Origin of the sequence: Pseudoalteromonas rubra (assembly GCF_005887095.1) — a bacterium.
Taxonomy (GTDB): domain Bacteria; phylum Pseudomonadota; class Gammaproteobacteria; order Enterobacterales; family Alteromonadaceae; genus Pseudoalteromonas; species Pseudoalteromonas rubra_E.
In genome coordinates, this window is the sequence record NZ_PNCI01000047.1 from 1 (window position 1) to 45,405 (window position 45,405).

At 46.1% G+C, this 45,405-nt stretch carries 36 protein-coding genes; 17 read left to right on the top strand and 19 right to left on the bottom strand.

The features are described 5' to 3' along the window. Positions 1 to 1,045 precede the first annotated feature (1,045 nt). From CWB99_RS18945 to CWB99_RS18960, 4 genes are all read right to left on the bottom strand, one after another. Positions 1,046 to 1,459: a hypothetical protein gene (locus CWB99_RS18945; RefSeq protein ID WP_125717202.1), complete on the bottom strand. Its 414-nt coding sequence runs from the start codon at positions 1,457 to 1,459 to the stop codon at positions 1,046 to 1,048. A 53-nt stretch (positions 1,460 to 1,512) separates the two neighbouring features. Continuing rightward, a complete protein-coding gene (locus CWB99_RS18950; protein WP_138552722.1) occupies positions 1,513 to 12,459 on the bottom strand; it encodes a SpvB/TcaC N-terminal domain-containing protein in 10,947 nt (3,648 codons plus the stop codon). Then, entirely contained in the window at positions 12,456 to 13,805 is a 1,350-nt protein-coding gene (locus CWB99_RS18955; RefSeq protein ID WP_138552723.1) for a hypothetical protein, read from the bottom strand. Before CWB99_RS18955 ends, CWB99_RS18950 begins: the two co-directional genes overlap by 4 nt. Before the next feature lie 493 nt (positions 13,806 to 14,298). Beyond that, positions 14,299 to 16,308, bottom strand: a complete 2,010-nt coding sequence (locus CWB99_RS18960; protein ID WP_138552724.1) for an alpha-amylase — start codon at positions 16,306 to 16,308, stop codon at positions 14,299 to 14,301. A 358-nt stretch (positions 16,309 to 16,666) separates the two neighbouring features. Here CWB99_RS18960 and CWB99_RS18965 point away from each other — a divergent pair, with 358 nt between their 5' ends. The 10 genes from CWB99_RS18965 to CWB99_RS19010 all read left to right on the top strand — a co-directional run bounded on the left by CWB99_RS18965 (position 16,667) and on the right by CWB99_RS19010 (position 23,770). Further along, on the top strand, positions 16,667 to 17,113 hold the full coding sequence (locus CWB99_RS18965) for a helix-turn-helix domain-containing protein (RefSeq protein ID WP_138552725.1): 447 nt from the start codon (positions 16,667 to 16,669) through the stop codon (positions 17,111 to 17,113). Between the two features lie 141 nt (positions 17,114 to 17,254). Then, complete coding sequence (locus CWB99_RS18970; protein WP_138552726.1) at positions 17,255 to 18,370, top strand: DUF418 domain-containing protein; 1,116 nt, start codon at positions 17,255 to 17,257, stop codon at positions 18,368 to 18,370. Between the two features lie 134 nt (positions 18,371 to 18,504). Then, entirely contained in the window at positions 18,505 to 18,813 is a 309-nt protein-coding gene (locus CWB99_RS18975; RefSeq protein WP_138552727.1) for a DUF883 C-terminal domain-containing protein, read from the top strand. A 1-nt stretch (position 18,814) separates the two neighbouring features. Beyond that, positions 18,815 to 19,207 (top strand): hypothetical protein, encoded by a 393-nt coding sequence (locus CWB99_RS18980; protein WP_138552728.1) that lies wholly within the window; start codon positions 18,815 to 18,817, stop codon positions 19,205 to 19,207. Positions 19,208 to 19,229: 22 nt separating this feature from the next. Beyond that, positions 19,230 to 19,487: a hypothetical protein gene (locus CWB99_RS18985; protein WP_138552729.1), complete on the top strand. Its 258-nt coding sequence runs from the start codon at positions 19,230 to 19,232 to the stop codon at positions 19,485 to 19,487. A 241-nt stretch (positions 19,488 to 19,728) separates the two neighbouring features. Beyond that, entirely contained in the window at positions 19,729 to 20,847 is a 1,119-nt protein-coding gene (locus CWB99_RS18990) for a DUF3466 family protein (RefSeq protein ID WP_138552730.1), read from the top strand. A 299-nt stretch (positions 20,848 to 21,146) separates the two neighbouring features. Further along, entirely contained in the window at positions 21,147 to 21,605 is a 459-nt protein-coding gene (gene bufA2 / locus CWB99_RS18995) for a BufA2 family periplasmic bufferin-type metallophore (protein WP_138552731.1), read from the top strand. Between the two features lie 94 nt (positions 21,606 to 21,699). Next, the gene (gene bufB / locus CWB99_RS19000) at positions 21,700 to 22,536 is read left to right on the top strand and encodes an MNIO family bufferin maturase (RefSeq protein WP_249331999.1); all 837 of its coding nucleotides are present in this window, start codon (positions 21,700 to 21,702) and stop codon (positions 22,534 to 22,536) included. Next, entirely contained in the window at positions 22,529 to 23,314 is a 786-nt protein-coding gene (locus CWB99_RS19005; RefSeq protein ID WP_138552733.1) for an HvfC/BufC N-terminal domain-containing protein, read from the top strand. The genes bufB and CWB99_RS19005 overlap by 8 nt, the downstream gene beginning before the upstream one ends. Before the next feature lie 30 nt (positions 23,315 to 23,344). Beyond that, complete coding sequence (locus CWB99_RS19010) at positions 23,345 to 23,770, top strand: hypothetical protein (RefSeq protein ID WP_138552734.1); 426 nt, start codon at positions 23,345 to 23,347, stop codon at positions 23,768 to 23,770. Here CWB99_RS19010 and CWB99_RS19015 read toward each other — a convergent pair. From CWB99_RS19015 to CWB99_RS19035, 5 genes are all read right to left on the bottom strand, one after another. Continuing rightward, positions 23,754 to 25,073 (bottom strand): sensor histidine kinase, encoded by a 1,320-nt coding sequence (locus tag CWB99_RS19015; RefSeq protein WP_138552735.1) that lies wholly within the window; start codon positions 25,071 to 25,073, stop codon positions 23,754 to 23,756. The two genes, CWB99_RS19010 and CWB99_RS19015, sit on opposite strands and share 17 nt — an antisense overlap. After that, positions 25,063 to 25,761 (bottom strand): response regulator, encoded by a 699-nt coding sequence (locus CWB99_RS19020; protein ID WP_138552736.1) that lies wholly within the window; start codon positions 25,759 to 25,761, stop codon positions 25,063 to 25,065. Before CWB99_RS19020 ends, CWB99_RS19015 begins: the two co-directional genes overlap by 11 nt. Next, the gene (locus tag CWB99_RS19025) at positions 25,762 to 26,115 is read right to left on the bottom strand and encodes a hypothetical protein (RefSeq protein WP_138552737.1); all 354 of its coding nucleotides are present in this window, start codon (positions 26,113 to 26,115) and stop codon (positions 25,762 to 25,764) included. It lies immediately after the preceding gene. Then, positions 26,105 to 28,729, bottom strand: coding sequence for a reprolysin-like metallopeptidase (locus tag CWB99_RS19030; protein WP_171045397.1), 2,625 nt, complete (start codon positions 28,727 to 28,729; stop codon positions 26,105 to 26,107). Before CWB99_RS19030 ends, CWB99_RS19025 begins: the two co-directional genes overlap by 11 nt. Positions 28,730 to 29,040: 311 nt before the next feature. After that, on the bottom strand, positions 29,041 to 29,760 hold the full coding sequence (locus CWB99_RS19035) for a hypothetical protein (RefSeq protein ID WP_138552739.1): 720 nt from the start codon (positions 29,758 to 29,760) through the stop codon (positions 29,041 to 29,043). A gap of 158 nt (positions 29,761 to 29,918) precedes the next feature. Between CWB99_RS19035 and CWB99_RS19040 the strand changes: the two genes are divergently transcribed. From CWB99_RS19040 to CWB99_RS19050, 3 genes are all read left to right on the top strand, one after another. Further along, positions 29,919 to 31,043: a sensor histidine kinase gene (locus CWB99_RS19040; RefSeq protein WP_138552740.1), complete on the top strand. Its 1,125-nt coding sequence runs from the start codon at positions 29,919 to 29,921 to the stop codon at positions 31,041 to 31,043. Then, complete coding sequence (locus tag CWB99_RS19045) at positions 31,036 to 31,671, top strand: response regulator (protein WP_138552741.1); 636 nt, start codon at positions 31,036 to 31,038, stop codon at positions 31,669 to 31,671. Before CWB99_RS19040 ends, CWB99_RS19045 begins: the two co-directional genes overlap by 8 nt. 317 nt (positions 31,672 to 31,988) lie before the next feature. Continuing rightward, positions 31,989 to 32,285: a hypothetical protein gene (locus CWB99_RS19050; RefSeq protein ID WP_138552742.1), complete on the top strand. Its 297-nt coding sequence runs from the start codon at positions 31,989 to 31,991 to the stop codon at positions 32,283 to 32,285. 97 nt (positions 32,286 to 32,382) lie between these two features. On the opposite strand, the gene CWB99_RS19055 is transcribed toward CWB99_RS19050, so the two are convergent. Next, positions 32,383 to 33,174 (bottom strand): substrate-binding periplasmic protein, encoded by a 792-nt coding sequence (locus tag CWB99_RS19055; protein ID WP_138552743.1) that lies wholly within the window; start codon positions 33,172 to 33,174, stop codon positions 32,383 to 32,385. A gap of 157 nt (positions 33,175 to 33,331) precedes the next feature. On the opposite strand from CWB99_RS19055, the gene CWB99_RS19060 reads away from it, so the two are divergent. After that, on the top strand, positions 33,332 to 34,180 hold the full coding sequence (locus tag CWB99_RS19060; RefSeq protein ID WP_171045399.1) for a tetratricopeptide repeat protein: 849 nt from the start codon (positions 33,332 to 33,334) through the stop codon (positions 34,178 to 34,180). An 82-nt stretch (positions 34,181 to 34,262) separates the two neighbouring features. Here CWB99_RS19060 and CWB99_RS19065 read toward each other — a convergent pair whose 3' ends face one another. From CWB99_RS19065 to CWB99_RS19085, 5 genes are all read right to left on the bottom strand, one after another. Further along, on the bottom strand, positions 34,263 to 34,721 hold the full coding sequence (locus tag CWB99_RS19065) for a nuclear transport factor 2 family protein (RefSeq protein WP_138552744.1): 459 nt from the start codon (positions 34,719 to 34,721) through the stop codon (positions 34,263 to 34,265). 129 nt (positions 34,722 to 34,850) lie between these two features. After that, on the bottom strand, positions 34,851 to 35,591 hold the full coding sequence (locus CWB99_RS19070) for a ferredoxin--NADP reductase (RefSeq protein ID WP_138552745.1): 741 nt from the start codon (positions 35,589 to 35,591) through the stop codon (positions 34,851 to 34,853). A 98-nt stretch (positions 35,592 to 35,689) separates the two neighbouring features. After that, the gene (locus tag CWB99_RS19075) at positions 35,690 to 36,643 is read right to left on the bottom strand and encodes a hypothetical protein (RefSeq protein WP_138552746.1); all 954 of its coding nucleotides are present in this window, start codon (positions 36,641 to 36,643) and stop codon (positions 35,690 to 35,692) included. Positions 36,644 to 36,869: 226 nt separating this feature from the next. Further along, a complete protein-coding gene (gene deoD / locus CWB99_RS19080) occupies positions 36,870 to 37,571 on the bottom strand; it encodes a purine-nucleoside phosphorylase (protein ID WP_054013530.1) in 702 nt (233 codons plus the stop codon). A gap of 17 nt (positions 37,572 to 37,588) precedes the next feature. Further along, positions 37,589 to 38,803: a phosphopentomutase gene (locus CWB99_RS19085; RefSeq protein WP_138552747.1), complete on the bottom strand. Its 1,215-nt coding sequence runs from the start codon at positions 38,801 to 38,803 to the stop codon at positions 37,589 to 37,591. 316 nt (positions 38,804 to 39,119) lie between these two features. Between CWB99_RS19085 and udk the strand changes: the two genes are divergently transcribed. Together udk and CWB99_RS19095 are read left to right on the top strand one after the other, a co-directional pair. Beyond that, positions 39,120 to 39,749 (top strand): uridine kinase, encoded by a 630-nt coding sequence (gene udk / locus CWB99_RS19090; RefSeq protein WP_046004604.1) that lies wholly within the window; start codon positions 39,120 to 39,122, stop codon positions 39,747 to 39,749. A 17-nt stretch (positions 39,750 to 39,766) separates the two neighbouring features. Next, the gene (locus CWB99_RS19095; protein ID WP_138552748.1) at positions 39,767 to 40,990 is read left to right on the top strand and encodes a NupC/NupG family nucleoside CNT transporter; all 1,224 of its coding nucleotides are present in this window, start codon (positions 39,767 to 39,769) and stop codon (positions 40,988 to 40,990) included. A 100-nt stretch (positions 40,991 to 41,090) separates the two neighbouring features. Here CWB99_RS19095 and CWB99_RS19100 read toward each other — a convergent pair whose 3' ends face one another. The 4 genes from CWB99_RS19100 to CWB99_RS19115 form a co-directional block, all read right to left on the bottom strand. After that, entirely contained in the window at positions 41,091 to 42,002 is a 912-nt protein-coding gene (locus tag CWB99_RS19100) for a hypothetical protein (RefSeq protein WP_138552749.1), read from the bottom strand. Then, on the bottom strand, positions 41,999 to 42,796 hold the full coding sequence (locus tag CWB99_RS19105; RefSeq protein ID WP_138552750.1) for a glycoside hydrolase family 25 protein: 798 nt from the start codon (positions 42,794 to 42,796) through the stop codon (positions 41,999 to 42,001). The genes CWB99_RS19100 and CWB99_RS19105 overlap by 4 nt, the downstream gene beginning before the upstream one ends. Positions 42,797 to 42,945: 149 nt before the next feature. Next, complete coding sequence (locus CWB99_RS19110) at positions 42,946 to 43,197, bottom strand: DUF2999 family protein (RefSeq protein WP_046004601.1); 252 nt, start codon at positions 43,195 to 43,197, stop codon at positions 42,946 to 42,948. Between the two features lie 15 nt (positions 43,198 to 43,212). Then, positions 43,213 to 44,418, bottom strand: a complete 1,206-nt coding sequence (locus CWB99_RS19115) for an RsmB/NOP family class I SAM-dependent RNA methyltransferase (RefSeq protein WP_138552751.1) — start codon at positions 44,416 to 44,418, stop codon at positions 43,213 to 43,215. Positions 44,419 to 44,667: 249 nt separating this feature from the next. Here CWB99_RS19115 and CWB99_RS24185 point away from each other — a divergent pair, with 249 nt between their 5' ends. Beyond that, positions 44,668 to 44,844, top strand: a complete 177-nt coding sequence (locus CWB99_RS24185; protein ID WP_171045398.1) for a hypothetical protein — start codon at positions 44,668 to 44,670, stop codon at positions 44,842 to 44,844. The last annotated feature ends 561 nt before the right edge of the window (positions 44,845 to 45,405 follow it).

The window sequence follows — 45,405 nt, forward strand, 5'->3', positions numbered from 1 at the left end:
TGGATTTGATCAACAAGGCCCTATTGCTTTGTAACTATCGACACCTGCTTGCCCGTAGCTCTGAAGCACAAGAACAACCGTAAACTGTCCAACCAATGCATAAATAAACGTCCCCCAGAAAAACGGTGACCAGTACTTTCTAACATCCATAATAATTTGAAAATTCATTGAAAGCTGACATTTAAAATTTCAGCTAACTTTTTATATTTTGCGATTCAATAAAACCGGACACTATTCCATTCGGCATTAGTATCCACTAAATAATAAGCATCTATGACCAGAAAGCCTCGTTATCTCATAAGAATACTCATATTAACTCCACAGGAGCATCCATATAAAGCTCTCAACTTTCTCTGCCTATAACCTATTTTCTGTTCACTCAATATAGTCACGCACAGATTTATGAATAGACAGAGCAACCTTTGCAATTTCAGCGTAACCATTTCCATCATCTTCAGCAGCAACTCTGTTCAAGTACTCTAGATCCCTGATATCACTTTATTATTTGTGTCGTAAACTCCACACGCAAACGAATTGATACTAAAAAAAGCAAAAAACAAGAAAATGCATTCATAGTTACTCTTGCCTCATTCCGTTCAAGTAGGTAAGACGTTTTTCCTCGACCCAGTCTCGTCGATGCTCATACGACTTACCCGTGAAACTGTAACTCCCCCATAAACTGCAACAGTTCTTTAGTAGAATTTCCATTAACAGGAGAAGGAAGTTTTACGATGAAAAAAGGTCCAACCCTGCCTGCGCAGAACCCGACAAAGGCACGGTCGTTACAGACCGAGTGGGTGTATTAATTTTAGGGTGTGCAGGCTCGGAACCCATTTGGGGCGCTGAACAATCAGTTAAGCCCGGATATATGTCAGAGCAACACATTTTATAGCGGACTGGACCAAACATCAGGCATGGCAACACGGGTAACATAACAAACGAGATAACGATAATTCGCTATCTCGCAGGCCTACTCGGCTTGACATCGCTGGATCGTCCATATATGTCCTTGATAATTAACTAGGGTTGCTGTCTTTACAGCCCTTTACTTTGGTTGGTTTATTAAAAAGCGGTACTTTAAGAAAGTACCTACTCCAATCACAATCAAAATTAAAGACATCAAGTTCATTGTTTCCATACGCCTACCTAGCTCATTTGATTCAAATTTAACATCACCAACTTCGAATACGTAGGCTATTGGATTTGAGTTTCTCATATCAAGCCACATAGTGATGTTTCCGTTACTCTCGGCTATTTTTCCCGCAAAAAAGTCACAGTCGATCTTCACTCCATTGACCATAACAATGTCGTCAATACCGTTTACTTTAAAGCTTAATTTATCGCCATATCTTGTTTTATTGCAATTGTATTCAGAAACCTTACTAGACACCTGTGTCAAATCAGACATAGTTGGAATAACAATTTCCTTTTCAAGATCGAGTAAACCTAGTATGACCATACACACACTTGATATGAGCATTAGCCTCATTGTGAAGTACTTACGCCTATCTATCATTTTTCTGCCAAGTCCTTAACCATCATAGTTGTTCCGATTGCATCTCCTAAATCACCAGCTCCATTAACTAATTTGGTAGCCCCTTGAACGCCTCCTGAAGCAGCGCCCAAAATCATTAGTGTATTGCCAGTAGCTGCCTTTACATCTTGTATTCCTAGCGTGTTTTCCACTAATGGCATGCCATATATCTCGTTTAGGTTTTTTTCTATGACAGATTCAGTATATCCATTGATAATTTTGTGCAATTGATCAGTCCCCAAAACAAATGCTGTTGGCCCCGCATAGCAACCCAACCCTGTAACCGGGCAAGAAGCAGCAGCAGCTCCACCTGAAATCACTGTAACGCTCGCCGCAATTGCTTTCAATGGTTCTTTCGCAATATTTTTTTGGACTTGCTTAGCTCTACTAGAAGCAGCTGCGACTCCCTCTGAAGCGGCAATCACTCCATCTTTAGCCAGTTCCTCAGTGTCACCAAGTACCTGTTTCAAGCTATTACGAGCCCTTTTCCACATCCCACCCCACTCTTCAAACGCTTTGCTAGGGTGATTCATAAATCCATTAACCACAAGTTGGATAGCTGCAGTCGTAGCACCATTAGCAAACTTACCGCCAGTAATCTTAGATACAGTACCACCTGCAATTGCCTGCAATACTACACGCTCCGGAGAGTGTGCTTGTGCTAGTTTACCAACACCTTTCATGATACCCGCAGAGACAAACCCGTGCCCAAAGTTTCCTCCCTGAATATCACTGAGCACACCACCTGCAACGGCATGTATTCCCATTTGAGCCGCAGTGTTTGTAATTCCTCCAGCGGACATGGCCTTCCCGATACCACCAAATACAGCGCCGGATAAAGCCCCCTTCAACGCGCCCTTACCTGAGCCTGTAGCAATATATCCACCTACAGCCCCGGCTATAGCTCCTGAGATTGCCCCAGCAACTATACTACCAGTAGTAGATACAGCAGTTGCCGTAATTGTTGAGCCCATGACTGATATGGTCGCAGTTTGTGACATCCCCATACTAATCGCCCAACTGTTAGCCCAACCTGCTGCGGCCCCTGCTGTAAAGTAGGTCGCAACCGCTGCAGCTATTACGCGCCAATTCTTCTTAATAAACTTCCCAAGCTTCTTAAACAAATACCCACTCGGATCCGTATATGACAACGGATTATTCAACACATAGCTATAAGCGTTGTAATTCTGAAGGTTGGTCGGTGCCTGAACAAACGGGTCCGCCTGCATAAATCGACCAGTCTCTGAGTCATAGATACGCCCATTCATATGAATGATACGCTTGTCGCCACCCAGTGAAACCGGTTCATGGCCCGTGTACGCTCTCAGGTTGTCGTTAATGTTGCTAAACACATCACCCATCAGCCCGGGGTTAGACTCTACCTCGCGCTGTTTGCCAAAGATATCGTACGCATAACGCGTCAGGACTTTATGATCGCTATTGGTTACCGCGATCGTTGAGCCCTGATGGTCGGTAAACAACCACTTGGTTTTACTCAGGCCTGTGTCGTAATACGTTTGCTGTGCGTCATTGCCGATATAACGGTTAATTACAGACTGACCGTCTTTCGCCTTAGGGATAGTCAGTTCCAGCGCACCTACGTAGTACACGGTATTCGTGTTGTCGACTCGCTTGTAGCGACGGTTGTTTGCATCATAACTAAAGGTAACTGTTTCTCCGTTCCCAGAGATTTCAATCGCTTTGTTTCGGGCGCTGTAAGCGATTGATGTCGTACCGTCACTGCCAACTCGTTCAACCTGATTACCATTGGCATCATATCTGAACGACTCAGTCTTGCCTGGCAGGTTACCAAAACAGCCAGAATTGCTTGCGCGGCTTCTTGATGAAATGCCATGCAACGGCGCGTTGCCTTCACCATACTTTTGAGTCCAGCGACCCAATACCATGACCGAAGTATCTCCATACCCAGAACATTCGATGTCAGTACCAACCAGATAGTCGGCTTTTTCAATGAGGTTACCTGAGGCTGAGTACTTAAACAGGTCGACCTGATTTACGCCCAACACACGGTTCAGAGCATCGTAATGATAAGTACGTACAGCCATCCCAATTTGAGAGCGGGTTTTCAGGTTACCCAGGCTATCAAAACTATAAATATCGTTTTGAATATTACGGCTACTATCTGAAATCGTCTCGACCATGCCTTGTTGGTCATACGATATATTCATGGTAACGCCACCTTTTTCGTATTGGGTGACCTGACCTCGTCCATTGAGCGCAGTAACTTTGTAGTAAACCTGTCCTGTGTTGCTGTTACGCGCTTCCGTTTTCGCCAGCAGCTGACCATTCTGATAAGTCATTGCTACACCACGGGCTTCAATAAACTTACCCTGCTCCGTGCGTCGGTAGTCGTCAAACTGAACGGCCAGTCGGCTATAACTGTCGTAAAAGCTCTGCTGGATCACACAACGGTTTGCAATCGGGTCTAGCTTGGTATCATCAGAAATACGTAAGTCGTTGCTGCGGCTATCAAAAGAAACATTACTTGCGCAACGCGCGGTGCCATCCAATGACGTCAGCGTTGCCGCTGCTCGTCCAAAGGTGTCGTAATAGTAAGTTTGTTTCCAGCTGCTTCCCTGAGTGCTGGATATTAATTGATGCACAGTATCATTGGTTTTACCATATACCCACTCGCTGTTGCCTTCATTAACAACACCGCTTGGCGTTGTTTGTGTCTGCGTGACTTTACGGCCCAGGAAGTCGTATTTCATCGTCAATACAACACCTCTCGCGTCAGTCTGACTGACTAGCTCACCAAAGGCATTATATTGATAAGACCAGTTTCCTCTGTCTGCATCCTGCTGAAGCCATTTACGGCCCATTTTATCGTAGTGAATTGTGCTCAGCAGTTGCTGACTGTAGGACTCTGCCGACGAGCTAACGGTTACCTGATCGCCCAACGCGTTATACACATAATCCAGAGTCTGGTTCTGAGCATCAATCACCTGAATCGTCTGACCAATCGCATTGCTTAGCGATGTTTTGACCTGCGCAGCAATATCAGTCCCGGTGATGGTCACTTTGGTTTCACGACCGGCAATGGCCGTCACCGACGTAGTGCCATTGTTGCTGTCAACCACACTGGTCACTCTGTCCAGCGCGTCAAAGTGCTTAGTGACGGCATGCGAACCCGCTTCTTTGATTACGTCATTGCGGCCGTGCTGATCAAACTGATACCAGGATGTCAGCCACTGGTTGTTCAGTACCGTCAGTTTGCGCACTGAGTAAGCACGTCCCAGTTTGTCCAGCAAATGCTGCTCGCGAAGTACGCCGTTAACTTCTTTGTTCAACCGCACTGCACAGTTTTCATTTGCACCACATGCTGTGTAGTAACTATATGCCTGGGCACCTGTATTGCTGAATGAGCCTATTTCTCCACCAAAGTGATCGTATAGTAGCTCTGTCACTACGCCATTATTATCTATGACCGAGAAGGGCTGACCAAAGGCATTTCGATCAGCAACCCCTTGACCATTTTCGACTACTTTCCCGGAAATCAACGACAGCGCACTATTACTGCCACTTTGCTTGGTATAAAGCACATAACGGCCTTCTGCATCAAAGATAGTCTCAGAAGTACGTGTCTCACGCTCAGCTCCGTTGCATCCTGTATTGGTGCTCGCCACTTTCACTTTATTGCCGAAAGCATCATACGAGTGCTCTGTTGTCAGCTCATACTCACAACCTAACCCTTGCCCAACAACTTCTTTATACAGCATGTTTTCATGGGCGTGGCCAAGCGGGTAATACTCAAAGTGACTCTTCTTAGTAATTGAGTCCTGGCCCGGACCTGCATAAGTTACCGTTGTGTCCGATAACCGGCCTAAGCGCTTATGCAAGTCAGTAGTACCGTATTCGTTTACCGTGGTTACAGTGCGCTGCAGATCGCCACCAGCACTAACAGCTGTAAAGTATTCAGCGCCTGAGGCACCTACATCATAGGTGTTCACAGTCAGGTTTTTCACATTACCGTGATTGTCTTGCACTGTTGTGGTCTCGGTACAAGTATATGCACCTACACTCATGTTCGTATTAACTACCGCGCTACATTCACGACTGTCTGAGTTGTAAACTCGATAGGCTGTCACATCACCTAATTGTTGTGTTTTACTGACAGAGTATTCATTGACCGCTTTGCTAAGCAGCACACCACTACCCGCTGATAGCATTGTCTTCTGCGTCGAATATGGCATGCCGGTTAAAGGAAACGCCTGATGATAACGCGTGGTTGTCTCAAAAGTACTGCCGTCTTTTTGTGTGGTCGTCTTCAGCGTTTTAAACCCTAAAGGACCGCGACCACCAAACTGAACGCGTGCGCCCTGATAGTGATACTCCACCTTTGCTTTATCAGCAGACAAAGCGCCATCGCGATTGCTCGGGCTGTCTGTTTCAACGCTTTGCACCAATACACCCGCGCCTATCATTTTACTGACTAACAGTTGCTGAGCATTAAAACGCCCTGAATCTGAAGTCAGCTCATCTTCAAGGTCTGTGTACACCGCAGTGTCAGACATGAAACCATAGTTAATCACAGTTGTATTGGTTTGGCCCGCATACCCCTGATTCACCTCACGCAGCATACCTGCTGTTGCAAGCTGACTCAGGTTATACCTCACGCTCACGCCGTAATTGTGTTTGATGAGAATGTCAGCAACACCATCGTTGTTATAGTCACTGAAAAAGGCAAAATCACCACCACGCGTATCTACCGCAAGTTCAAAGGCATTGTCAGTGATCTTTTCAAACGTCTCCTGTGCTGGCGACCACTCATAACGACGCCATCGCTTGTTCGTCTTCTCTTTGAAGAACAAGTCTGCCTTGCCGTCTTTATCCACATCCATAGACATTGGAGGGATCAGCTCACTGACCGACCAGTTATCATTACCGGATGACTTAGCAACGACGTTAAAGACATCTTTAAATGAAACACGTTCACTGGATTGATTGAGTAAAACATGCCAGCGCTTAACATTATGGTTGTATTGTGCTGTGGCCAGATAAATCAGATCGACCAGGCCATCGCCATTTACATCACTTGGCGTTAACAGTTCTATTTTCTCATCAGATGCAACGTCTTGCGCCAGGAATCGTTCAAACCCGCCAATCGCAGTTTGTCCCTGGTTGTAGTGCACTGAAACACGCTTAGCATCGTCATTGTTACAATGGCTCGACTCACATTTTAGCGACACAATGTCAGCCAGACCGTCGAAGTTCATGTCAATTACATGCCAGTCGCTGCCTTTGCTGGTAAAGTCTCCGTATGCACCAAACCCATAGCTATTCTCTTTAGTGTGCAGCGTAAACTGTGCACCAAACGCCTTAGTTTGCGGGTTTGTTAGTCTGACATATAAATTAGGATCATCCTTTTTCTGCTTGTATACCAGATCAGCATAACCATCACCGTTCATATCGGCGGGCTTGATCTCTCGCATATATTGATTGTTCGACCACCCTCCAGGCAGAGCCTGATACTGCAGAACATTGTTGTCACTCAGTGCATAATGGGCCCAGTAACCAGGATTTGCATCCGAAGTATGCTCAGAGCGCATATTGACCATCAGTGTCTGTTTGCCATCCAAATCATGATCAATGGCAAACAGGCTGACGCTTTCATGAGCATCTTTTCGGTAGATGTTCTGACAAGCGAGCTCTTCCGCTTCGCGATATGTATGCCCCTGATAAACACAGAGTTTATAACGCCTTGCGCCTTTATCGGTCTGCTCTAACGTGACTAGTTGTGTTTGTCCACTGCCCTTAAGATCCGCTAAGGTTATAGACGCCAGAGCATTATCCATCCGCTCTTTGGAATACACTTGGCTGAATGCTTCAAAGTTTAGGCTGGTTGCAAATTTATCGTATTTAAAGGTCACTGGCGCACGACAAACTGTGCCGCGACAATGTGCAATACTTTCAAGGAGTCGGACACCATTGGCCGCATCTACAAAACCAAGCTGATAGTTAGCCAGCTCAGTCCCCTGATGATTGAACACCTGAATATTGTTCAGGCGAGCAAATTGAGTGGTTCTTGCCTCGTCGATATAGCCAACCTGTCGAAGCTCACCTGATGTATGCGTAAACACAACACGGTTGCCACTGTAGTTTATTTCTGCCAGCACCTTTTCTGTGTTTGCAGCGTTATTCTTATCTACCAGCTCTTCGTATACGTAGTGAACAGTCGTACTTACCTGACCCAGATTGTCCTGTATTTCTGACAACATCCAGCTCATAGTATGCTTAGTACCATCTGCATCAGTGAGATTGTGGCGGCTATTGTCTGAAGCACCATAACGCTTAACAGAGCCGTCTTTTGCAAGTACAACAAACTGAGCCTGACTGCCGTAGCCTAGCTTGTAAATAGTTGTATGCGAGTCTATTTCAGTCATAAACTCATCCACAATTTGCTCACCATCAAAGCTGCCACTGTGGGTATGAACAGCTTTGCTGATCAGGCGTTGGCCATCCAGACAGTAGCGGTCTTCGTCACTTAACGTGAGCCCTCTAAACTGGCCGTCCTGCGCTTTGGTTTGTCGACATCGCGCAACACCTGATGCTGCGCTCAAGCTCCAGCCCATAGCGACTAAACCGTCGCCTCCCTGCGAGCTGTAATTAAGACTCACCTCTGGCTGCACACCTGAGATACCAGCTGGTAACGCAATTGGCACAGAATAAGAAGCAGCACCACTTTCGGTGACCCGGAAGCTACCCACCGTTGGTTGCAGTCGAGCGTGTGCAAGCAGCACAGAGCTACCTGGGGCATGTTTCTTGACATCAATGCTCGGCAACGCAACTGAAGGGTTACCTTCTGCCGCAGAGCTGGTAATGGAAATATGCGCTCCTTCTGAGTAGTTATTACTGCATCTGGATGTTTGTTTATTCATCAGTGATGCAATGGATTTAACGCACGTCAGCGCTTTGAACTGATAGTTACCATTATGAATAAACGCCTTGCTGTATGTAGCCTGGTTTCCACTGGCGGTTTTGTTTGCGTCTATTGTTGCAATCAATTCGTACTGATTATTACCCGGTAACAGTCCATACAATTGATACTCTTCAACTTTACCTGTTGCAGTCAGGGTGAAATTAACTACACCATTTTTTTCTGATGCGGTCAGGGTCGGGCTTGGCAATCCATCTCGACCATCTGCCGGATTGGTGCCAATGGCATCTTCAACTCTGTCACTCAGACCGTCTCCATCGCTGTCATAGTCAAAATCACAGCCGTCACTTATCAAGCAGCGATTATAGAAGAACTTGAGTAAATTAAAGGTGGCATTTTCATAATGAGAAGCACCAGCCCCCAGCAAATCAATAACGACATCTGCGCGAGTCACCCCTGTTGCAAGAAGACCCACCCAGTATGCCTGATCACCTGCTCCGTAGGTCGCACCACTGAGGATTTGATCCGTGTCAGCGCCTACTAACAGGTATTCAAATAAAGTACTGATAAATTTTGCATCAGACGGATCAGACAGAGCCGGATTAATGTTGATCAGTGCATTGATCATTTCATTAAACGGATGTCCATTGGCCACCAAGTAAGCCATAAAGCTTACTTCCGCCCTGCTAGGAGTTCTTTGCAGCAAAATAAGCATAGCCTTGGTGAGTTTAACAACACCATCAGTATTTTGGTCGGGGTGCCATTGCTGCGTTTCCCATTGCTTGATTTCTTCTGAAAACTGACTCGCAAGACTGCTGATATCGTTCCAGTTCACAGAGTTCGCGCCAATCATTCGGTTGTCGATGACATGCAGCTCACCATCCTGTGTCGTGACATAGATATGCCCAGATGCAGATACGGTAGGCGGTAATATAATGCCGTCGCTTCGAGGGAATGTGTAGTGCCAGTTCACCAGTCCATTTTTCGGGTTAAGAGAGTAGAGAGCTTCATCCATTGAGCCCACCAAAAGTACACCATTTTGGTCAAACTGTGCCCCAGCACGGATCTCACCTTGTGTTTTGAATTGCCACTTTTTAGTCACTTCCAGATTGGCTAAAGGATCATATGCCAGGCGGTAGAAATGATGATTCAATGACCCAAAGTAGATGTTATCGACTTTTCTGCCAGTTGCCGAATCCGAAATAGACTCAGATCTTACCAGCGGCTTGGCAATAACTTTAACATTCTGCTTGTTTGCTTCAGGGTATGTCCAAAGATCCTGTAAGCCACTACTGGGATCGAATTTAAAAGCAGACAGTCCGCCTTCTACTCCCCCCATATACAGAACATTACTATCACTTATTGTGTATTCACGTCCCCTTAAGTCAGGGCGCTGTGCAGAGCCCGTTTCATCAATGATGATTTGGTTCTCAAGATTGGCGCCATTTGCCCGGACACCGTTACTTACCGTCAACTCCAAGCCTCCATCAAGCAAACTCAAATAAGCTCGCTCAGGCAAAGTACCAGTCAGGGTGTGGTCGGTCAGAGTAACCTGATGTGATGAAATGGAATATGTTTCGCCCGTTGTACGTATACGTGCATAGATACTAGATTGGGTAGCATGAAAACCGACACCGGTTGCGCTCACCTTAGCCAAGCCAGCTGCGCACTCACTTTTACATAACGTCACACTCGCTGAGTCAATATAAGGCGATATATGATCAATAGAATGTTGCTGGCCTGCGGTACATGCCCCTTGGCTGTTACAAGCACTAAGTTCATAAGTAAACTGACCGGCAGTCACATCAGTGATCACATGCTGTGTGCCAGAGGTTGTTACCAGCACTTTATGCAATGCACTAGATTTGTCGCTAGGTAGCCCTCGCCATACGGTTAATTTGTAGTTTTTAGTCACACCGTCGTTATTTGCAAGCCATTTCAACGTGTAATAGCCACTGGCTTGAGTAATATCAGTATTAAAAACAGGTGAATGAGGCTTTGCTTCGTGATTGATCACTGTCACCAGCTCAGAATCGCCTTCCTTCCCTTTTACATTCTTATGGGTACTAAGCGCGATACCATAAGCACTAACACGAAGCTGTTTTCCATGGTCTGCTATTTTGGTCTGGATTGTTGTTGTGTAAGACGTTGTATTATATACGTTTACATTATTGTCTTTCATCGGATACGGCTGACCATCTAATGTGGCACGCATCACCAGTGTGTCTGTGTTGTTTAGCTGAGTAAACTTGACCTCGTATAGACCAGAACCCTTATTATGCAATGTAATCTCTGGCACAGAGGGCTCAGCAGGAATTGGATCGAAAAGCCTGATATCCGGTAATTTAGCGGTAACCTGGTTGCCATCATTGTCTTTTGCAACCAGAGTAAGTTCAATATTTTCACCCGCATCCGATCTGCCAGGTTGCCATTTGAAATCGATAGATTTTGAGCCCGCTTTATTGCTAGACAGTGGTAGTTCAAGATTGTTTACAGCGGGAGAAATAGAAACACCACCAGAAACCGGTGTGCCGTTTCTATATAGAGTGAGAGAGGCTAACCTTGGTACTCCACCATTAGCTGTGCGTCGAGAAAATGCCGATGCGTACACAGTGAACGATACATGTTCGCGACCGATTACATAAAGTGATTTTGTGGGTTTGGTTACACTTATTCCGTAGTGACCCACATAGTTGACCAATGCCTTGTCGGCATTAACAGGCCCCTTATTGGGCACAGCATAGGCATAATAAGTGACCTGACCAGGTTTATCGGTTCCATTCACCTGAACAGTACAATTGGCAATACTGGTACTACATGCTTTAACAACGGTTGAACAACCGTTTTTGATACCTGTGTGGTTACCCGATGCACTGCAAATCTTGTACTCCTTTAAGCCTGAAGTATGATTTGCCGTGGCCGCTAATGTAATTGGCTCATCAATGAAAGGGCTCGTTTTACTGGCGGTCAAGGTAACAACCGGAGGCTGTGCAAGCTTAATATGTATTGAAGCTGTTTTACTTGCACTAGCCCGGTCCACCACTCTCAGGCGCAATGGGGAAATGCTCTGAGTAATAGGGATAACGATACCCGAGCATGCTAATGAGCCAGATGAACTAGCACAGGTCTTTGCTGTATAAGCAGAAATATTCGTAAAGCCCTTACCAATATCCAGCTCGATTTTGTCTAACTGATTAGAGTATGCGTCGTCATTATCATGTGCAGTCACATCAAGCGTCAGATTTTTATTCGGCTCAACTTCAAATACACTCCCGTCGGCAGCTTCTGTGCCGTCCACTTTTAGTGTGAGTGATGGCGCTGTGTTTGTTTCTTTTACATATACCGAAAAAGCGTGTGAAGCTGTATTGCTTTTTCTATCTTTTACCTCAGCTTTGAACTTATAAGTTGCATTGGCAATTAAGCTGCTTTTTGGCACAGACTGGCTACATTGGTACACACCATTGTTATTTGGCGTAGCACTACACTGTTTTACACTACCACCATTTGCTTGTTTGACACCATTGATGAACACGTCATACGACAGTTTAAAGGAGGTAACGTCTTTATTGATGTCCTTGAACGAGACAGAAGCAAACAAACGCTGGTTACCATACTTAACTGTATTATTATTTCCAGAATAAGAAGCATATGAAAGCGTGGGCTTACTATTGGTTGTTACATTAATGGTTTTGTAGCAACCGTAGCTTGGCTCATCTTCTTCACCTGAGAAGTTATTAATTACCAGTGAAGCTTGGTACTGTCCGGCACTGGGAAAAGTGTAATGCGTCGAGGTCGCAGTGTCGCTTTCCTTTAACGTAGTTGTGCCTCGCTTAATAGCGAGCCTATGATAAGGCTTGCTTGAAAAACTCAGTGTTTTGTACGATGAGCCAAAGGTAACATGGGTACTGTCACCCGCAATTACATTGAGCGCAGCCGAGTTACAAACAGGCACACGTGCATTATAGGCATGAACAGAGCCGCTCAGGAGTGCGACAAAGCCAAGTGTAATTGATTTAGATAAACTCACAGCTTTTTCCTCCACACGACTGGCAGTGTTTGTGTTTGTGCGTTTGTTTCACCTGTCTGAGTTTGTGATGGCTTTGATCCAAAGACCTGATCGACAGTGTTGCTTATAGTGGAGGGGACAATCTGTGTAGGTACGTCGACTCCAAATACCTCATTTTGGCTTTGCATAATAAATTGATGTTGATCACCAGTCACAAGAGACGGAGTGCTGACAAATCCAGTCTCTACACCGCCAATGCGATATTCACGTAAAACAGTAGTCAGATCGATAGGATCCAAAACCTGGATGAGCCCATCACGATGGAAAATATAGATACCACCCTGAACCTGAGTAGAAGATGTAAAGAAATCGGATACTGCACGTAAACCAATAGATTGCTGAGAATTAACAATCACAGGACTGGCAATAAGACTGCTATTTTTAACTCCACTGCACATTAATATTCTTCCGTCTGACAAACGCGAACGACACATAAGTCCCGTATTGTTCCGACGGCTAATGGTGTAAAGCAACGTGCCTCCGTCAATCACAGGTGCACTATTGACTACTCCACCTAGCGTTGAGTGAGCCCACTCAGGCTTCCAGTCAATTATTTTGCCGTTTTGCTTTTTAACTGAGAACCGACGTAAAACACCATCATGAGTAGAGAAATAAATATTGTCTCCATGTTCAACAATGGAACGCTCTACCACATCCAGACCAGACAAAAATAGTGGCTGGTGGTATTCGCCCTTGACACCGTTAAGCTGGATTGGGTTGTCGGGAAGTGTCGCTATTGATAACTTGCGCACAACCTTTCTACCATCAAAGCCATGTGCAGTTAGAGTGAAGTGTGCCAGACCATCAACGCGACTGACTAATGCGCCTTGATTTGGGTTTACCACGGGCCACGTCTGAACAGTTCGACCATTTTCAACACGGCTAACAGACACAGTTGCTGCGCCTGAAATTTGCCAACTGACTTTAGCCTGGCCAAACATGTCAACCTGACTACGATCACTATAGAAGGCCTTTACCGCAAACGGCTCTGAAACAACCCTATTTTGTTGCTTAGCTGCTGCACACCCGTATTCATCACAGGCAGTGACTCGATAAACACCTGATGCCGATTTAGGCAATGTATATTGAGTGCCTTGATAATTGGCATTTACCATTTCCCACTTGCCATTAATATACTGTTCGATAAAGTAAAATTTTGCAGAGTCTACTGCAGACCACACTAGTTTATCGCCACTGTCACTAGGCTGAACTGAGACATAAATAGGTGCATCCGGTGCACGTTCAATTGGGATAAAGGTAGTTATTTTCCCCACGATAATTGGGGCATATGCCTGCTTAAATTCCATTGCGGTTACACTCGTTATCGCAGTGAAATTTAATGTAAAAAGCAACATTAAAAGTCTATTAATCATGCAAATATTGGCCTAAATTTGGTCGGTGTGTTCAAAATAGCCGCAGATTCTATTTTATAATTGCATAATTCACAATCAGAATTAGTGAAGGTTCGTAAACAAACTCACTATAAAAAACTTATCTATCTACTACTAAAGGAGTTTATTTAACCTTAATGTAGAGCAAAAATTGTATCATATTAGAAACAGCCACTTTCTCGCATCAATCCAGCCAAAACAGTGGCCTGCTAAGTTGTGAATTTGCACATAAAAGGGAGACCGATTAGGAAGGTATTCATAGTATCAAGGAGACTGTTTTTTACCGGTGCCGCTTTGAAAGTCGATAAACGGATGCAGACAACTTAGCAAGCAGAGTTTGTAAGAGGCAGCGGCCACCAGGGAGAGTGACCGCCACCGAATACTGACGCCGGAGGTCCGGCGTTATTGGTTAGAAATTACTGTAACTCGCGGTTGATTGATTAAATTCAAATACTGAGATTTGTCCGCAACGAGCGAAGTGATTATTGCTGCTGTATGGGGTGTTGGTCTGGTTGATATCACCTTCCCAGCCCTGACCGTTTTTAACAAAGGCTTTGATCTCAAACCAGCCATTGTGTGTCTGGGCGCAGTCCATGTCAACGTCCAGCATCCAGTAATGGGCACCCCACTGGTTTAATGGCGTTTCGCCATATCCATTGCTTTCAACCGTGGCTTTGGCTCCCCACTCTGCGGGCCACAAGTTGGTGGTCCAGTCCAGTGCGCTACCCTGCGCATCAGTGCTTTGTGTGGCCTCAGCACCGTGCCAGTCGAGGTAACTATCGCCCTGTTTCCAGCCTTGTGTTGTTGGGTTCTTCAGGTTGTTATGACGGATAGGCATCGCACACTGCATCGGGTCTTGTGCACAGTCTCGGCCCAATGTCGCGGCAATAGCATGGTCAAGTCCGCCGCGGACAAACATATCCTGGCCTGCCGCCGTTTCGGCTTTAATGAAGACCACAGTTCGTTGCCAGTCACCCGCAGGAACATCCGGGGTATCACCAATTTTACTGTTGTGGTGTATTGCAACTGCACTCATGGGGCTGACATTGATACTGGCAACGCCACTTTGTGATACGGTAATTTGACTACCTAAGCAGCCATTACCTGCAGTATTTTTTCCACCGCTCAGTACATCGCAGTACACACCTTCAGCAAGACCGGTTTGTAACGTTTGATTGAGCGACCCGCCTTCACGGTTAATCGCGACAAAGCCTTCACTGCCACGCGAAAATGCAATCTGATTATTACCATTGTCCCACCAGTTGTTTACGGTCCAGTGGCCCGTGGTGTTATTTCTGAAATCCATGGCTCCTGCGATCATGCCGCGACGGTGCTCACACTGCCACTCCTTAGCAAAGCAGTTAAGGGTGTTGCCTTGGTGCACAGAGCTTCCCGGAGGACCTGCATCACCGTCGTGGTTAAAGTCATAGCTCGACATCACTTTGGGATAGCCATATGGGAAGGCAAGCATAAATACGTTAGCCAGATCATAAAGTGCGCCGTCCTCATAAGTCACCACATTTCCGGCACCGCCGTGACCTCGTTGGTTATCATGATTGTCTACAAAGACCACAGCAAGATGACTTGGCATCATACCCCAGGCTTCACCAAAGCTGTTTAACCAAGCCAGTTTACCCGACTTAAAGGTATCCCCCAACTTGGTGCTGTACTTGAATTCTGTCACCAAGCCATTGCCAAAGTACTCATCTGCACGCACGGCCTGACCACCCTGGTCGATCACTTCCTGGAAGACCAGAGGCTCACCATTGACCTTGTTCATGATTGTCGCAATGTCCGATGCAGCCATGTGCTTGCTGGCATCCAGTCTGAACCCGGCTACGCCAATTCCGACGAGATCGTTAAGGTAAGCTGCCAATGTATTCTGAACATAAGTTGCGGAGGTGTTTAAATCGGCCAGGCCAACCAGTTCACAATTCTGCACTCGCCAGGCATTGTTGCCATAGTCAGCGTCGTTAATGGCGCACGTTTCGTGGAAGTCTTGTGGGCTGTAAATAGGGTAATGTTTGTCACCAAAAGTGCTGCCAGCCACGCCTGTGCCACTGCCGTGTGCCATGTGATTGATCACTGCATCAACATAGATGTTTACTCCAACGGCTTTACAACGCTCCACCATATCGGTGAACTGGGCACGATTGCCACTACGGCTTTCAAGTTGATAGCTGACTGGCTGGTAACGTGTCCACCATGGTGCTCCGGTAATGTGTTCACTTGGTGGCGAGACCTGAACCGCAGCATAGCCCTTTGGACCAAGGAAAGTTTCACATTCGGTGGCGATGTCCGGCCAGGACCATTCAAACAAATGAACAAAAGTTGTAGGGGTTGCCAGTGCCTGAGCGGACATGCCCAGTCCAGCAGTGATCAGCGCAGTGTTCAACGCTTTGAGTGACTGTTTAATCATTGTGTGCTCTCTGTTGTTGTCATAACGATAATATTTACATCACGGTAACAATATAGAGAGATCCGATTAAACGTCTATTGAATACGTATGCATAAAAACACGCTAGTCTATTCACCACACAATTCGTTCAAAAAGCACACGGGACTGTGTTGTTTCAGCCAACCCTGATATTTTGATCAGCCAAACGATATGACTCTGGAACGATAAAAAAGCCAGGCCTGTTTGCCTAACTCAGTACTGAGGAAAAACCTTAACCTGCTGATATTTATACTTTGTCATAAAAAAGCCGACTGTAATATCTTGCCTGTTGCAGAACTTCTGGTAACACTTTCCAACATCACCGTGTAGCGAGTTACTTATGATCCTAAAACAACTCAGATTAAGCAAGCACCTGACTCAGGCTCAACTGGCCATGATGTCAGGACTAAATATCAGAACCATTCAACGCATCGAGCAGGGGCATAAGCCAAGTATGGAGTCATTGAAATGTCTTGCTGCTGCACTTGAGACCGATATTGATACATTACAAAAGGAGTCATTTATGCCAAATCAAGACACATCCACCCGCCCACTGCCTTTATGGCTCAGAGTGTGGTTTTTTCTGGGGACGTTTCAATGCCAACCCGACCGGCAACTTCTGACACGTCTGGAGTTTATACTACATGGCTTTGGTTTAAGCTTTTGCCTTATGGGTCTGTTCAGCGAAGCGGCGCTTGTTGGTGGGTTACTATTGCTCGTTAATGCCTATTTCATTCGCTACAGCAAATATCTGGGAGATAAATTCGCAATCTGGCAAGGAAGCTAAGTTAACAGGCAGTATGTTTTTAGTACTTATTTTGCTTCCCACCTGTACCTGTAGAGATTACAAATTTATACACTTATTAACGGAATATTCGGTCCACACCGATTAACTTAAGACACACTGAATGTACAAGTGGGAACACTAATGAGTAAGCGGATCCATGGTATTGACCTTGCCAGAGCATTGGCAATTTTTGGTATGGTGGTCGTAAACTTTAAACTCGTTATGGGTGCGACCACAGGCAGCACTTTGTTGATATCAGCAAGTGCATTATTCGAGGGTCGCGCTGCCGCTTTGTTTGTGATTCTTGCCGGAATTGGTCTGGCACTGAGCTGTCGAAAAGCCCAGCATCACACCCTGCTGCAAAAGAAACAACTGCAAAATAAAGTGGCCATGCGTGGCATTTTACTACTCTGTCTGGGACTGCTTTACCTGCCTGTCTGGCCTGCTGATATTCTGCATTTTTATGGCTGCTATTTTATTCTGGCGTCCTGGTTACTATTTGCGTCTCATCGTACCTTACTTGTGCTGTGTGCAGTGATTGTCTCAACGTTTCCTGCCCTCTTACTGATCATTGATTACTCTCAAGGCTGGCACTGGGAGACCCTGACTTACCTTGAACTTTGGACACCCGAAGGGGTACTTAGACGTATTTTTTATAATGGCTTTCATCCTGTTTTCCCCTGGTTTGCGCTGCTACTGTTTGGCATGTGGCTTGGTCGCCAGCCTTTGCATCAGAGAACAACCCAGAAACGCTTGTTTAAAGTTGCATTACTGGTACTGATACTCATCGAAAGTACATTTTTCCTCTTTCGTTTGATGGCGCAAAACGCGGGTATGCAGGGTGAAGAAATCACCTTTTTACTGAGCACAGGGCCTATTCCCCCATTACCCCAGTACCTGATCTCTGCTGCTGCCAGCTCAGTGATCGTCCTAATCGTATGCATCAGGCTGGCACAAAGCTATCACCACACAGCGGTATTTCGCTCTCTGGAGGCGACAGGTAAGTTATCACTCACATTCTATATTGCGCATATTCTCATCGGCATGGGTACATTAGAAGCATTGGATATGCTTGGAGGCCAATCCATAGAGCATGCCCTGGTGAGCAGTCTGCTTTTTTGCTTGTCATCGTGGCTATTTGCCACACTATGGCACCGACGATTTACTCAGGGGCCCGTCGAGTGGCTATTCAGGCACCTCATTACACGCGTAGAAACCTGTTCAACTCGGATCATGCGCGTAAATAATACCGAGTAAAATATTCTCATACTGAGTAAACGCTCCCTGAACCAATCCGTACAAACACCTAAACCCTTGATTAATAGATATATTTTATTTGGCAAGCCACTTGCAGCCTTAGGTATGTTAATTCTCGCAATCAAGGAGTTATTATGAGTACTAATAAATCGGCTGCTAACCGTCAGACAAGCAACGACCCCACACACCCTGTTTCAGATCAATTGGCTGAGTCACTACATTCCACCGTCGATGCCTTGCACAACACGGCAGCCAAAACGGAAGAGCAGTTAAGAAGTAAAAGCGATGCATCAGGTCAGGCCATACAAGCACAAAAACGCCTTCTCGAAAAAAAATGGAATGCCTCGGGGGTCAAACAATACGCAACAGAAAACCCCGTGAAAACCGCGGGTATTGCATTTGGTGCCGGTGTTCTTCTTACCATGCTGTTACGGAGTAAGTAACATGAGTGCGTCATCAGACAATAGCGCAAAACAACACCATTCGGTAAGTGTGGGTGCACAGTTGAAAGGGCTATTACGAGAGGGTAAGTCTGTTACCACCAGTTATGTTGATGTCACCCGCGCTTGTACAGCATTGCTGAAGGCCAAACTTCGTGCCCATTTTAAAACCATTCTGGCCTGTATCATCCTGATGATGATATCTGCATTACTTATCACTGCAACCTGGTTGTCTCTTCAGGGCTTGATTGCCTATGCGATGATACAGGCCGGCCTGAGCTGGTTTGTATCTGCCGGGCTACTGATGGCGCTTAACCTGACACTGATTTACTACCTGATCGCAACTGCAATACAGCTGTTCGATAAAACCACCAGCGATCTGCTTGATGTGTATTGATTCATGAATTTCAAAGGACGCTATGATGAACAGGCTGGCACGTTTCATTTACCAAAATGCACACAAAGAGGCACAGCAACAACAACTGCGCCTGATGAAGCAGTTGTATCATGCGCAGTTTAATAAAAGGCGCTTTTGCCACAAAGCCAAAGCTATGGCGAGCACACCTGAAGGTATTGCACTGTTGGCACTTGGCGGTGTGCTGTTGTTCAAAAGCAAACACAAAATTTCAGTATTACGAAAGCTGGTCATGCTCAGGCGCTTGATCCGGCAAACATAGGCGGCCATGCGATCCTACGTCTGCAGCCTAACCCTTAACAGAACCTGGCCTGAACATTTTATAAGCTATCTACATGATATAAAAACTAATAAAGTGTACCTTTATTGCTCCAGATCAATAGGTGCTGTTATTTTACCTTAACGATTAATACTTTTTTCTGTCATTATTAATGGGTAATTTTAGTCTCAATTGATTACAAAACCCGTTCTTTATTATTAATGTAACTAAAAGGAGTATTAAGATGTATTACATTAAGTCTCTCACAACCACGCTGATCGCCAGCACCGTTTTTTGCACTTTTTCTGCCGCGACTTTGGCTTCTGAGTCACCCTCATACCGATTTATCGATCTGGGTACTCTGGGAGGAAGTGAATCGGCAGCGCTGGATATCAACGACCAGGGCGTCATAGTTGGTTGGTCTACCCGTGATAACAATATGGGCTGCACTTCCCCAGTCAGTAAACCAATGAACTGTGAATATGCGTTCATATATCAAAACGGCGCCATGATTGATCTCGGCCACAGCCAGGACGCTGTACAATCTTCACATGCCGTTGCCATAAACAATCACTCAGTCGCCGTCGGATATGAGATTTTACGCGGCGTTAACGATGACACAAATATGGGGGATAGTTATCATCGACCAGTCAGATTTGAACAAGGCGCTCCCCAAACTCTGCCGGTACTCAGTAACAAGCCACTGGACAGTGCAATGGCTGTTGATATTAATGACCAGGGCAAAATCATTGGCTGGGCTGACAACCAGAGCGGCCAGGACACTTTGGTATCCTGGCAAAGTGATGCCATTTCGGCAGAAGCACCGCACAACACCTATTATCGTCGTGCTACTGGCCTGAATAATTTGGGTGATGTTGTCGGCTTTGAGTATGAAGCCTGGTCGTACAAGCCCAACAGAGCCTTTATTTATAAACACGGACAGGTATCTGTGATAGATGAACGTGAAGGCGTAATGAGCGAAATGAATGCAATTAATGACTATGGCATGATTGCCGGCTCTAAGATGGTCCGCGCCATGACTCCGCTGAAGGCAACCATCTGGTATCCCTCTATGCTTGGGGGTGTTGCAGAACATGTTGTAGGGGGACTACAGCAAACATCACGCGAAGAATCAGCCTTCAATGACATTAACCGCTCAGGTACTGCCGTTGGCTTCTCATCGTCGTCTGACACCATACAGGCCACTGTTTATTATCGAGGCAAACTCTATGATTTAAACCGTCTGGTTTCAGCGCCGGGCTGGCTGCAAACAGCTGAAGCAGTGAATGAACGTGGAGACATTGTGGGCATTTACGTTAACAAGGACAATCAGCGTCGCGCCTTTTTGTTGGAAGCACAGTAATCACGCGCCTCTGAGACGTTAATTAGCAACTGGATCCCTGGCCGTGAGGTTTGGTCAGGGATCCCCGCCATATTCCCTAATTCCTTCCTCCCTCAAATAAAAAATTTTCGACTAAACTGAAATGAAACTTGGTCAGGGCAGGTCTTGTCGTTACAGCAGCATGTTCAGGTGGCGATTGGCTACCAATAAGTACGGGCATTGAACATGCTGCTGAACTACCTTTCCACTCTATGACAACAGCAATTATGGATCGGTAACCGCCATACTCTGTTTGGCACACACTCAATGAGGAAGATAAAATGAAAGCACTAACGGGGGCCGCTATGGCGGTCATGGTTGCAGGCCTGGTAGGTTGTAATGCAACAGACAATTCATCATCCAATGCAGCAAACACAGGTACGAGCGGTGCAAGCACCGATCTGGTACATTGTTATGATGTGAACGTTTGTGGTGGTCACAATGACTGCAAAACTGCCAACAATGCCTGCTCAGGACAAGCCAGTTGTAAAGGCACTGGGTTCGTAGCTATGCCAGGTAAAGCGTGCGCAGATGTGGGCGGTAAAGTAAAAGACAAGTGGGTCGGTTCTGTTGCCAAGTCAGATCTGGTGAAGTGCCATGATGTCAATATCTGCGGTGGCCATAACGACTGTAAAACAGCCAACAACGCGTGTGGTGGTCATGCTTCATGTAAAGGCACGGGATTTGTAAAAATGCCTGTCAAAGCTTGCCAGGATATCGGCGGCAAAGTCGAAAGCTAATCGTTCCGCAATACAATTTACGGCCCAGTTTTAGCTTGTGATACTAATCCGCATCGCAAGCTAAACAAAGCCACTAGCCCAAATGGACCTTACTTTGAACACATCACCTCCCTATCTGGGTTTTGGCCTGGGACTACGCACCTGCTATTTTGAAGACATCATAGACTCGCAGCCTGAAGTCGACTGGTTTGAAATTATTTCAGAAAACTACTTTGTTGAGGGTGGCAAGCCCTGGCACTATCTTGATCAGATAAAAGAGCGCTACCCAATAGCCATGCACGGTGTATCGATGTCAATTGGCAGCACCACAGAGGTCAATTTCGACTATCTGAGAGATTTGAAGCGCACCATAGCGCGCATCCGCCCTGTCTGGGTATCTGACCATCTGTGTTTTTCGTCTATTGGCGATTTTAATAGTCATGACTTGTTGCCACTCCCTTACACCGAAGAGGCACTCACACACTTATGCGATCGCTTGCGAATTATTCAGGACTACCTGGAGCACCCACTGATTCTGGAGAATGTCTCCAGCTACCTGACGTATCATCAATCTCAGATGACTGAGTGGGATTTTCTCGCATCGCTACATCAACAGTCGGGCTGTCAATTTTTGCTTGATATCAATAACGTCTATGTCAGCGCCAGAAATCATGGCTTTGACGCCATGGATTACCTCAATGCCATTCCACAGCAAGCCGTTGCACAGATCCACCTGGCAGGTCACAGTGATTTTGGCAGCCATATTGTGGATACACATGATCAGCCAGTCTGTGACGCAGTATGGCAATTATTTCAGCGTTACGCGCAGTCTCGCTTACCTATAAATACGATGATCGAAAGAGACGATAACTTTCCGCCTTTTGATTCTCTGATGGCCGAGTTAAATCAAGCAAGAAAGCTTGCCCCTTTGAACTGGAGCTCTAATGACTGACCTGGCCAGAATTCAACAAGCGTTTATGGCCCTGCTTAACGGCACTGATCAGGATTTGATTAATCATATTGCGCCACAACCCGGTTTGGATGCCGAGCACCGAGCCCTGATTTACCAAAATGCTTATCGTATCCGCCTCACCAAAGTATTGGAGCAAGATCATGAGATGCTGGGGCGCTATCTGGGTGACGATTTGTTTGATGACATGGTGACAGGATATTTGGCTCAGTATCCCTCAAATGACCCTTCTTTGCGGCATTTTGGCGACAAACTTCCCCACTTTCTTGCCACTCAGCTGCCCTTTTCTGAACATGGGATCCTGAGTGAAATCGCATTGTTTGAGCGCCTGCTGTTACAGGCGTTCGACGCCCCTGACACAAAGCGCCTGGCGCTGTCTGATATTCAACAGATCCCTGCTGATTTATGGCCGAATGTTGTTTTTTCTTTGCACCCAAGCGCACGACTGCTGCGTTGTCAGTTTGCTGCGATTGAAAGCTGGCAGGCACTTAAACACGGGAATCCGCCCCCTTCGCCAGAGCTTGAGTCTGAACACTTTTGGCTGGTTATTCGCGAGGCCGATCTGCGCACGGCCTTTCACCCCTTATCACAACATGAATATCAATGCCTGCAATCGATGGAGCGGGGCTTGCCCTTTAGCTTCGTATGCGAGGCCGCAGCTAATATTCATCAAGATGCTGAGTCCGGTGCACTCGCAGTCATGCAGTTATTACAAAAAGCCCTCACAGCAAACTGGCTCGGTGACTATCAGCTGCCATAAAACGCCACCACTAAATGGACCAGGAACTCTATGAAAATTAGTGAAAAAATCCGCCTTTATCAGATCAGCCTTATCGCCAGTATGTTATTTGCTTTTATTGGTTTTGCCTATAATGCCTGGCGACTGGAAGTCTCGGAGCAAAACAACAATATACGTACCGCTTGTTTTGAGATGCTGAAGGAGCTCGCGCAATTAGAGCAACTGATTTATGTCGCCCATTACGATCAAAATAAAACGGAGGGGAGCCCGCGAAAAGGGTGGATCAGTGTCGGGTTAATCAATGACTTCAGCTACCTTACCAATGGCAATCTGCAACAAAGTGCCAGAACACTAAAGACGACCTGGAATGACAACTGGCAAAATATTTATGCCAGTACTCAGGCTGTTGACCTGGTCGTCAAGGACATAGATAGCGTCCGCAGTGAAATCAAACTACTGCTTAATGACCTGGAGTGATTTGACCAAGTGATTCACTCATCACGGGCAACCTGACTTCAAAACATGCACCGCCCAGTTCAGCATTGTCGTCACTAACCCGAACCGTGCCATGATGCTTGATAACAATTGACTGAACGATTGCTAAGCCAAGCCCACATCCACCGGAATCTCTTGAGCGGCTTGGGTCTAGCCGAGTAAATGGCTCAAAAATACGCGCGTGTTTTCCAGGTGGAATGCCAATGCCATCGTCAGCTACGCGAACAACCACTTCGTCCCCTTGAATACCAGCCTCAATACGCACCCGAGATCGGGCAAAACGGCCCGCATTACGCATCAAATTGGTGAATAAACGCTTCACCTGTGCCTCATCCCCATGCCAGTGTATATCGGCGCTATCCAGTTCAAAACCGATATGAGGGTAAAAAGGCACGACTTTGTCCAGCGTTTCCTGTAATACAATATCCATATTCAGCGCGCTCAGATTTGGTTTGACTGAGTTGTCTTTGACTCTGGCATAATACAGCAACTCACTGACCAGACTTTCCAAATCGTTCAGTGACTGACTCAGGCTGGTATGAAGCTCACCTCGTTCATCTTCACCGGCTTCCTCCAGCATATCCAGTGCAAACTGCATCCGCGCCATTGGACTACGGAACTCATGTGCAACGCCATGAAGCAAATCTCGCTGTAAAGTGATCCTGGCTTCTCCTTCACTGAGTTGAGCATCAACAAGCTGCGAAAGCTGTTGCAAACTGGTATTCAAATCCTGTGGCTGGCTCAAAGGTACGGGCATCGTGTTCAGTCGCGCCACTAATGCCTGACGCTCTTTATTGATCACATACCAAAATATCAGGAGCAGTAACAAGTTAAGGCAAGCTGATACCAACCAGTCAAACCAGTCGACCAGAAAATAATATATATTCTGCTCAACCAGAGGCCCAACCTCGAGCACATCCTTGTCGTTTAACACAAAGTAGACGGTTGCGTTTAAGTAATCCACCAGCCCATGCTGATTTTGAGGTAAGGCTAACTCGGCTAACAACTCCTGTGAGAAATACTCAGCGTCACGCCCAACCAGTAACGCCTGTGTATCATATTGCGCTTCCAGCTGCATTTGAATACCCGATAAAGGCAAACGCTCAGGGTCTGTAAGCGCGATAGAAATCTGAGCTTTCACATCATCCAGAAATTGATTTTGTGTTTCGATAAACCGGGTTTCTATGTCGATCAGTAAGGTGTTACGTACCGTAAAAGCCACCACACTATTAAGCACAATTGCCACAGCAATAAAGGCGAACACCCGTAAAGTGTTAACTTGCAATCAAATATCCCTTGTTTCTTATAGTTTTAATTATTTTAGGTTCCTTAGGATCGTCGCCAAGCTTTTTACGCAACCTGGAAATGCGTAAATCAATCGAGCGATCCATGCCGTCAAATTCCAATTTAAAGAGCGTTCGATAAAGTTCATCCCGCGATAGAATTCGCCCGGGTGAGCTGGCAAGTAACCACAGAAGCTCAAATTCAGCACTGGACAGAAGGATTTCTTTGTCACCACAGGTTGCCTTACGTTTGGTCAGGTCCACGCAAATCTCACCTTCATGGATAGTTCTGACATGCTGACTACTTTGCGCCACGAGCATATCATGACGCCTTAGCTGGGCCCGAATATGGGCAAGCAGCACCCGGGGTTTAACTGGCTTACACAAGTAGTCATCTGCACCAACTTCCAGGCCGGTGACTTCATCTATGTCGTCTACCAGCGCAGTCAGCATGATAATTGGCCCACTAAAACTCCCTCTGATCTGACGACAGATACTTAAGCCGTCTTGGCCTGGTAACATCAGGTCAAGCACCAATAAGTCCGGAGCAAATTCTTTTACACGCTCCACTGCACCACTCCCCTGGGCAAAACAGGAAACACAGTAGCCATTTTTTTCAAGAAACAGAGACATCAACTGGGTCAGTTCTGTGTCATCATCTATCAGTAGTATTTTTTGTTCTGTTGTCATTTATCGCCTGTTCAAACACGCTTCGTACATTTTGATATTAAACTCCCTGGCGTATTGATAAGCCTCTGAGCGCGCTTTTTTATCAGCTTCGCTACGTAGGGTATCTCCTGTTCCGGGCATAGCCTTAACACCACACTGGGCCTCCAGCTCTTTGAATGCCAACTGCTCAAACCCGGGCACTACGGGCCTTCTTCCCGTCGTATAGTACAAGCGGAAGTCTTTTTCGGCCAGAGCCTGAGACACAGCCAAATCCAGTTTGCTGTCTGCATTTGTGGCTTGTTCACTCATTCCCTGACACCCCGTGGTTATGCCGACGGCGAACAAGGCCATCGCCGTAGCAAGTTTAACTGCCATACTTTTTTACTCCTAATCTGATCCCACAGCATATTATCAAAATCCACAGTACACCAAACAATGTGCCCCCGGAGCCTCCATTATCGAGCGACTGCGCTGGTGGCTCGGGTAGCGGGTTGGGCTCAGGGTCTGGCTCTACTGGGGCTGTAGCCACTGTCACTTCAACCTCGCCAGTAGCACTACCGCCATTACCGTCACTCACCGTATAGCTAAAGGTCTCTACGCCTGAAAATGTGCTGCCTGCGGTATAAACTAAACTGGCTGATGCAATCGTTACTGTTCCCTCTCCCTGATAATCCACACTCGATATACTCAGCGTATCTCCATCAATATCACTGTCATTACTGAGCACAGACAACACAACCTGACTGGCCTGAAACGCAACTTCGGCTCTGTCGTTTATTACGGTCGGTTCATCATTCACCGCAACCACTGTGATTTCGATGCTGAACTGCTCACTGCTTTGATTGTCTTTGGTCGCGGTGGCAGGCACCAGCAATTGTCCATTGAAGTTCTCATCCGGGATCACTGTCGTCCCTTCAAGGGTATAATTGTCACCTGCTACCAATGTGATAGAGTCAATAGCTAAGTCAAGGGCAAAGGTTAAGTCCTCTTTCTTGACTGCGAGCCGCTCATCCTCATTGACCGAAAGTGGATCCTGAGACTGATATACCGGAATGATGGGCTCCGCCGGGCCATCGAAGTTAACGGTAAAGTTTCCTGAATTAATCGCAAAAAAGATATTGTCTGAGCAATTCACCCTCACTCTGGCTTGATTCGTGCTGATAGCTGAGGTGATTAACACATCCTGTTGCCCATCATTATCTACTCCGTTTGCCAGTGAAATCGGAAAGCTCGCTCCACCATCTGTAGAGAGACTAATGCTGACTCTGTTACAAGACACAGGGGCATTTTGGGTATTTGCTGTATCCCAGGTAACTGAATGAGTTGCGGAGTCCCACTGGCTGCTGCTATCAGGCTGCGTCACTCTGAATCCGTTGGTCGAGTTCACAACGGTCACCTGCATCGCATCGCTCGCAACGTGGCCCTGACCATCTCTTACAGCAAGACGAAAATTAAGCGTTCTGTTTGTCGTCGCGTAAGTCTCACCAAGTACAGTGCTGTTGGTCAAAATATCGATTAACCTGGGGAAAGTTCTTACCGGTTCAGAGGTTGGGTCAAACACCCTGAATAAAGGGCCCGTCCCTCTATCAATGGCGTCCTGGTCAGGACTGCTGGTTGCCGTTCCCAAATCGAATTGTTGCCAACTGAAACTGAGCGTGTCTGAATCAGGATCTGTTGCGCTGCCAGTCAGGGTAAATGGTGTACGTGCCGGAATGATATAGTCACTACCAGCGTTAACCACAGGGCTTTGGTTTGTCAGGCCAGTTCGGCTACCACAGGTATTTCCGACCCCCTGACGGGTGACTTCAACCATCTGTTCGACAGAATGTAAATGAAAAAAGGGATCTGAGTTTTTTTGTAAGTCTTGGGAACCACATATACCTGTGTATCCCATAATGGTGGAGCCGCTGGCCGGCTCAAACGCAGATAATCCGGAGCGATTTCCCTGGCAGGCTCCTACTAAGCCGTTGAAGGTATGCTCAGCGCCAAGTTGATGACCAATTTCGTGGGCTACATAATCGATATAAAATGCGTCTGATTCAGGTACAGGACTACCAGTCAGGCCCGCTGCTTTTTGAGAGGTGCACACCACCCCTAAACCGGCGACCCCTCCGCCTTCAGTTACCACTAAATGCCCGATATCATAATCAGAAGCACTAATCACTGCCTCTATGGCATCAGTGATGGTGTCACCATCAATATCCTGATCAGAATTAGTAAAGGGATCAGTCGCTGCATCAAGAAATATCAGTTGATCATTATTTGCCACTAGTTGGAATGTAATTCCCAAGTCTCGCGCATATACCTGATTGACCCGATTCACCATAGTGACGAGCGCAGCCAGTGCAAGTGCGCGCGTGCCGCCATGATAGGCGGTATATTCCCCCGTCGCTGTCACAGCCAGGCGATAGACAATCCGTTCACTGATTTGGCTGGTTTGCATCAAGTCGCCCGGTCTTTTTTCTAAAGCTTCTGATAGCTCAGGAAAACGAATTGGTGGATGGCGCTTAATTTTAACCGGGTTGGCCTGCTTCATGGCATGTGTGAAATAATAACTGCGGTACTGTTCAGTCCCTTTTACTGGGTCAATGTATACCGTTTTTCCACCATGCTCAAACATCCCAAAGAACCCTTTTGGTGATATGTCAAAGGATCCCAGGTTATCCGGTTGACCAACTTCCGCCCCATGAAATGTCATTATCTGGGGGTATTTGCGAGCAAGTGCCGGGGCCATAACCTGGCTGGGCTTAAGTCGGTATGTGACAAACTGGCCTGAGGGCAAAGGGAGCGCCATATCAACAAAGTCGGAGGTTGTAAGCAATGCCTGGACGCTGGCCTTATCCAACATCAGAGTTTGCTCTGTGCTCTTTAGGTTAATTTGTGGGTTTTGCTCAAGCAAGGCCCAGTGAGCCTGTCCGATAGAATGGACCGCGATTGCACTTTGGCAGGTGAAAATCAAAAACAGGCACATCAGTGAGAGTTTATTCATGGTAAGCCCCGTCGGATTGTTGTCATTGCGGTCATAATTCAACCATACAACTACAAGCATAGACTGTAAGTAACCATTTGTAGGCGCTTTGTATCAGGATTGATAAATGTACCTAAAGCAATAACTAACTTGAAAATAATAAACAAATCGGCTACTAAGCATCCCCCTATGCTTTGACAGTCCCCTCACATACAATTGCATTTTACTGAACAAACATCATTTACTTCTGAGCCATCTTTAACAATCTAGCCAGAAGTCTCTCACCCAGACAGACTTCTGTGCCCTCACCCGCTCTGCCTATGGCAAACGACCTACCGATATCGGCGTTTTGTTATTACTAATCCAATAGTTCCGATAACAGTGGGAGCGAGCCAGGCCATCAGTACTGCTTGTTCACCTAGTAGCTCAACGAACAGATAACGTCCCCCAACGGCACTAAATGCGGTGTATGCTGCAATGCCAGATCCAATCATCGCACTGAGATGCTCAATCACCCACTGCTTTGGTTTGACTGTCTGAGCGAATGAATAACGCATCATTCTGATAACAATAACAAGACTGATAACACTAAATACCGTATACAAAACATGGCCACCGCGACTTCCCAGATATCCAACGTAAAGTGCACTGCAGCATAGCGCAATATAGTTGGCTATCATATCCAGTCGCGTCAGCGATTGACGAGATACCTTATCCTGGAGCACGCGGACACCGTGCATAACCGAAGTTAATACAAGGAAAGACAGCATAAGCAAGAAACTGGCTCGCTCACGGGCTGTCTCGATAAAAAGTGCCTTATTCTGAGCCTGTGAATAGCCCGCCTGATATATCGTAATCGGGTCGACTAACACCAAAAAACAACACAAGATGCCTGATATTGCGACCAGCTGCATACTGTAAGTGTATGCTCTGCCTGCCTGGTTATGGATCTTTGACCCCTTTTTTGCCAGTACAGGGACCCAGAATAAAATTAACGCACAACTGCCCACGATAATGTGAATAACGAGAGAAAACTGATGAAGATATTGCATGATTTATAGTCCTCAAATTGATGTGCATTCAGACTATGGAAAAACGCAGTTTTGTTCATGTCACTAATGTCATGAAAAATCAGTGACATTCGTCATGCTTTTTTTCATGACAGGATCTGATATAAGTACAGAGTGTTAATTAACAATATGAAGTTATCGTGCAGTCTTACTTTAAATATCAACCGTCTATGCTATTGGCGGCACTCGTCACCTGGTGCGCTGTGGCCATACCAAGCCTGCTCGCCTTAGCCGCTACGTCAGCCTGGGCATGGCTGCCGCATATTTTGCTTTTGCCTTTAATTCTGTTGGTCACCAATGAATCACAGCACAGTTATGGTTACACAGTCAGATATTGGCTACTCGCGGTGATGGCTATTTTAATTCATAGTGCCGGTTTCTTATTGCTCAGCTCCGTGTACCTGATATACAGCGTGATGCTCATTGCAATCCTGGCCTTTTACCTCACACCTATGCTGTCTTACTGCTACATCCTGCTTGCAAGCCTTGCTTATTTGTTCACTCAAACCCTATTTTGGGAGCGACCCTGGCCCTGGACAGAAGCAGGAATGTTTGCGTCATTTCACCTCTTTTCCTTCGTAGTTAGCCACAGAATGGGGCAAGAACGCGTTGCCAAAGAGCAAGCTCAACTTGCCAACAGCCAGCTATTAGCCACACAGTCGTTACTCAGTCAGTCTGTTTCGCGACAAGAGCGACTCCATTTAGCCAGAGAACTGCACGATGATGTTGGTCACCAGTTAACCAGCTTAATCGTCAACCTAGACGTTGCCAGGCGAACAGCTGAAGAACCTCAGAAATCTCAGCTAAAGCAAAGCTATACTCTGGCACGAGAAACATTAGAAAAAATCCGGACTTTGGTCAGCGATAAACGCACTGAACAACCGCTTGATCTGGAGGCAGTACTAACAGAGTTGATTAGCCATATACCCAGAATCAACGTCTCTTTGCAATTTCATGCTCACCCACTTTTACAGAGCTTAAGCCATGCACACTGCATCTTGCGAGTTTGTCAGGAGAGCATCACTAATACACTCAAACACAGCAATGCGACACAAATGCGCATTGAATTTAGTGACTCTGACCACACGCAATGGACTATGACAATTGCCGACAATGGCAATACAATGCAAGTCTGTCGACCTGGTAATGGCTTGCAGGGTCTGCAGGAGCGTGTAACTGAGCTGGGTGGTCAGTTTGATTGGCAAAACACTCGTGAAGGTTTTGAAGTACAAGTTCATTTTAAGGAAGTCCAGCACCATGAATAAAGTAAAAGTCCATATCGTCGATGATCAGGCATTAGTAAGGCAGGGTATGCAGGCGCTGCTGGGGCTGTGTGAAGATATCCAGTGCAGTGGTAGCTCCGCAAATGGCCTGGCGTTTGTCAACGACTATCAAGCCGGTCGAATTGAAGCTGATGTTGTGCTGCTGGACATGCGTATGCCTGAACTGGATGGCCTGGGCGTACTTGAGCAACTGAAGCAAACTCCAAACGCCCCCAAGGTACTTATTCTGACCACCTTTGATGACACGACCAAACTCCAGCAGGCCCTTGCGCTTGGTGCAAACGGCTGTATGTTAAAGGATGTCGAGCTGGAGGAGCTGCACTCTGCCATCCAGTCGGTAAACTCAGGTAAACTGGTGATCCAAAGCGCTCTGAGCACAGTGTTCTCTCGCGCAGCAACCATTCTTGACGACCTGACAGAGCGAGAAAAACAAATACTGGTACTCATTGCACAGGGTCACTCTAACAAAGAGATAGCCACCCGACTCTTCAAAGCAGAAGGCACGATCCGCAATCATGTGTCCAATTTACTCAGCAAGCTGCAGGTCAGAGATAGAACACAAGCAACGCTCAAAGCAGTGGAACTGGGGCTGGTGCAACAAAGTGGATAACACCACTTTCACCAAATACCTGTTCAATTTGAAGGGGCAAAGATGGCGCCAACTTTGCTAAAAACTTCTCATTTAGATTAGCTAAATAGCAAAATTTTTGTCTGGTTATCAACCCTATTTTTCTTGCCTCAAAATAGAACGCTGAATTAAGCCAATTGGTATAACGTCAACGTAACAAATTGTGAGACATAACCTACGCAGTTAGTGAGAAAAATAGGTTAAACCTGTAATTTTTTCATTTTGGGGACAATCGACTTGCAAGATTAGACTCCAAGCTCTAGAGTACAGCCTGACTCTACTATTGCATTGGACGCATTATGACGTATTTATTAAGATGGATCGCGAGTATCGCATTGCTCACTCTGGCCGTGCTCACACTCACAAAAGGACAATGGGTAAATTTCGGCCTGCTCGCCACTTTAGGTGTGCTGATATTTCCACGACGCAGTCAAACACATACTGATATCAACGCAGGTTATGGGCGTAAGCTATATCATAAACATCTGGTCGCAGAATCTAATGAACGCTCTACGCCAACGCTTTACTTAATCGTTGGTGTGTCACTTGTTCTGATAGTTGTCTTGTATCGGCTACTGGCAAATTCACCAGTATGAGTTGCTGAGGGCATCATTGCTAAAATGTAGGGAGCCGAATCACTCTTTGATTTGAATGTCATATTAGGCTCACCAGGGAAAAAGGGAAAGCGGTACTTTAAGGGCCAATATAGCGACGGTTGTGCTCAGCCAGTGCACGGCGTACTTTGTTGATAATGTCACTGTCGGTGTGTGGATGAAAAGCCATACAGGCTCTTTCTCCAGATCTATCGCGTACTTCCAGCGCAGAGGTGACCACCTCATATGGCTGGTCAATCAGTCGTAAAGCTTCATAGATAGTGAACTCAGTGGTCATCAGAAAATCGACTCGCCCCGCTAGTAGTTTTTTGGCTAGTGAGCTGGGGTCAGCAGATAAATCCAAATTAACTCCCCCCTTAAACCCCCTTGCAAGCAGATATTCATGTGTCACACTGCCTCTGACCATTGCAGTAATATAGCGCTTGGCATCATCTAAAGAGCTGAGCTGTATGTCATTGCGAGAAGTTAATCTAAACAGGTGCTCTTTGACAGGTCTTAACAAGGGACATGCCCACTCAAACCTTGCCTCGCGCTCAGGAGTGCGAAAAATAGAATAGATCATGGTGTTAGGCTGAGTTTGTGCTATTTTCATCGCTCTGGTCCAGGGAAATAGCAATATCTCATAACTGACCCCGGCAGCATCAAGCACTTCGCGCACTTTCTGTGTGGCCCGTCCGTCCACTTCTCCCTGCTGATTGATAAAGTTATATGGTACCCATTGCTCTGTAACAACATGAAGTTGGATATCAGGCTCGGAGTCAGGCACAAGAACAGGCCTAGGTTCGAGACTTGCAATGGCCAGGTGACTGAAGCACACTATGGATGCCAGTAAGATGAAAAACACTCCCCGAAATACTGTGCAATTCGTCATGCAATCTACTTAACCTCAATACCCGCTGTCTCGATCAGATTTTGCGCAAACATGCCTGCCATCTTTGCAATTTCTAAGCCTCTCATGCACCATGCTAGACCAAACTCTCAAACAGATCACTGCTATGATAAAAAATATCCTTCTTTTCGTCTCTTTGATGTATTGCTGGACACTTTCAGCAAACACCTCATCCCCGACAACCACTCTGACTGAACAACAGCAAGAACAAGCATTACAACAGCTAAAAGAGCCCATGTACCGGCCATTAATGGAACGCTATGTTCTGGATGAATTAAAATCCTTACGGCAGGATCAGCAAAAATTACGAGAAGATGTCACCTTACAGCTTACTCACAAACAGCTGGATGCAGCCGACCGGGCACTGACCTATACCACCGACACTATCAACAACGTACTATTTATTATTACCGCTACCGCGTCACTGCTAGTCCTGGCCGGTTGGAATTCTCTGCGTGATATCAAAAATAAAGTAGAAGAAACGGTTAATGACAGAGTGGGAGATATCACGGCGGAGTATGAACAAAGGCTCGGCACTTTGGAGGAAAAGCTCAAAGAGCGCTCTGAGGAAATATTAAATAACCAGCGGAAAATCACTATTACTAATGAGATCCACTCGCTATGGATGCGAGCCAATCTAGAAAGTGATATGCAGGGTAAAATTGAAATGTACGACGAAATACTCAAACGCCACCCGGATGACGTTGAGGCGCTGGTTTACAAAGCCGATGCACTGCTGGAGCTGGAACAAACAGGCCCAGCGATCAACTTGTGTAATCAGGCACTTGAAATAGACAGTGACTATGGCTACGCCTACTGGCAACGCGCCTGTGCTTATGCCATGCTGGAACAACAAGCAGATGCCATAGCCGATATTAAAATGGCCCTTGCTTACTCACCAAACCTGAAAAATGAACTGACACACGAGCCATCATTTAAAGTGCTGGAAAGTAACCCAAGTTTTAAGGAGCTGGTAGAACACTGGTAAGAAAGCAAATCAACTCGCCAGCACCTGTTCAGCGCATCAAGACTGACTACCCACAGGTAGTCAGCGGGTGCGTACCCTGAGACTAACGGAAGAACACTACTTTTTTGATTTTACCGTCCTCGACCTGATAGCTGGTCACAAACTCAGAGCGTTTATCCACAACGCCAGCTTCTGTACTACAGATTTCAGATGTTTCATGGTCGATAACGATCGAGCCATGGGTGATCCGTTTTATGGATGTTGCTTTAAGGCAGTGCATTTTCTTAAACATCAGTCCGTAGCGCTCAATCAGCTTTTCTTTCCCCGTAAACATCAGCGTTTGCGGATACATATAAAACTCAACATCTTCTGCATAAAGTTCAAGGAACAATCGTATATTCTGTGCATTATATGCCTGTATGAGTTTATCGACGACCGCCTCGGCTGCAAGTTCCTGCTCTGTCTTTGCTAACTGGTAATCACTAGCCTGGTCATCCAGCGCGGGGTTGGCATTTCCCATAACTGAGTAAGCAAACAAGATCAGGGCGCATAGGTATTTCATACATTACCTTTTGATGGGACAAGTTGCCCAGCAAGATAGCAAATTCAGCTTGCAGAATACAGGCCCAGAGCCTGGAGGGCGCAATATTGGCTGAGGGTGGTGTCAATATCCCGATACATTGCTATCAGCTCACCAATATTGCTCTACCGTAATGTGTCCCGGCTGTGCGCGGCGATTACGTGTAAAACCCAAGCCCTGTAACAATGCTGCGGTGTCTTTCACCATATCTGGGTTACCGCACAGCATAAACTGACTGTCCTCGGGTATCTGGTCAAACCCGCAATGGCGACACAAGTCTCCACTTTCCAGTAAATTTGTAACCCGCCCGGTCAACATATTCTCGACTGGCTCACGGCTAACCAATGGCACATATTTAAACTGCTTAAATATTTTTTCGGTATCCAGCAACATATCTTGATAACACAAGTCCTGCGCATGACGTACGCCATTAACCAGCACGACTTTATCAAACCGCTTCCAGAGCTTGCCATCCCCAATCATAGACAAAAACGGACCAATCGCAGTGCCGGTACTTAGCATCCACAACACACTAGCATCGGGCACCTCATCCAGTGTGAAAAACCCGCTTGGCTTTCCTGCTACCAAAATATCATCACCAATGTCCAAAGCGGCCAACGGAGAGGATAACTGACCACCCGGAACTTCAATCAAAAAGAACTCCAGCAATGGGTCCTGAGGTGCATTGACAAAAGAATATGCCCGAGATACTTTTTTGTCCTCAACGGGTAAAGCCAGCTTGGTAAACTGACCTGCACAGAAAGGGTCTATGTCAGCCGCTACCTTGATACTAAACAGGCTGGGTGTCCACCACAGCTTTTCGACCACTTTACCATTTACCCAGTTCGCCATACTTGCTCCCATTCATTTTGTTATGTCAGCCTCTTAAATCTGGCATAAAGTGGGGTAAAAACAAATTTTTAAGTTAAAACAGTAGAAAAGCTACGTCATTACATGGACCCACACCAGTACTTAGCAAGCGCTCCTGATAAAGGTAAATTGTGGCTTTTCCTGTGAGTCTGTCGTGTCACATCCTGATTCAGACCAAAACGCGACGACAGCAATGCAACAAACTCGAGGTAATCAGCAGCAATTGTCTCTGTTGCTTGTAGCTTTTGCTGTTGTTTCTGACTAAGACTTTTAGCAGAACTATATGACCGGAAGGTGTCCAGCCATTGAATAAAGCGCTGCCCGTGGTCTGAGAGTAAATCGGGTGACAAGGTACTTATCGGGCGTAATTGATCATAAGTATTTAGATCATTGGTGGCCAACGCCACAACCAACATATTGGCAACCACTGCCTGAGCATTGCGATTGTCTTTCATTGCAATATAGTGATTATGAGCTTGCTGATAGGCATACTTTGCCTCGTCATACCGTTTTATCTGCAACGCCGTATTGCCTCTGGCAACATGCAATCCGGCCAGAATTACACTTGGTAAAAACCCTTCTTCTATGCCTTCTAGCAAACGAAACCCAACCGCAGGCTGTCCCGCATTGCGATGAACTATCGCAATGTTAATTTTAATCAGCGCTCTGGTATCATGGGTTTTGGCATAGGTTAAGGCACAACGATAATGCGCCAGCGCATCATCAGTTTGGCCAGCCTTACGATAAGCAACGCCAATATTATTGATGATATTGAGCTCCTTCCCTTCCACATCTAAAGCCAGGCTCACAGACTGTAGTGCCTGAGCCACCTCCTCTACTATGGGCCAGTTTTGCACTCGAGTAGCGGCCATCAGAATATAGCGATATATCAGTGCTGTATCAGGACATGTTTTTTGCTGCAAACTTTCTTTGTGGTCTAAGTAGGTTTGTATTGCTTGCTGCGGATGGTTATAGGCCTGTAATTTAAGTGGTTCAATGGGCACAGTACATGTAGCAGATACGGAAGTTGCCATCCCCCAAGCCAATAACATCGTCGGAAACACCATTTTATCTGGACCTGATATTAGATAACTTACCCTGAGTTTATAATAGAGACATTAGAGCAACAAATTTCAGGCAAAAAAAAGCCGCACCAAGTGCGGCTTTTTGGGTGTGATTCGCGTTGTTTTAGGCGTGTCTCCAAAACTCTGCGATTACGTTACCAAGGAACAGGGAGGCCCTGTTAAAGGACCAAATTCTTTAAATTGATTCTAGTGCAATTTTAACCATTTCATTGAACGTGCTTTGACGCTCTTCTGGCGGCGTTGCTTCACCAGTGATCACGTGATCACTGACTGTGAATAATGCCATTGCCTTTGCACCGTACTCAGCTGCAACGCCATACAAACCCGCCGTTTCCATATCAACAGCCAGTACGCCTAGCTTATCAAGCTCAGGGTAAAAGCTGCTGTCAGCCTGATAGAAAGTGTCTGTGGTGTATACATTACCCACTTTCGCTTCAATACCCAGGCGACGTGCTGCGTTGACACCGTTCTCAAGCAGGCCAAAGTCAGCCAGCGCTGCAAAATCATAACCACGCACTCGAGCGCGGTTTACGTTTGAATCTGTACTGGCACCTTGTGCGAAGATCACATCGCGGATTTTGGTATCCTGGTTGATACCGCCACATGTACCGATACGAATTAGGTTTTTAACACCAAAGCTGACAATCAGCTCGCGAGCGTAAATAGACATAGATGGAATGCCCATGCCTGAGCCCATAATACTAACTGGCTTACCATTATATGTACCGGTAAAACCAAACATGTTGCGTACGTCCGTTACCTGACGTGCGTCTTGCAAAAAGTTTTCAGCAATGTACTTGGCACGCAGTGGGTCCCCTGGCATTAGCACCGTTTCTGCAAAATCACCTGGGTTAGCATTAATATGCGGAGTACTCATAACATGTTTCCTTTAAATCAAGCCTTAGCGAGTTTGGCTGCAAAGCCGTCACCATAATCACAAGCAGATAAGTTAAACCATTGAGCCAGTGTCTGGCCCATATCTGCGAAGCTGTTTCTTTCACCTAACGGAGTATTGTTCATTCCGTTGCGATACGCCAATACTGGCACATATTCGCGGGTGTGGTCTGTGCCCGGTGCGGTCGGATCACAACCGTGATCCGCCGTAATAAGCAGCAGATCATCGTCTTTTAACTGGTCCAGTATAGTCGGTAAATAGGCATCAAATTGCGCCAGTGCTTCTGCATATCCAACCGCATTGCGTCGATGACCAAATTTTTCGTCAAAATCCACCAAATTGGTGAAAATCAAACTATGATCAGGTGCGCTGTCGATTACTTCGCTGGTTTTTTCCAGCAGGTTCATCAATCCAGGTGCTTTATGCTTTTGCGTAATGCCCTGATGTGCGTAGATATCAGCGATTTTACCTATACTAATTACTTCACCACCATCATTCGCCAGTTTATCTAATACTGTTGGTGACGGCGGCAACACTGAGTAATCACGACGATTACCAGTACGAATAAAGTCGGCACTAGAAGTGCCTATAAATGGCCGCGCAATCACTCGTCCTATATTCATTTCATCAAGCAGTGCCCGTGCGATTTCACATACCTGATAAAGTTTGTCAAGGCCGAATGACTGCTCATGTGCGGCTATTTGAAACACACTGTCAACTGAGGTGTAGCAAATTGGCATGCCAGTTTTGACGTGCTCTTCACCCAGCTGCTCTAATATGGTTGTACCCGATGCATAACAGTTCCCCAAAATACCCGGGATCTCTGCTCGCTTACACAACTCATCAATAAACTCTTGTGGGAAACAAGGCTGTGTATTTGGGAAGTAACCCCATTCAAATAACACAGGTACACCCGCCATTTCCCAGTGTCCAGACGGGGTATCTTTACCGCTGGATAATTCTTTCGCATAACCCCATGCGGCTTGCGGTTCTATATTCTGGGCGACTTCACAGGTTTCTTTACCTGCGGCTTCGCATGCAGCGATAAGACCTAACTTACTCAAATTAGGTAAAGACAAGGCCTCGCCTTTCTCTTCTTTATAAGCTGCTAACAGATGAGCTAAGGTATTGGCACCAGCATCTCCAAATTTATCGGCATCAGGTGCAGCCCCTATTCCTAAGCTGTCTGCCATTAATATGATTGCTCTTGCCATAATTTACCTCTTATCTGTTTATTCTGACGCACAGCGATTTTGTTTTTTTGTCATCGTTACTCGTCAGAGGGTGTTACTTTATTTGTAGCCAAAATTAACGTACAGGACATAAGTCCGCTGTCATAAAAGCATAACAAAAAACCATTTGTACCTATATTAATTAAATCTCATCACTAATTGGACCAGCGGACATAAGTCCTGTTTTGTTATAACCAAAACAATTAAATTTGATCCTTAAGCGAGGCAAAAGAGATTAATCGTGTCTTTTTTGCTATTGTGATCTTCCAACATTAACAACTGCTGGGTGTGAACTTTAGTGACACGAACAATTATAGCCATCGCCGGCGCATCTGCGTCCGGTAAGTCTCTTTTTAGTCAAACTATTTATAACGAATTAGTAAACGAACTTGAATCGGGTGCCATCGCCGTTATAGAAGAAGACGCCTATTATAAAGATCAATCGCATTTGCCGTTTGAACACAGAACTCAAACGAATTATGACCATCCGGATGCGTTTGAACATGCGTTAATGAAAGAGCACCTGGCGCAACTGCGTCAAGGTAAGTCTGTACAAGTACCGACTTACGACTATGCTCAACATACACGCAGTAGTGAGACACGCACGGTAAACCCGGCAAAGATTTTAGTCGTTGAAGGGATCTTACTGTTAAGCGATCCAGCATTAATCGAAGAATTTGATATCAAAGTATTTATCGATACACCACTTGATATCTGTCTGCTGCGACGAATGCAACGAGACATAGAAACTCGCGGTAGAAGTATCTCTTCGGTGGTTGAGCAATATCAGGCAACGGTAAGACCCATGTTTTACCAGTTTATTGAGCCTTCAAAGCACAATGCCGACTTGGTCGTTACCCGTGGCGGTATGAATCGCGTTGCGATTGATATTATTAAAAGTAAAATAAAATATTTACTGCAAGAATAATACGGGAACAATCTGGCATGACAACAATAATGAGCTTAGTCGGCATGTTAATGCTACTAGCCATCGCCTACGCAGCTTCCACCAAGCGTAGTGCCATTAATTATCGAACCGTGGGTATCGCATTTATCATGCAAATACTCATTGGTGGCTTTGTACTCTTTGTAGAAGCCGGTAAAAACGCGCTTGCGGCCATGTCGAAAGCGGTTTCATCTGTCATTGGATATGCCAATGACGGGATCAGTTTTCTGTTTGGCCCATTGGCGGGTGCAGATAATATTGGGTTTATATTTGCGATCCAGGTTCTACCGGTGATCGTATTTTTCTCTGCATTAGTGGGTGTGTTATATCACATCGGCATTATGGAGTGGATCATCAAAATCTTAGGGGGTGGTCTACAAAAGCTGCTGAAAACGTCCAGACCAGAGTCTTTGTCGGCGACGGCAAATATTTTTGTGGGGCAAACTGAAGCGCCTTTAATTGTAAAACCTTTTATCCCTAAGATGACCCAGTCAGAACTTTTTGCCGTCATGGTGGGTGGTCTGGCAACGGTAGCAGGGTCAGTGATGGCTGGCTATGTTGCTATTGGGGTCGAACTTAAATATCTGATCGCGGCCAGCTTTATGGCGGCGCCAGGTGGTTTCCTTATGGCCAAGATGATTGTGCCGGAAACCGAAAAGCCAAAAGAAAACCTCGCAGAGGTTGATAGCGGCGACGACAAACCGGTTAATGTAATCGATGCTGCAGCCGCTGGCGCGTCAAGCGGTATGCATTTGGCTCTGAATGTCGGTGCAATGCTGTTGGCTTTTGTAGCTCTGATTGCACTGTTGAACGGTTTGTTAGGCGGTATTGGTGGTTTCTTTGACTATCCAACACTGACATTACAAGAGATTTTAGGCTATGTATTTGCTCCGGTTGCCTGGATGTTAGGTGTACCTTGGGCAGAAGCCACTCAGGCGGGCAGCTTTATCGGCCAGAAACTGGTTGTAAACGAGTTTGTTGCTTACCTGGACTTTATGAATTATCGCGACACGTTAAGTGAGCACACACAAGCGATTGTCACATTCGCGTTATGTGGATTTGCTAACTTGTCATCGATAGCCATCTTACTAGGCGGACTGGGCGGTATGGCGCCAAGTCGACGAAAGGATATCGCACGCTTAGGGCTCAGGGCGGTTTTAGCAGGGTCTATGGCTAACCTAATGAGCGCAGCAATTGCAGGGTTTTTCCTCTCGCTAGCTTAGAAACTTAATGAGATAAGCCTCAGTTGCAAAACAATTGGTTAGTTGCTTTAAGGGGTTAGAGTAACCAAACTAACTTGAACGATACTTCACCAAAGGGCCTTTATGGCCCTTTTATCGTTTCTGAAGCACTATTTTTTACCATCCGATAGGTTTCCTGTGCATGCAGGTACAGCCCTTTCACAATACGATAAAACCCCCAGATAAGCAGTAATGGCATTAAGATCAGGTCAAACAGATTTACCGCCAGCGTACTTACCAAATAGTGTGACAAAGCATTTTGCTGATATCTGACATGCTTGGGTGATACTTTCTCCAGCTCATGGATACTCGACTCTGCTTTATCTTTTAATGACGCTTTGTTTTGCCCGTGCGTGACATCCTGATGATATTGCAGTAATGCTGTGCGACCCGTGGTTTTGTAACTAGCACTGACGGAGTGACTGATGGCTCCACTAATATGAATAGCATAAGGCAGCATCAGATGTAGTAGCACAAAAATAAGTAGTAAGCCTTCACATACCCGCTTAAGCACCGCACACATAACGACAGGCAAACCAAATAGCTCAGCACACAGCCATATTGTCGCACCGCTCAAAGTGACCACCAATAACGGCATAACGATGACGTGAGCAGCTTCACTGAGCAAGGACAGGATCTCCACGGCAACCAGTGATGCAAGGTTCAGGTTGATGCCTTGTTGCAAATAGTGTGTGACCGTCGCAATCATATTGCCAACATCTACTTTAAATTCAGCAATAAACGACACTCCAACCTGGCTGCTTTCCACAACTTTTAGCAGACCATTGATCTCCGCCAGGTAGAACAAGTCGTCTAACGCCTGCTCTTCTACTTGATGCAGATACGCCTGATTGCTGAGATATAAAGCATCCGGCCGGTGCTGCCATTCGTGGTAGTGGAGCACGACCAAAGTTAAAAAGCTCACCACAACCAGCAGTAAAAGCGCTCGCATTACTGTGTGCTCATGTTGCCAAAGTTGTTTTGCAAAGTTCATGATTTTGCCCCTTTACTTGTGCACTTCATTGCCTCCAACCCTGACTCGCCTGCTATCACCACATCCATATCTACTTGGGTCTTTACCCCTGGCACTCGCGCAGAATCTGAATATTGCCACAGCCACCAGGCCTGTGCCTGTTCAGGCACACTGGGGCTGGCGGCGTAATCAGCTAACCAAAAAGGCTGGCCGGCAAATTGAGCCGATAGATTCTGTTGCCAATAATCTCCATAACTATAGAGGATCGTCTGACACCCTGTACGCTGCTCAACGGCCGCTATGAATTTGGCAACACCGCTGCTGATCTGCTGCGAAGATCGGTTACTGGTGATCTCCACATCCAGCATAGGCATGAGTGTCAACTCAAGCCCTTGCACGGTCGTCATAAAGTTGTCTGCCTGCTTAATGGGATCATCGTCTGGTTCAAAGAAATGATACGCTCCAGTCTGCAGACCTGCGGCCTGCGCGCCTTTGAGGTGTGAATAGAACTCAGGATCTCGATAAGTGATGCCATCAGTCGCCTTGATATAAACAAACTGCACCCCGGTTTGTGCAACCTGCTGCCAATCGACGACCCCCTGATAATGTGATACATCGATCCCCAATACAGCCTTAGCACTGGGGTTACTGAGATAGTGCTGCAAGCTCTTTGGAAACAGAGCCGAAGTGGGCTTATCAGCCTGCGGCTCTGGCGGCATAAAGCCAGGCCGAAAAAAATAAAATAAACAGGCAACTGCCGTAAATAACACAAACACCATAGGTGAGTCGTGTTCAAGGGTTTTGCTGGAGAGCATTGTGTATCCTTATTCTTAAAATAGTGCTACCACGCGATTAGCATCTAGTTTAGTCAAAGGAAATGGGTTTGTCTGATGTGAGCTCTGAAAAAGTCTGGCGACGAACAGGCTGGGTTGGATGTCCAGCCTGTTTGTATTGATGTGATTACTTATTGTTTAAGCTGTGCTTTTGCTTGCTCAACTTTATCGTAATCAAGACCAAGCTCCTGCACTGCTTCTTTGATCAGTGCCGGGTTCTGCATCACAAGTGCCATCAGCTGTTGTAGTTTATCCGCAGGAATGTTCAACTGCTGAACAACGGCCATTGCCATTAGTGGGTTTTCGGTCAATGCCTGAAATACTTCATTGATTTTTTCGTCACTGATGTTGTGCTCTTTGAGCAAAGCAATAATGGGATTCATGTGTTTTATCCTATTTTAATCTTGTGGTAGTTCGTTACGGCACAATACAGCGCCATAAAATCCGTCAAACTCTGAGTTTATTCCCGGCAGCAAACTCAGTTCCTGTTGTAGGGTCCAGTCAGGATTTGCATCCAAAAACTGAGCGACTTGCTGTTGATTTTCAACTGGCAGTACTGAACAGGTTGCATACACCAGCTTGCCACCTGGGCGGCACATCTGACTGTATTTTTGCAGCAGATCAGCTTGAAGCGCAATAAGCTCATCGACACTTTGCTCTGTCAGGTGCCATTTACTGTCTGGGTTGCGCCGTAACACACCCGTTCCCGAACAGGGCACATCAAGTAAAACCCGGTCAAATTTATCTTTAAGGCGTTTAATGGTCTTATTATTTTTAATAAGTCGCGTCTCAATCATATGACAGCCGGCACGCTTGGCGCGTTTTTTCAGGTTATCAAGCTTGTGCTGATGAATGTCCATAGACAGTAAGCGACCTTTGTTTTTCATCAAGGCTGCCAGATGCAGACTCTTTCCCCCTGCACCGGCGCAGGCATCAACAACCTTCATACCTGGCGCAACATCCAATAGAGGGGCAACTTGTTGAGACCCCGCATCCTGCATTTCGCATTCACCCGACTGAAACGCGCTGGATTTAAACAGCTTATCAACTGCCTGAATAGTCAGTGCATGCGGCAATTCCGGGGAAACTCGCTCACTGGAGATCTGCTGCTGAGCCAAGTTTTCGGCTAATGATTCAGTTGAGGTTTTTAAGGTGTTAGCTCTTAGGTAGTAACCCGGAGGGCGGTTTAAAGCTTCAGCCACAACAGGCCACTGTTGGCCAAGTTGAGACTCTCCCAGTGTATTCAGCCAGTCAGGATAACTAAGCTGGATTGCCTGCGGTGCACGCTCAAGGCGCTCTTGCAGATCAGACTTTGACAAGTCGCGCATTTCTGGCCAGTCAGGGATGTGCGCGTCATTGAGCAACTGATACGTCTGCCAGACAGGCCAGAACTCCTGTTCACTAACCTCGCTGAGATATGCCAGCTTACGTACAAAACGCACTAAATCATACAGGGTCGTTACAAAATAGCCTTTATCTTCACGACGCCAATGTGGATTATCATGTATGTGGTGCTGAATGACTTTATCAGCATATAAAGATTGCTGGAAAATACTGTTAAATGCGGTATGTAAAGTACTGATAAGTTGACGATCAACGGTCACGCGGTGTTCTCTGCCTGCAAATACTGAAGATGAATTGTAGCGCTTTTAGCGAGTTCAGACCATATGTGGTTTACTACCAGGCAGTGCCATAGTTGGAGGACCTATGTTTTTAAAAAATCCCCCCATCAAAAAAACATACCCGCTCTCATTGAAACAGTTTGACAACGTAGTCAATGATGCGACAAATTAAAAGGGCACCTTTGACGTTTGCAGTAAAGGAAGAATAACGAACATGACAAAGGATAAAAAATGAAACTGACAATGAAAAAATCGCGTCTGAAATCCCTTTCAGAAGCAGAAAAGCTGACTCCGGCCCAAACACCTCAGGTTGCAGGAGGAGAGTTTTCCTGGTGGAACCGGGATTGTATTCCTCTCACTGCAGAGTGTGCATCTGGCAGCCCTTGTGTGATCACTGGGGTTTGTTAAACTTTCAGCACACAGTAAAGCCCGTTTAACGAGCTTTATCGTTAAGCCTGAAGAGAAAAACAAACACAATAGATACCTTTGCGACAAGCCCAGGTCCTGGTCAGTACTGTGTAATCACAGGTCCGTGTACCGACTTCAACTAATCACCAAACAATGCAACTTCTGCCAATGAGGTTGCGTTGTCAGAGTCTTTCTGGCCCCCCCTCTGCTGAGCGAACACCTACTACCTTTACTAATCTACTCAATAGACTGTGTAACGACACCTGAGCAAGGTTTGGCTTGCGTGACCTCGTGTCCCTGCGACGAGTTTTAATACCAATTTGCTTAATTAAGAGTTCTATTTTGAGGCGAGAAAATATCGTCGATAACCAGGCAAAAATTTGCGAACTCATACCTTAGGTAAAAGGTTCTATATAAGCAATCTTTAATGCCGTTAGCGGCATATTTGTACCTTCAAATTGAACAGGTATTGAGTGAAATTGGTATAAGTCCTAAATGGCTCAAACTGTACGAGTTCCGGCGTTTTTGGTATTGCTCATTATCGGTGTTTTTCAAGTTAGT

Bases quoted from the DNA above. Each gene is read 5' to 3' on its own strand.
- CWB99_RS18945 (WP_125717202.1), bottom strand. From the start codon at position 1,459: ATGGTCATACTAGGTTTACTCGATCTTGAAAAGGAAATTGTTATTCCA.
- CWB99_RS18955 (WP_138552723.1), bottom strand. From the start codon at position 13,805: ATGGAATTTAAGCAGGCATATGCCCCAATTATCGTGGGGAAAATAACT.
- CWB99_RS18960 (WP_138552724.1), bottom strand. From the start codon at position 16,308: ATGATTAAACAGTCACTCAAAGCGTTGAACACTGCGCTGATCACTGCT.
- CWB99_RS18965 (WP_138552725.1), top strand. From the start codon at position 16,667: ATGATCCTAAAACAACTCAGATTAAGCAAGCACCTGACTCAGGCTCAA.
- CWB99_RS18970 (WP_138552726.1), top strand. From the start codon at position 17,255: ATGAGTAAGCGGATCCATGGTATTGACCTTGCCAGAGCATTGGCAATT.
- CWB99_RS18975 (WP_138552727.1), top strand. From the start codon at position 18,505: ATGAGTACTAATAAATCGGCTGCTAACCGTCAGACAAGCAACGACCCC.
- CWB99_RS18980 (WP_138552728.1), top strand. From the start codon at position 18,815: ATGAGTGCGTCATCAGACAATAGCGCAAAACAACACCATTCGGTAAGT.
- CWB99_RS18985 (WP_138552729.1), top strand. From the start codon at position 19,230: ATGATGAACAGGCTGGCACGTTTCATTTACCAAAATGCACACAAAGAG.
- CWB99_RS18990 (WP_138552730.1), top strand. From the start codon at position 19,729: ATGTATTACATTAAGTCTCTCACAACCACGCTGATCGCCAGCACCGTT.
- bufA2 (WP_138552731.1), top strand. From the start codon at position 21,147: ATGAAAGCACTAACGGGGGCCGCTATGGCGGTCATGGTTGCAGGCCTG.
- CWB99_RS19005 (WP_138552733.1), top strand. From the start codon at position 22,529: ATGACTGACCTGGCCAGAATTCAACAAGCGTTTATGGCCCTGCTTAAC.
- CWB99_RS19010 (WP_138552734.1), top strand. From the start codon at position 23,345: ATGAAAATTAGTGAAAAAATCCGCCTTTATCAGATCAGCCTTATCGCC.
- CWB99_RS19020 (WP_138552736.1), bottom strand. From the start codon at position 25,761: ATGACAACAGAACAAAAAATACTACTGATAGATGATGACACAGAACTG.
- CWB99_RS19025 (WP_138552737.1), bottom strand. From the start codon at position 26,115: ATGGCAGTTAAACTTGCTACGGCGATGGCCTTGTTCGCCGTCGGCATA.
- CWB99_RS19030 (WP_171045397.1), bottom strand. From the start codon at position 28,729: ATGAATAAACTCTCACTGATGTGCCTGTTTTTGATTTTCACCTGCCAA.
- CWB99_RS19035 (WP_138552739.1), bottom strand. From the start codon at position 29,760: ATGCAATATCTTCATCAGTTTTCTCTCGTTATTCACATTATCGTGGGC.
- CWB99_RS19045 (WP_138552741.1), top strand. From the start codon at position 31,036: ATGAATAAAGTAAAAGTCCATATCGTCGATGATCAGGCATTAGTAAGG.
- CWB99_RS19050 (WP_138552742.1), top strand. From the start codon at position 31,989: ATGACGTATTTATTAAGATGGATCGCGAGTATCGCATTGCTCACTCTG.
- CWB99_RS19055 (WP_138552743.1), bottom strand. From the start codon at position 33,174: ATGACGAATTGCACAGTATTTCGGGGAGTGTTTTTCATCTTACTGGCA.
- CWB99_RS19060 (WP_171045399.1), top strand. From the start codon at position 33,332: ATGTATTGCTGGACACTTTCAGCAAACACCTCATCCCCGACAACCACT.
- CWB99_RS19065 (WP_138552744.1), bottom strand. From the start codon at position 34,721: ATGAAATACCTATGCGCCCTGATCTTGTTTGCTTACTCAGTTATGGGA.
- CWB99_RS19070 (WP_138552745.1), bottom strand. From the start codon at position 35,591: ATGGCGAACTGGGTAAATGGTAAAGTGGTCGAAAAGCTGTGGTGGACA.
- CWB99_RS19075 (WP_138552746.1), bottom strand. From the start codon at position 36,643: ATGGCAACTTCCGTATCTGCTACATGTACTGTGCCCATTGAACCACTT.
- deoD (WP_054013530.1), bottom strand. From the start codon at position 37,571: ATGAGTACTCCGCATATTAATGCTAACCCAGGTGATTTTGCAGAAACG.
- CWB99_RS19085 (WP_138552747.1), bottom strand. From the start codon at position 38,803: ATGGCAAGAGCAATCATATTAATGGCAGACAGCTTAGGAATAGGGGCT.
- CWB99_RS19095 (WP_138552748.1), top strand. From the start codon at position 39,767: ATGACAACAATAATGAGCTTAGTCGGCATGTTAATGCTACTAGCCATC.
- CWB99_RS19100 (WP_138552749.1), bottom strand. From the start codon at position 42,002: ATGAACTTTGCAAAACAACTTTGGCAACATGAGCACACAGTAATGCGA.
- CWB99_RS19105 (WP_138552750.1), bottom strand. From the start codon at position 42,796: ATGCTCTCCAGCAAAACCCTTGAACACGACTCACCTATGGTGTTTGTG.
- CWB99_RS19110 (WP_046004601.1), bottom strand. From the start codon at position 43,197: ATGAATCCCATTATTGCTTTGCTCAAAGAGCACAACATCAGTGACGAA.
- CWB99_RS24185 (WP_171045398.1), top strand. From the start codon at position 44,668: ATGAAACTGACAATGAAAAAATCGCGTCTGAAATCCCTTTCAGAAGCA.